The sequence below is a fragment of the Arthrobacter sp. 01T419 genome, assembly GCF_056398865.1.
Window position 1 is genome coordinate 1 of the sequence record NZ_JBFTQF010000009.1, and the last position, 56,335, is coordinate 56,335.

At 64.3% G+C, this 56,335-nt stretch carries 50 protein-coding genes and 1 pseudogene (1 of these 51 cut by a window edge); 20 read left to right on the forward strand and 31 right to left on the reverse strand.

Features of this window, described 5'->3' with window-relative positions:
- Positions 1-106: 106 nt before the first annotated feature.
- Positions 107-649: an isochorismatase family protein gene (locus tag AC1DLO_RS14015; protein ID WP_476891196.1), complete on the forward strand. Its 543-nt coding sequence runs from the start codon at positions 107-109 to the stop codon at positions 647-649.
- A 258-nt stretch (positions 650-907) separates the two neighbouring features.
- On the opposite strand, the gene AC1DLO_RS14020 is transcribed toward AC1DLO_RS14015, so the two are convergent.
- On the reverse strand, positions 908-2,125 hold the full coding sequence (locus tag AC1DLO_RS14020; RefSeq protein ID WP_476891197.1) for a cytochrome P450: 1,218 nt from the start codon (positions 2,123-2,125) through the stop codon (positions 908-910).
- A gap of 226 nt (positions 2,126-2,351) precedes the next feature.
- Here AC1DLO_RS14020 and AC1DLO_RS14025 point away from each other — a divergent pair, with 226 nt between their 5' ends.
- The 8 genes from AC1DLO_RS14025 (at position 2,352) to AC1DLO_RS14060 (ending at position 12,552) form a co-directional block, all read left to right on the forward strand.
- Positions 2,352-3,143 (forward strand): IclR family transcriptional regulator, encoded by a 792-nt coding sequence (locus AC1DLO_RS14025; protein WP_476891198.1) that lies wholly within the window; start codon positions 2,352-2,354, stop codon positions 3,141-3,143.
- On the forward strand, positions 3,121-4,821 hold the full coding sequence (locus AC1DLO_RS14030) for an HAL/PAL/TAL family ammonia-lyase (RefSeq protein ID WP_476891199.1): 1,701 nt from the start codon (positions 3,121-3,123) through the stop codon (positions 4,819-4,821). The genes AC1DLO_RS14025 and AC1DLO_RS14030 overlap by 23 nt, the downstream gene beginning before the upstream one ends.
- Positions 4,802-5,884 (forward strand): PDR/VanB family oxidoreductase, encoded by a 1,083-nt coding sequence (locus tag AC1DLO_RS14035; protein ID WP_476891200.1) that lies wholly within the window; start codon positions 4,802-4,804, stop codon positions 5,882-5,884. Before AC1DLO_RS14030 ends, AC1DLO_RS14035 begins: the two co-directional genes overlap by 20 nt.
- A gap of 327 nt (positions 5,885-6,211) precedes the next feature.
- Positions 6,212-7,120, forward strand: coding sequence for an ABC transporter substrate-binding protein (locus AC1DLO_RS14040; protein WP_476891201.1), 909 nt, complete (start codon positions 6,212-6,214; stop codon positions 7,118-7,120).
- On the forward strand, positions 7,117-8,097 hold the full coding sequence (locus AC1DLO_RS14045) for an amino acid ABC transporter permease (RefSeq protein WP_476891202.1): 981 nt from the start codon (positions 7,117-7,119) through the stop codon (positions 8,095-8,097). The genes AC1DLO_RS14040 and AC1DLO_RS14045 overlap by 4 nt, the downstream gene beginning before the upstream one ends.
- Entirely contained in the window at positions 8,094-8,861 is a 768-nt protein-coding gene (locus AC1DLO_RS14050) for an amino acid ABC transporter ATP-binding protein (protein ID WP_269996046.1), read from the forward strand. Before AC1DLO_RS14045 ends, AC1DLO_RS14050 begins: the two co-directional genes overlap by 4 nt.
- Entirely contained in the window at positions 8,858-11,377 is a 2,520-nt protein-coding gene (locus AC1DLO_RS14055) for a histidinol-phosphate transaminase (protein WP_476891203.1), read from the forward strand. Before AC1DLO_RS14050 ends, AC1DLO_RS14055 begins: the two co-directional genes overlap by 4 nt.
- 233 nt (positions 11,378-11,610) lie before the next feature.
- Positions 11,611-12,552, forward strand: coding sequence for a phosphodiesterase (locus tag AC1DLO_RS14060; protein WP_476891204.1), 942 nt, complete (start codon positions 11,611-11,613; stop codon positions 12,550-12,552).
- Positions 12,553-12,556: 4 nt separating this feature from the next.
- On the opposite strand, the gene AC1DLO_RS14065 is transcribed toward AC1DLO_RS14060, so the two are convergent.
- Together AC1DLO_RS14065 and AC1DLO_RS14070 are read right to left on the reverse strand one after the other, a co-directional pair.
- Entirely contained in the window at positions 12,557-14,140 is a 1,584-nt protein-coding gene (locus AC1DLO_RS14065; RefSeq protein WP_476891205.1) for a stealth family protein, read from the reverse strand.
- A gap of 53 nt (positions 14,141-14,193) precedes the next feature.
- Positions 14,194-15,105 (reverse strand): Cof-type HAD-IIB family hydrolase, encoded by a 912-nt coding sequence (locus AC1DLO_RS14070; protein ID WP_476891206.1) that lies wholly within the window; start codon positions 15,103-15,105, stop codon positions 14,194-14,196.
- Positions 15,106-15,292: 187 nt separating this feature from the next.
- Here AC1DLO_RS14070 and AC1DLO_RS14075 point away from each other — a divergent pair, with 187 nt between their 5' ends.
- Together AC1DLO_RS14075 and AC1DLO_RS14080 are read left to right on the forward strand one after the other, a co-directional pair.
- A complete protein-coding gene (locus AC1DLO_RS14075) occupies positions 15,293-15,592 on the forward strand; it encodes a type II toxin-antitoxin system VapB family antitoxin (RefSeq protein ID WP_184741705.1) in 300 nt (99 codons plus the stop codon).
- A 76-nt stretch (positions 15,593-15,668) separates the two neighbouring features.
- The gene (locus AC1DLO_RS14080) at positions 15,669-16,316 is read left to right on the forward strand and encodes a LytR C-terminal domain-containing protein (RefSeq protein WP_311770646.1); all 648 of its coding nucleotides are present in this window, start codon (positions 15,669-15,671) and stop codon (positions 16,314-16,316) included.
- Positions 16,317-16,369: 53 nt separating this feature from the next.
- Here the strand turns inward: AC1DLO_RS14080 and AC1DLO_RS14085 are convergent, their stop codons facing one another.
- The 16 genes from AC1DLO_RS14085 to AC1DLO_RS14160 form a co-directional block, all read right to left on the reverse strand.
- Positions 16,370-17,011: a TetR/AcrR family transcriptional regulator gene (locus AC1DLO_RS14085; RefSeq protein ID WP_476891207.1), complete on the reverse strand. Its 642-nt coding sequence runs from the start codon at positions 17,009-17,011 to the stop codon at positions 16,370-16,372.
- 52 nt (positions 17,012-17,063) lie between these two features.
- Positions 17,064-17,762, reverse strand: coding sequence for a DsbA family oxidoreductase (locus AC1DLO_RS14090; protein ID WP_476891259.1), 699 nt, complete (start codon positions 17,760-17,762; stop codon positions 17,064-17,066).
- 195 nt (positions 17,763-17,957) lie between these two features.
- Positions 17,958-18,488, reverse strand: a complete 531-nt coding sequence (locus AC1DLO_RS14095; protein ID WP_476891208.1) for a GNAT family N-acetyltransferase — start codon at positions 18,486-18,488, stop codon at positions 17,958-17,960.
- A gap of 123 nt (positions 18,489-18,611) precedes the next feature.
- The gene (locus tag AC1DLO_RS14100; RefSeq protein WP_476891209.1) at positions 18,612-19,946 is read right to left on the reverse strand and encodes an MFS transporter; all 1,335 of its coding nucleotides are present in this window, start codon (positions 19,944-19,946) and stop codon (positions 18,612-18,614) included.
- Between the two features lie 70 nt (positions 19,947-20,016).
- Positions 20,017-20,535, reverse strand: a complete 519-nt coding sequence (locus AC1DLO_RS14105; protein ID WP_476891210.1) for a heme-degrading domain-containing protein — start codon at positions 20,533-20,535, stop codon at positions 20,017-20,019.
- 32 nt (positions 20,536-20,567) lie between these two features.
- Positions 20,568-21,440 carry a TolB family protein gene (locus AC1DLO_RS14110; protein WP_476891211.1) on the reverse strand — a complete coding sequence of 291 codons (873 nt, stop codon included), beginning with the start codon at positions 21,438-21,440 and terminating at the stop codon, positions 20,568-20,570.
- Positions 21,437-22,306, reverse strand: a complete 870-nt coding sequence (locus tag AC1DLO_RS14115) for a 3-keto-disaccharide hydrolase (protein WP_476914502.1) — start codon at positions 22,304-22,306, stop codon at positions 21,437-21,439. Before AC1DLO_RS14115 ends, AC1DLO_RS14110 begins: the two co-directional genes overlap by 4 nt.
- A 12-nt stretch (positions 22,307-22,318) precedes the next feature.
- Entirely contained in the window at positions 22,319-23,317 is a 999-nt protein-coding gene (locus AC1DLO_RS14120) for a sugar phosphate isomerase/epimerase family protein (protein WP_476891213.1), read from the reverse strand.
- A 66-nt stretch (positions 23,318-23,383) separates the two neighbouring features.
- Complete coding sequence (locus tag AC1DLO_RS14125) at positions 23,384-24,568, reverse strand: Gfo/Idh/MocA family protein (RefSeq protein WP_476891214.1); 1,185 nt, start codon at positions 24,566-24,568, stop codon at positions 23,384-23,386.
- A gap of 9 nt (positions 24,569-24,577) precedes the next feature.
- Positions 24,578-25,714: a Gfo/Idh/MocA family protein gene (locus tag AC1DLO_RS14130; RefSeq protein ID WP_476891215.1), complete on the reverse strand. Its 1,137-nt coding sequence runs from the start codon at positions 25,712-25,714 to the stop codon at positions 24,578-24,580.
- Positions 25,711-26,460: a sugar phosphate isomerase/epimerase family protein gene (locus AC1DLO_RS14135; RefSeq protein WP_476891216.1), complete on the reverse strand. Its 750-nt coding sequence runs from the start codon at positions 26,458-26,460 to the stop codon at positions 25,711-25,713. Before AC1DLO_RS14135 ends, AC1DLO_RS14130 begins: the two co-directional genes overlap by 4 nt.
- A 40-nt stretch (positions 26,461-26,500) precedes the next feature.
- A complete protein-coding gene (locus tag AC1DLO_RS14140) occupies positions 26,501-27,394 on the reverse strand; it encodes a carbohydrate ABC transporter permease (protein ID WP_476891217.1) in 894 nt (297 codons plus the stop codon).
- A complete protein-coding gene (locus AC1DLO_RS14145; RefSeq protein ID WP_476891218.1) occupies positions 27,394-28,374 on the reverse strand; it encodes a carbohydrate ABC transporter permease in 981 nt (326 codons plus the stop codon). Before AC1DLO_RS14145 ends, AC1DLO_RS14140 begins: the two co-directional genes overlap by 1 nt.
- A gap of 10 nt (positions 28,375-28,384) precedes the next feature.
- On the reverse strand, positions 28,385-29,695 hold the full coding sequence (locus AC1DLO_RS14150; RefSeq protein ID WP_476891219.1) for an ABC transporter substrate-binding protein: 1,311 nt from the start codon (positions 29,693-29,695) through the stop codon (positions 28,385-28,387).
- A 124-nt stretch (positions 29,696-29,819) separates the two neighbouring features.
- Positions 29,820-30,635: a hypothetical protein gene (locus AC1DLO_RS14155; protein ID WP_476891220.1), complete on the reverse strand. Its 816-nt coding sequence runs from the start codon at positions 30,633-30,635 to the stop codon at positions 29,820-29,822.
- Positions 30,632-31,753 (reverse strand): Gfo/Idh/MocA family protein, encoded by a 1,122-nt coding sequence (locus AC1DLO_RS14160; protein ID WP_476891260.1) that lies wholly within the window; start codon positions 31,751-31,753, stop codon positions 30,632-30,634. The genes AC1DLO_RS14155 and AC1DLO_RS14160 overlap by 4 nt, the downstream gene beginning before the upstream one ends.
- Before the next feature lie 170 nt (positions 31,754-31,923).
- On the opposite strand from AC1DLO_RS14160, the gene AC1DLO_RS14165 reads away from it, so the two are divergent.
- Positions 31,924-33,144: an ROK family transcriptional regulator gene (locus tag AC1DLO_RS14165; RefSeq protein WP_476891221.1), complete on the forward strand. Its 1,221-nt coding sequence runs from the start codon at positions 31,924-31,926 to the stop codon at positions 33,142-33,144.
- Between the two features lie 77 nt (positions 33,145-33,221).
- Positions 33,222-34,409, forward strand: coding sequence for an MFS transporter (locus tag AC1DLO_RS14170; RefSeq protein WP_476891222.1), 1,188 nt, complete (start codon positions 33,222-33,224; stop codon positions 34,407-34,409).
- 79 nt (positions 34,410-34,488) lie between these two features.
- On the opposite strand, the gene AC1DLO_RS14175 is transcribed toward AC1DLO_RS14170, so the two are convergent.
- From AC1DLO_RS14175 to AC1DLO_RS14195, 5 genes are read right to left on the reverse strand one after another with little or no spacing between them, the layout of a single operon-like run.
- Entirely contained in the window at positions 34,489-35,904 is a 1,416-nt protein-coding gene (locus AC1DLO_RS14175; RefSeq protein WP_476914503.1) for an aspartate ammonia-lyase, read from the reverse strand.
- Positions 35,901-37,133 carry a M20 family metallopeptidase gene (locus AC1DLO_RS14180; RefSeq protein ID WP_476891224.1) on the reverse strand — a complete coding sequence of 411 codons (1,233 nt, stop codon included), beginning with the start codon at positions 37,131-37,133 and terminating at the stop codon, positions 35,901-35,903. Before AC1DLO_RS14180 ends, AC1DLO_RS14175 begins: the two co-directional genes overlap by 4 nt.
- Positions 37,123-37,794: a DUF1028 domain-containing protein gene (locus AC1DLO_RS14185; protein WP_476891225.1), complete on the reverse strand. Its 672-nt coding sequence runs from the start codon at positions 37,792-37,794 to the stop codon at positions 37,123-37,125. The genes AC1DLO_RS14180 and AC1DLO_RS14185 overlap by 11 nt, the downstream gene beginning before the upstream one ends.
- Positions 37,791-38,228 (reverse strand): RidA family protein, encoded by a 438-nt coding sequence (locus AC1DLO_RS14190; protein WP_184741728.1) that lies wholly within the window; start codon positions 38,226-38,228, stop codon positions 37,791-37,793. The genes AC1DLO_RS14185 and AC1DLO_RS14190 overlap by 4 nt, the downstream gene beginning before the upstream one ends.
- Positions 38,228-39,505, reverse strand: a complete 1,278-nt coding sequence (locus AC1DLO_RS14195; protein ID WP_476891226.1) for a flavin-containing monooxygenase — start codon at positions 39,503-39,505, stop codon at positions 38,228-38,230. Before AC1DLO_RS14195 ends, AC1DLO_RS14190 begins: the two co-directional genes overlap by 1 nt.
- Positions 39,506-39,632: 127 nt before the next feature.
- Between AC1DLO_RS14195 and AC1DLO_RS14200 the strand changes: the two genes are divergently transcribed.
- Positions 39,633-40,544 (forward strand): LysR family transcriptional regulator, encoded by a 912-nt coding sequence (locus AC1DLO_RS14200; protein ID WP_476891227.1) that lies wholly within the window; start codon positions 39,633-39,635, stop codon positions 40,542-40,544.
- Here AC1DLO_RS14200 and AC1DLO_RS14205 read toward each other — a convergent pair.
- Both AC1DLO_RS14205 and AC1DLO_RS14210 read right to left on the reverse strand, forming a co-directional pair.
- Positions 40,541-41,152 carry a TetR/AcrR family transcriptional regulator gene (locus AC1DLO_RS14205; protein ID WP_476891228.1) on the reverse strand — a complete coding sequence of 204 codons (612 nt, stop codon included), beginning with the start codon at positions 41,150-41,152 and terminating at the stop codon, positions 40,541-40,543. The genes AC1DLO_RS14200 and AC1DLO_RS14205 overlap by 4 nt on opposite strands.
- Before the next feature lie 83 nt (positions 41,153-41,235).
- Entirely contained in the window at positions 41,236-43,227 is a 1,992-nt protein-coding gene (locus AC1DLO_RS14210) for a primary-amine oxidase (RefSeq protein WP_476891229.1), read from the reverse strand.
- 119 nt (positions 43,228-43,346) lie between these two features.
- Here AC1DLO_RS14210 and AC1DLO_RS14215 point away from each other — a divergent pair, with 119 nt between their 5' ends.
- The 5 genes from AC1DLO_RS14215 to AC1DLO_RS14235 all read left to right on the forward strand — a co-directional run bounded on the left by AC1DLO_RS14215 (position 43,347) and on the right by AC1DLO_RS14235 (position 50,261).
- Positions 43,347-43,949: a hypothetical protein gene (locus AC1DLO_RS14215; protein ID WP_476891230.1), complete on the forward strand. Its 603-nt coding sequence runs from the start codon at positions 43,347-43,349 to the stop codon at positions 43,947-43,949.
- The gene (locus tag AC1DLO_RS14220) at positions 43,946-45,439 is read left to right on the forward strand and encodes an aldehyde dehydrogenase (protein WP_476891231.1); all 1,494 of its coding nucleotides are present in this window, start codon (positions 43,946-43,948) and stop codon (positions 45,437-45,439) included. The genes AC1DLO_RS14215 and AC1DLO_RS14220 overlap by 4 nt, the downstream gene beginning before the upstream one ends.
- A 190-nt stretch (positions 45,440-45,629) precedes the next feature.
- A complete protein-coding gene (locus AC1DLO_RS14225; protein WP_476891232.1) occupies positions 45,630-47,057 on the forward strand; it encodes a purine-cytosine permease family protein in 1,428 nt (475 codons plus the stop codon).
- Positions 47,054-48,721 carry an amidohydrolase gene (locus tag AC1DLO_RS14230; protein ID WP_476891233.1) on the forward strand — a complete coding sequence of 556 codons (1,668 nt, stop codon included), beginning with the start codon at positions 47,054-47,056 and terminating at the stop codon, positions 48,719-48,721. The genes AC1DLO_RS14225 and AC1DLO_RS14230 overlap by 4 nt, the downstream gene beginning before the upstream one ends.
- A 31-nt stretch (positions 48,722-48,752) precedes the next feature.
- The gene (locus AC1DLO_RS14235; RefSeq protein WP_476891234.1) at positions 48,753-50,261 is read left to right on the forward strand and encodes an APC family permease; all 1,509 of its coding nucleotides are present in this window, start codon (positions 48,753-48,755) and stop codon (positions 50,259-50,261) included.
- 52 nt (positions 50,262-50,313) lie between these two features.
- Here the strand turns inward: AC1DLO_RS14235 and aceB are convergent.
- Positions 50,314-51,684, reverse strand: a pseudogene (gene aceB, locus AC1DLO_RS14240) (malate synthase A); the annotation flags it as partial.
- A 150-nt stretch (positions 51,685-51,834) separates the two neighbouring features.
- Positions 51,835-53,166 (reverse strand): isocitrate lyase, encoded by a 1,332-nt coding sequence (aceA, locus tag AC1DLO_RS14245; protein WP_476891236.1) that lies wholly within the window; start codon positions 53,164-53,166, stop codon positions 51,835-51,837.
- Positions 53,167-53,322: 156 nt separating this feature from the next.
- On the opposite strand from aceA, the gene AC1DLO_RS14250 reads away from it, so the two are divergent.
- On the forward strand, positions 53,323-54,834 hold the full coding sequence (locus tag AC1DLO_RS14250) for a helix-turn-helix domain-containing protein (RefSeq protein ID WP_476891237.1): 1,512 nt from the start codon (positions 53,323-53,325) through the stop codon (positions 54,832-54,834).
- Positions 54,835-54,975: 141 nt separating this feature from the next.
- Here AC1DLO_RS14250 and AC1DLO_RS14255 read toward each other — a convergent pair whose 3' ends face one another.
- The 3 genes in view from AC1DLO_RS14255 to AC1DLO_RS14265 are tightly spaced (at most 52 nt apart) and all read right to left on the reverse strand, a layout consistent with a single transcriptional unit that may run on beyond the window.
- Positions 54,976-55,569, reverse strand: coding sequence for a dihydrofolate reductase family protein (locus AC1DLO_RS14255; RefSeq protein WP_476891238.1), 594 nt, complete (start codon positions 55,567-55,569; stop codon positions 54,976-54,978).
- A gap of 52 nt (positions 55,570-55,621) precedes the next feature.
- Entirely contained in the window at positions 55,622-56,155 is a 534-nt protein-coding gene (locus AC1DLO_RS14260) for a DUF6036 family nucleotidyltransferase (protein WP_476891239.1), read from the reverse strand.
- A gap of 31 nt (positions 56,156-56,186) precedes the next feature.
- Positions 56,187-56,335 carry the 3' portion of an iron chaperone gene (locus AC1DLO_RS14265; RefSeq protein ID WP_476891240.1) on the reverse strand. Its footprint extends 217 nt past the window's final position, so the window shows 149 of its 366 coding nt (coding positions 218-366); the start codon falls outside the window, past its right edge; its stop codon occupies positions 56,187-56,189.

Genomic DNA, 56,335 nt, shown 5'->3' on the forward strand with positions numbered 1-56,335 from the left:
TTGATCCGACCGGCGGCGGTCGGGCACGCTGGATGATGAGGTGGAAGCCTGCGCTGAACGCGTTCGCGATCACCTTCGCCGGCCGGTTCGAAAGAACCACTCACTAATGAAACCGGCCGGATCCACACACCGTTTATCGGACAGTCCCCCCGGGGGCGCATACCCGCTTGTCGGCTCAGACGCGGCGGTTGCTGCTGCCGCGTCTGTTGTTGATGCCTTCCGCCGTGGTGGCGAGCCGGTGGTGCATGTTCAGCATGTGTGGGACGAGCCGGAGGCTAGTTTCATGCGACCGGGAACCGCCGGTGTCGAGATCCACAAAGCGGTGAAGCCGCTCCCGGGAGAAGTTGTGATCGTCAAGGCTTCGCCAAATGCCTTTGTTGGCACTGAACTTTGCGATGTGCTCACGAGGCTTGAAGCGACTGATTTGGTGGTGGCCGGAATGATGACAAGCATGTGCGTGGATTCAAGTGTGCGGGCGGCCTCGGAACAGGGGTTCGATGTTGCTCTGGTCCATGACGCCTGCGCCGCCCCGGATCTTGAATTCGGCGGGGTCAGCGTCCCGGGCGAGATGGTTCACGCTGCCTTCGTCGCAGCCCTTGGCGACGGTTTTGCCCGCGTGGTCTCATTCCGAGACATCATCGCCCAGTAGGCGCCGTCGGTAGGAGACCTGACCACGCTGCGCACGGAACCTGGAACGACGGCGGGCTGGGGCACTTCGGTGCGGCAGCCCGCCGTCGGGCGTTAGTCCCCAGACGCTCGCTCACCTTAAGTGCCTTTTGGGCGAACGCTCGCTCACCTTTGTCGGCGATAGGTGCAGGAGGTGAAGGAGCGTTTGTGAATATTGCCGCAAAAGTGAAGGAGCGTTCGGGAAAAATGCTGCATAAGTGAAGGAGGATCGCCGGCGGATCTACGCGGCCGTGATGCGCAGCGGGAGGGAACGCCATCCTCGGAGGGTGTTGTGCAGGTATGGCAAGGGCTCGCCCACTAGCTCAATGCCTTTGATCCGCTTGGCCATGGCCGTGAAGAGCACGTCCATCTCAAGCCGGGAAATCGGCTGGCCCACGCATTGATGGATGCCCATGCCGAAGGCGAGGTGGCCGCCGGCGTTCCGGTCGATCGTGAACTCGTCGGCCGTGGCTCCCCAGTGCGCGGCATCCCGATTGGCAGAGCCCATGAACAGCAGCACCTTGGCTCCGGCCGGCAGCGAGATTCCCCGGAATACGGTGTCCGTTGCGACGGTCCGGAAGAAGGACTGGAACGGCGATTCGTACCGGAGGGCTTCGTCAATGGCGAACTTTGCCAGCCGCGGATTCGCGTGCAGGCTGGCCCACTGTTCCGGGTGTGCCGCCAAAGCCTGCAAAGTGTTCCCGATCGAGAACACCGTGGTATCCAAGCCTGCGGAGAGCATGGCCCGTACTAGCAGGGCGGCCTGTTCGGGAGTGATCTCGCCGCGATCGGCGAATTCCCAGATCTGGGCTCCCATGCCATCCGGGGAGAGGTTTTCCCGGGCGCAGTTGTCCATAACCCACTTGTGGGTGGGTTCGCCTTTTTCGAAGAACTCGCGGGACCGTTCGTCGTCGGGCCCGAAGGAACTGAAGTTCATTGCTCCGTGCGGCAGCAGATTGGCTTCGCGGCCTTCCCGCGGGATCCCGACGGCGTCGCCGAAGACACGGATGGGAAACAACTCGGCGAGGTCGGTGACGCCGTCGAACGTTTCCCGCTCGATGAGGCTGTCCACCAGCTCGTCGGCGAACTCTTCAAACCTGGCCCTCAGGGAGCGCACTCCACGCGGAGAAATGACACCTGCCATTGCTGCGCGCATGGGCCCGTGGACAGGGGGATCCGATTCCAGGATGCCTTGGGGACGCCAGGCGGGCTCGTGGTGCAGGTTCTTGGGACCCACACCCGCACTCGAGATGAACGTACGGTAGTCCTCCAGAATCTCCTTGCACTCCTCGAAACCGGCGAAGGCCAGGACCCCGTACTTCTCAAGCCACACTGCCGGTCCGGCCGCCCGCATGCGTTCGAACAGGGGATACGGGTTGGTGAGGTTTTCGTCCGTGTACGGATCATCGTGCAGACCAGAGAGTACGGGAATGGCTTGCGGGGGAGTGCGTAGTGACATCGTGGGCCTCATTACCGTCGATTTTTGCTGAGATCCAATCTGCGGGCCAACCCCTGCAAGGGACCGGACAAGCGGATTCGTGGCATCAAAGTATCGGTCTCAAAGAGCAACGGTTAAACATGATTCTCACTCTGTGGGAATCTGGTTTGTCGCAATGCTTTGCCGCCCTGCACGATCAGTTCATGACCGGCGACACAGGGTGACCGATCCAGGAAGGAGGCATACCGTGGCAACCCACACTTCATTTGAACGCGGCCTCATGATCCTCGCGGAAATCGCGGACAGCGGAGACGCCACCGTGGAGGGTGTGGCCCTCAAGCTGGGCATTCCCGTCAGTACCACCTATCGCTATTTTCGCCAGCTTCGCGAACGTGGATTCGTCCAGGAGGACGCGGGAATCTATCGGCCGGGTCACGCGCTGTTGGCCTTGACCGGACGGCACCTGACGCAGAGCCATCTCGCGGAAGTTGGCACGGCTGTGCTAAAAAGCATCGTTGATGCCGTGGGGGAAACGGCCGTGATGGTGATCCGGGTGGGAACGCAGGCCATGTGCCTGCGCCGAGCGGAACCGGACAAGGCCTTCAAGTACACGTTCGCCGTCAATGAGCTCCTGCCCCTAACGGCTGGCGCAGGCCCCCGGACGCTGCTCGCTTGGGCGCCGTCCGACGTCGTACGCCAAGTGCTCGACGGCGACCTTCCGCGCTTCACTGAAAACTCACCTTCCGCTGAGCAGATTCTGCTCAGCCTGGCGCAGATCCGATCTTCCGGCTGGGCAGTCTCCCGAGGCGAGCTGGATCCGGGTGCAGTCTCGGTGGCCGTACCGGTGATGCTGGACGGCGAGGCGGTATGCGCGCTCAACGTGGCCGGCCCGGAGAACCGCTGCGGTTCCCGCGCCTGGCTGAATTCGACTTTGAAGACAATGAACGAGGCAGCGGAGAACCTGGCGGCGTCGCTTGGTTCCCTCGCAAGCCGCAGAACAACCCGAGAGGTAAGCGATGACGCTCGAAACTCTGCTTGACACAGCACCAGTGGTCCTGGGGACGCACCGTGCAACCCTGCAGGATCTGATCCAGGTTGCGCGCCACCGGCGTCCCGTGGTGGTGGACGAGCAAGCCTTGGCGCGGATGAAGCCCAGTCAGGACTGGCTGGACGGCGTCATGGATGACATGCGGGCCGGAAAGGAAACGGCGCCGATCTACAGCATCAACACCGGTTTTGGTTCCCTCGCTGGCCGCAAGGCCTTCGACGAGCCGTCCGACGCCGCCGAGCTCTCCCGGCGCCTGGTCCTCTCCAACGCTGCCGGGGTTGGCCGCTACGTGGACGAAGAAGTGGTGCGGGCCACCATGTTCATCCGGATCGTCAGCCTGACACAGGGCTACTCCGGCGTACGGGCGGACATCGTGAAGACCCTCGCCGAGATGCTCAACCGCGGCGTGTACCCGGCTATCCCGGAATACGGTTCGCTGGGAGCTTCGGGCGACCTTATTCCGCTGGCCCACGTGGCGATTGTCATGTCGCGCTCCCACACCGGCGAGGACGAGGAGCTCGACTCCGGCGAGGCCTTCGTGGACGGTGCTGTGGTGTCCGGGATCGCGGCCATGGCCCATGCGGGAATCGAGCGGCTGCCGTTGGGTGCCAAGGACGGCCTTGCCCTTTTGAACGGCACCTCGTTCTCTTGTGCCCAGGCTGCGTTGGCCCTGTACGACGCCCAAAACCTCCTCGAAACCGCCCAGATCACCGCGGCCATGACCATCGAGGCACTCCTGGGCTTCGGAGATGCCTTCATCGACGAGCTCCATCAGGCCCGCGGCCAGCTCGGCCAGATCGAGGTGGCCGCGCGGTTGCGCGAGCTCCTCTCGGGCAGCGGGTTGGTAGATGGCGACGCCGGACGGGACCCCGTGCGCCAGCCGCCGCAGGACGCATACTCGCTGCGCTGTATTCCGCAGGTTTTCGGTCCGGTCAAGGACACCTTGGAATTCACCGCAGGCATCATCGATAACGAAATCAATGCCGCCACGGACAACCCCCTGATCTTCCCTTCGCTTCCTTCCACTCGCACCCTCAAAGCGGTCTCGGGCGGCAACTTCCACGCCGAGTACGTCGCGTTCGCGGCAGACTTCATCTCGATCGTGGTCACCGAAATCGGCAACATCACCGAGCGCCGGCTCTTCAGGCTCGACGACGGCACGCTTAACCGGGGCCTTCCGGACATGCTTGTTGCCAGTGAGCAGATCGGGATGGACTGCGGCTACATGCTGCCCCAATACCTTGCCGCTGCCTTGGTGTCCGACTGCAAGACCCTCGCGCACCCGGACAGCGTGGACTCCATCCCGACGTGCGCCAATCAGGAAGATCACGTGTCCATGGCCAACAACGCTGGCCGGCACGCGCGCCAGATTGTCGCCAACATCGAGTCCGTGGTGGCTGTGGAGTTGTTGATGGCAGCCCAGGCGTTGGAACTACGGATGGGCATGTCCGCCACGGCAGGCGCCAAACCCGGAGCAGCGAGCCTGGCAGCACTGGCGCTGCTGCGTTCCACCGCCGCAGCCGACGGCCGGGCGATCGACTACATCAAGCAGGACGTTGTCCTGTATCCGAGGCTACGCAAAGCCGGGGAACTCGTTCACGATGGCGCCGTCGTGGCCGCTGTGAATGCCGCGATCGGCGGAGGCCGCGATGACGCTCCAGGCCACTGACGCCGCCAAGCCGGGCACTGCGACGCTCGCCGCAAAGGGCTTTTTCCAGCTAGTGGCCAGCGAGCTCCGCACGGAGGCGGACGGTGTCGTTTCGGTGATTCTCAAGGATCCCGACGGCGGTGCGCTACCGGTATGGGAGCCTGGTGCCCATGTCGACGTGCTGTTTTCCAACGGAATGCTGCGCCAGTACTCGCTGTGCTCCGAACCTGCGGATCGGTCCACGTGGCGCATCGCAGTGTTGCGTGAGCAAACCAGCCGGGGCGGTTCGAGTTTTGTCCATGAGGTGTTGCGGGCCGGGGACGTCCTCGATGTTCGGGGCCCCAAGAACAATTTCCGTGGCACGGCGGGCTCCGGGGAGAAGCTTTTCATCGCCGGCGGGATCGGAATCACGCCCCTGCTGCCGATGATCCGAGCAGCGATCCGGGCAGGGGAGCCTTGGCGCCTCTTGTATCTGGGGTCCAATCTCCGTTCCATGGCTTTCCTGGACGAGATCGCCGGACTTGACCCGGTTGGGCACAGAACCAGGATCCATGCCAAAGAGGGATCCGGCGCCCTGGACTTGGCCGGGTACCTTCGCAGCGAAGGACTCGCCGCGGACTCGACGGTCTACGCTTGCGGTCCGCCGCGGTTGCTCAGCGAGCTCCGCTTGGCCCACGAGGCTGGTGTGGTTCCGCAGTTGCTCTTTGAGGACTTCGGTCAAAGCGAGCCCGACGCCGGAACCCGCCCAAGCGGCGCCGTTCCAGGCAGCGCCGCACCAAGCGGTTCCGGGCAGGAAAGCCGGAACGCTTCCGGCGATAACTCGCCTTTCGTCGTGGAAACAGCCGACGGAATGGAGATCGATGTTGCGGAAAATGAAACAATTCTCGATGCCCTCCAGCGATCAGGAGTTCCCGCGTTGAATTCCTGCCGAAAAGGAACGTGTGGGACGTGTGAAACGGTAGTGCTGGACGGAATTCCCGATCATCGCGATGAAATTCTCAGTGACGAAGAACGTGCGTCAAATGAAACAATGATGATTTGCGTTTCACGCTGCCGCGGGGAGAGGTTGGTGCTGGAACTCTAGACCGGGGCAAACGCGATTTTCCCTTTGTTTGCGGGGGTATGTAGGGCCGCATTCGCTCTCCTGTGTGGAGCCGTGTGCCCGCGGCGGAACGGGAATTTCAACGTTTTGCGATGTGGCTTGCCCATTTTCAAATGCCGGATCCGATGCTCTTCGGACCTGGCATTTGTCATTTAAGAATACTTTTTGAATTCGCCTTGAATGGCTATTGTGATGCGTCTCATTCATCTCTATGCTGAACCAAGATCGCGCAGATTCATTCTGAATTTCCATCCCGGTAGCAGTTGTCCCGTGGTTCGCATGAAGCCGTAATAACCCAAGGAGCACACATTGAGTATTTCCGAATTCTCCCTCCGCAAGCCGGCCCTCGCGGCCATTGCACTCGCCGCCGTCGTCGGGCTGACCGCTTGTGGCGGCTCGGCGAGTGCGGGTGGCGACGCAAGCGCGGCGGCAAATGCGGCAAAGGCGCCGCTCTTCAGCCAGTTGCCCAAAGAGGTCCAAAGCGCGGGCACCATCAAGGTGGCCAGCAACGTCGAGTACCCTCCGTTCGAGTCCATCGACAAGGACGGAAAGACCATCGTCGGGATTGACCGTGAGCTCGCGGACGCCATCGAGAAGAAGCTCGGCGTTACGCTCGCCTTCGACAACATCGCTTTCGATGCGATCATCCCGGGCCTGGCATCGGGCCGCTATGACATGGGTATGTCCGCGATGTCGGACACTCCCCAACGGCAGAAGCAGGTCAGCTTCCTGGACTACTTCTCGGCGGGTGCGGGCATCATGACCACCAAGGCCAACCCGCGCAACGTGAAGTCGCTCGACGATCTGTGCGGCGCAAAGGTGGGCATCGTCAAGGGCACCACCGAAGACGCTGATGCCGCGGACCAGTCCAGCAAATGCCAGGCCGCGGGGAAGGACCAGCTCGCCATCACGATCTATGCCGGGCAGAACCAGGCAGTCCTGGCGCTGCAGAGTGGACGGGTGGACGCCTTCTTGCTTGATACGACGTCAGGTTCCGTAGTCGCCGCCGAAAGCAACGGCGACTTGGTGATGGGTAAGCCGTACCAGCAGGGATTCTTCGGCATCGTGTTCCCCAAGGAGAGCACCGACCTGACCAACGTGGTGCAGAAGGCCATGGAGCAGATCAAGGCAGACGGTACCTACAAGGCCATCCTGACCAAGTACAAAATGGATGACCACGTCATCGAGAAATTCACCGTCAACGGAGCTACCAAGTGACCCTGTACACGGCAACGGAAGAGGAGCAGAATCTCTCGATTGTCCCGGCCCGCTACCGAGGGCGCTGGGTCATGGCCGGAGTGGTGCTCCTTGCCGTAGCACTCATGGCCTACGGCATGGTCACCAATCAGCGATTCCAGTGGGGCACGGTGGGAGAATACCTGTTTGCCGCTCCGGTGCTCGCCGGATTGGGCAATACTTTGATGCTGACCGCCGTTTCGATGGCCATCGGCATCGTCCTGGGAATCGCTGTGGCCGTGTGCCGCCTGTCCCCGAATCCCATCCTCTCCTCCGCTGCGTGGGCTTACTCCTGGTTCTTCCGTGGCACCCCGCTCATGGTCCAGCTCCTGTTCTGGTTCTTCATGGCCGCGCTCATACCGAAGCTGGTGCTCGGCGTTCCATTCGGCCCCAGTTTCTTCGAGATCTCCACCAACACGCTGATCTCCCCGTTCACCGCGGCCATCCTGGGCCTGAGCCTTAACGAAGGCGCGTACATGGGCGAGATTGTCCGCTCCGGCATCCGGGCTATCCCGGCGGGCCAGACCGAGGCAGCCAAAGCCATGGGAATGACGAGGCTGCAGACGATGCGCCGCGTGATCCTCCCGCAGGCCATGCGCGTCATCATCCCGCCCACCGGCAATGAGACCATCGGCATGCTCAAGTACACCTCCCTGGTGATCGTCATCGGCTACAGCGAGCTCTTGACGTCGGTTTCGATCATCTACTCGCGCACGTTCCAGACCATTCCGCTGCTGATCGTGGCGGCCCTTTGGTACTTGGCCGTCACAGCGGTCCTGTCCGTGGGCCAGTACTACGTGGAACGGCATTTCGAACGGGGCTTCACGCCAATGAAAGCCGCCAAATCACTCCCGGGGGCCGCAGCCAACGCCCGCTTGAAGAACGGTCTCCCGCCGGCGTCGAGCGCCTCTTTGGCGATCCCAAACGGTCCCGCAGAAGAACTGGAGAAGGTCAAGTGAAGGAACCAATCGTTCGGGCCCGCGACATCCGCAAGTCCTTCGGACATCTGGAGGTCCTCAAAGGCATCAGCCTGGATATCAATGCGGGCGAGGTCGCATGCCTGCTGGGGCCGTCGGGCTCGGGAAAGAGCACCTTCCTTCGGTGCATGAACCACTTGGAAAAGATCGACGGCGGCCAGCTTTGGGTCCAGGGTGAACGCATCGGGTACCGGCGCTCCGGCAACAAGCTCCACGAACTCAAGGAGCACGAGACCGCGAAGCAACGCGCATCCATCGGCATGGTCTTCCAGCAGTTCAACCTCTTTCCACACCGCACTGCGCTGGAAAACGTGATCGAGGGTCCCACAGTGGTCCAGCGCATCCCCAAGGAGCAGGCCGTCGAGGAAGGCCGGCAGTTGTTGGCGCGCGTGGGGCTGGCCGACAAAGCGGACCACTACCCGGGCCAGCTCTCGGGCGGCCAGCAGCAGCGCGTGGCGATCGCGCGCTCGCTCGCGCTCAAACCCTCGGTCATGCTTTTTGACGAGCCGACCTCGGCCTTGGATCCCGAGCTCGTGGGTGAGGTGCTGGACGTGATGCGCTCGCTGGCGGACTCCGGTATGACGATGATTGTGGTCACCCATGAGATGGGTTTCGCCAAGGAAGTTGGCAACGTGGTTCACTTCATGGCCGACGGACAGCTCGTGGAAAGCGGCGATCCGCACCAGGTCCTTGAGGACCCGCGCGAGCCGCGCACCCAGGCGTTCTTGTCCAAGGTCCTTGCATGAGCATTCCGGCGCAGTTAGGTGCATCGCTGGAGGGCAGTGATGTGGAGTGCCCGACGGCGGTCCTCGCCGTCGTCGTCGAACTCCAGCTGGCGTTGGGCGGCAAGGTCGCCGTCGATCCCGCTGCCCGCGCAGCCCGTTCACATGACCGCTCGCACCTTCCGTCCGGGCCGCCGGCCGCCGTTGTGCGTCCGTCCTCCACGGAAGATGTTGCGACGGCGGTGCGGATCTGTGCCGCCCACGGGGTGGCCGTGGTTCCGATCGGGGCCGGAACGGGCCTCGAAGGAGGTGCCAACGCCCGGGCCGGGGTGGTCACGATCGATCTTTCCGGAATGACCGGCATCCTGCGGCTCAGCCCGGCGGATCTGGATGTCACGGTCCAGGCCGGAGTGATGAAGAGTGCCCTCAACGCGGAACTGGATCCGCACGGCTTGTTCTTCCCGGTGGGCCCCGGCGTGGACGCGAGCGTCGGTGGCATGTGTTCCACGCGGGCCAGCGGCACCACGGCCGTCCGCTATGGGACCATGCGGGAAAGTGTCCTCGGCCTGACCGTGGTTCTTGCCAGCGGCGAAATTGTGCGCACGGGCGGCCGGGCGAGGAAATCCGCGGCCGGTTACGACCTCACGCATCTTTTCGTCGGCGCGGAGGGCACACTGGGGATCATTACCGAGGTGACGCTCCGCGTCTACGGTCAACCGCAAGCGGTCTCGGCCGCCGTGTGCGGATTCCCTTCGCTCGAAGCGGCTTGCCTGGTGGTGCAGGAGGCCATTCAAAAAGGGATTCCGTTGGCTCGCGTGGAGTTGCTGGATGACACCACCATCGCCGCCGTCAACGCGTACTCCGCGCTCGAATTGCCGGGAACCGCCAGCTTGCTGTTCGAGTTCCACGGGACCTCGCGCGCAGTGGAGGAGCAGACGGGCCAAATCCAGGCCATCGCCGTCAGGCACGGTGGAAGTGGCTTCGAGTTCGCCACGGAGGAGACCGACCGCCAGCGTCTGTGGCAGGCCCGGCACGATGTCCTCCCGGCCTGCCAGGCCCTCGTGGACGGTGCGCACACCTGGTCGACGGATGTATGCGTACCCATTTCACGGCTGGCCGAATGCATTGCCGCCACCAAGCAGGACATTGTCGCCTCGGGACTCATGGCTCCGATTGCCGGACATGCCGGCGACGGAAATTTCCACTTGGCCATTGTCCTCAAACCCGGAGACAAGGATGCCTTGGTTGCGGCCTCGGCCCTGAATCAGCGACTCGTGGCCCGAGCCCTCTCGATGGGAGGCACCTGCACGGGCGAGCACGGCATCGGTGCAGGCAAAATGGACTCACTCCGCGCCGAACATCCTGCCGGGGTGGGCGTCATGGCCGCCATTAAGGCAGCTCTGGACCCGCACAGCCTGATGAACCCGGGCAAGGTCCTGGCTCCTGCAGGTACTTCCCGGCGGGTTTCGCAGACTCTTTCGGGCAGGTCGTCGCGTCCGGCACCTCGACCCGAAATAGCGGCGCTTCCAAGCTATTCCCGGGCCTCAGGCTTGGGCAGCGTCACATGGGTGGCGTCTTCCAACGAGTCTCCCGTGCCGCCGTCGTCCGCTGTCCAGAACGCCATGGCGGCGGCGACCGTCGGTCTGAACCGCTATCCGAGCCTCTTTGGCGACGAACTGGTGGCGGCGATCGCGCAGCGCTTGGGGCTGAGGGACGAGCAAGTGCTGGTGGGGGCCGGCTCCCTAACCCTTCTCCAGCAGCTGCTCACGGCGTACAGCGGGCCCGGCGCCGAAGTGGTTCATGCCTGGCGCAGCTACGAGGCATATCCGATTCTGGTGACGGTGGCAGGGGCGGCAAGCGTTCGGGTGGCGCTCGACGCCGGGCTCCGGCACCGGCTTGACGCCATGGCGGACGCGATCACAGCGCGCACGAAAGTAGTGATTGTCTGCAACCCGAACAACCCCACGGGCACCGTGATCCAGCACGATGAACTGCTCCGTTTCCTCCATCGGGTGCCCGCAAACGTGGTGGTGGTGCTCGATGAGGCTTATCGCGAATTCACCCAGCCGGAAGAGGACGAAGTAGCCCTGCTGGCAATGTTCCCCAATCTGGTGGCCCTTCGCACCTTTTCCAAGGCCTACGGGCTCGCCGGCGCGCGGGTTGGATACCTGGCAGCGGCCCCGGAAATTGTTGGCAACCTGCGGAGGTCGGCGCCGCCGTTCGGCCTGAGCAGGGTGGCCGAGGCAGGGGCTGTTGCAGCCTGGTCTGAAGAAGGAGTCCTGCGGGACACCGTCGCGGGTGTGGTGGCGGAGCGGGAATTCCTGGCCGAGGAACTGCGGAACCGAGGCTTTCGAGTGCCGGAAAGCGGCGGGAACTTCGTGTGGATTCCCGTGGAGCAGGCGCGGGAATTGGAGCAAGCCTGTGTGCGCCACGGCGTTTCGGTCCGAGCGTTCGACGGCGAGGGCGTGCGTGTGACTATCGGCGGACGTGAGGCGTCGCAGGCTGTGTTGGCTGCAGTGGACTCGTATCTCCGGTGTTGAGGGAAGCCTGGATGGTGGGAACCGCCGTCGCTCGCTCACCGGTCACGTTCACAGTGCCGCGACCGGCCCCAGACGGAAAAGCGCCCTAAAGGTGAGCGAGGGTTGCCGGGGCGCGTGAGTAATTTTCCAACATTCCGTCCGTAAGTTACCCTGCGTTAGCCTTTTGTCTGGTTGGATTGGGTTTATTGGGGCAGACACTGGAGGCGCCGTCTCCTACCGACCCGAAGGTAGTAATGGAGCTCATCGAGGCCGAATATCCTCGGCCAGGACACGTCCTTCTGCACCTTAGCGACTCCCATCTGGTGGGAGGGTCGGAACCCCTTTACGGCGCGGTAGACAGCGAAGCCCATCTCAGACAACTCTTTTCTGAAGTTCATGCGTCAAAGGTCCGTCCCGACGCCGTGATCTTCACGGGTGACCTGGCAGATCAAGGCGAGCCGGAAGCCTACGCCAAACTCCGGGCAATCGTCGAGCCTGCCTGCCACGAGATGGGCGCACGCGTGATCTGGGCGATGGGAAACCACGACGACCGTGCCAATTTCCGTGCGGGCCTGTTCGACCAAAGCGGTAATGACGCCTCGGTGGATCACAGCTACTTCGTCAACGGGCTGCGGATCATCACGCTGGATACTTCCGTGCCGGGCTTCCATCACGGTGAACTAAGCCAGAGTCAGCTCGACTGGTTGGCGTCGGAGCTCGCAACACCTGCCCCGGACGGCACCATTCTTGCCCTCCACCACCCGCCGGTCCCGAGCGTCCTTGACCTCGCCATCCTGGTGGAGCTCCGCGGCCAAGCGGCGCTGGCCGACGTCGTACGCAATTCCGATGTCCGTTCCATCCTGGGCGGTCACTTGCACTACTCCACCACAGCCACGTTCGCGGGCGTCCCCGTATCAGTGGCTTCCGCGAGCTGCTACACGCAGGACCTTAACGTTCCGCAGGGCGGTACCCGAGGACGGGACGGCGCCCAAGCATTCAACCTGGTGCACGTCTACGAGCAAACGATTGTGCATTCGGTGGTGCCGTTGGGGAAGTCACCGACCGTTGGCGACTATGTCAGCCCGGAAGCCACCAGGCGTCGGCTTGCCGAAGCAGGCGTCCGGATTCCCCAGCGACCAACCCACGAACGCGGCGTCCGGGTGGAGGCGAAGCGCCCGGAGATGACCCGGCGCTAGCAGCCTACTTCTCCCACGGAGCCTTGACCGGGAAGTACTTCTCCATGAAGTCCGTCACGAGCCCGGCCCGTTCATCGGCAGCCACCTCGGGGAAGCTGCCGTCGTTGAGGCAGAAGAAGTCCACGTTGCGTTTCGCCAGCAGGGTTGGCAGGTAGTGGAGCCCGGACCACAGGGTCGTATCCACATACCTGACTTTGGCGGCCGTCTGCGTCACCGCCCGGCCCGTGAGCAACGAGTAGTAGTGGTAGAACGAGTTGGTCACGGAAATGTTGTCCGCCGCTCGGAACCTGCTGCTGGCCGTCTTGGCGAACTCGGCCGGAAACTCGCGCTCCATCTCTGCGACCACGCTGCGGCGCAACGGAGCGGCGGTGTGCTCCAAGTGGCGCGTGGTGATGCGGCCGAACCGCTCCCAAAGGAGCTTCCGGTTGACGCGGGCGGCATTCTCGAAGCCGCTGCGTTCGGCGTCGTTCTCTCCCAGTCCAATCCTGGTGGAAGCCTCGATGAACTTGGTGATTCCGCCGGGAGTGAAGAACATGTCCGGTGCTACGGGGCGGCCGAAGAACATGTCGTCGTTGGAATACAGGAAGTGCTCGGACAGGTCCGAAATGTGGTGCAGTTGGGATTCCACGGCTTGCGAGTTATGCGTGGGCAGCACTGAGGGGTCCTTGAAGAACTCCTCGCTTCGCACGATCCGGACGTCCGGGTGTTCAGCCAGCCACTCGGGCGCGGGGGAGTCCGTGGCGATGTAGATCCGGCGAATCCAGGGCGCGTACATGTACACGGAACGAAGGGCGTATTTAAGTTCGTTGATCTGCCGGAAACGGGCCTCGTGGGCGTCGCCCTCGCCTAGGACGACGTCCTTCATCTGCTGACGGCGGGCCGCGATATACGCAGGATCGTTGCCGTCCACCCACGAAAAGACGATGTCGACGTCGAAGTCGATGTCGCTCGCATGGTCCGCGAACATGTTCTCGATGGTCGGCCAGTTCAGACCGTGGCGATTCACAGTCCCCCGAACGGCGTCCTGGCGCAGCATGGTTCGCCGAGTCAGCGAGTTCTCCACGGGCAACACGAGTTGATCGCCGTCGAACTCCCACAATTCCAGCTGCACGCCGAGGGAGGGGCCGTAGGTCAACCCGCCCCCGGGTTCCACGCGTGGACGGAAGAGCCTGAAGATCCGTGCCTTCCGGTTGCTGGAAAGCTCGCCGTCCGCCACCAGCAGCGTGGATTTCTTCCTGGCATCCACGGTCATGGAGTAGAACGGTTCGTTCCGGAAAGCGGCGACCAAAGCCTGTCGCAACTTCTTCCGGAGCTTCCAATCAACGGCGATCACGGGCCGGTGATCGTTGCCGCGGACCAGGATGAAATCCAGTCCCGCCGCGTCCAATGCCGCGCGAATGAAAAGGAGGTCTTCGACCATCACCTGCTGCGGCGTGCGGTTCTGGTTCAGCAAGCTGTATCGGCCACGATGGCGGACGACGTCGGCGCGGTGCTTGAGGCGCGCCTCGACGGCGGGCGACGTCGGCTCAGGAACGACCGCGTCGTCGTCGGAGGCGGGGCTACCGAAGTAAATCGCTTGCTGGTCCATGACTGTGATGGCTTTTCTCCGAAAGGTTGTGGTGAAGTGTGGGCTTAGCGGACTCAGCCCACCAAGGCTTCGCGCCAGCTGCGCAGGAATGCGCCGCCGGCGTCGTCGTGAATGACGTCCTCGCCCAGGCCGAGGTCTGTGGCTGTAAGAACATCGTATGGCTTGTTGGGCACACCGTCCGCGGGGCGGACATCGATGTGCTTAACGCTGTGGTCATTGTGGTGGAGCCAATCGGCCATGGCGTAATCGGTGCGCGAATCGCCCACCGTCCGCCAGGCCTGCGGGGTGATTCCCTGGGCGGCGAGGAGTTCCACCGCACGGCTGGCGCCCAGATCCTTTCCGAGCCGGATGGACTCGATGTCCGTGGAGATAATGGTGGGATCCAAGCGATAGTCAGCGGCGTCGTCGGACCCTGGTGCGTGGTGGTCAAGGAGCGCGGCGGAGAGCCCGTGCCGGCCCATGAGGTCCAAAGCGTCGGCGTCGAAGAGCTTCTGCTCGGCCAGGTAGTCGTCATTTGAGACGTCCAGATGCTGTTCCACGGACACCATGGCCCGCTTGGTCTCATCGAAGAACATGTGGGTCGCGTAGTCCTCTGCCACCATGCGGCGGACGTCGTCGCCGTAGGCCTTCGGAACAGCGAGGTCATGGTCCACATGGATGGGTCCCGGGCCGCCCGAGGTGTAGCTGAACCACACAGCGCCCTTCTCGCAGATGGCGTGGACAACGGTTCCCGTGGGCATTCCCGCTGCGATCATGGGCACCATGACCTGCTCGCGGATGAAAGCGTCGGAACGGCCGGTGTTGAAAATGACGGGGATGCCGGCGGATGCCAAACTGACAAGATCGGCGATGATTTCCGGCTTCACGTCCCGCGTCACGGGACTCGCGACAGGGCCGTCAACGTCGAGGAGGAGTGCGAGGGCGGGAGTAGCCGGGTGAGTGGCGCCGGGCATCGGAGCAGTCATGCTCCCATTCTGTCAGTCCCGCGCCTCTGCTAGTCCAGCGGCGGGGGGGCAGCGGTGTGACGGCCGACGGCGGCAGCGGGCTCCGACGGTGGGAGTACCGGCCGTTTACGGTTACCATTTGGCCACAACCTTGGCGGGAGTCTTCCTGTAAGTTCCCTTGGACGGCTTACTTCTTTAGGCTTGCAAAGTGATCTTCAAAGCTGTGGGCGAGGGACGCCCGTACCCCGACCATGGTTTTTCCACGCCCAAGGACTGGGCCTCGCTGCCGCCACGTCCGGTACGGCTCGACGAACTTGTCACCACCAAGCGGACGCTTGACCTGGAAGCACTGTTGGCCGAGGACTCAACTTTTTTCGGGGATCTTTTCCCGCACGTGGTGCAGTACCAAGGTGTGTTATATCTCGAAGACGGACTTCACCGTGCCGTCCGTACTGCGCTCCACCAACGCACGGCCATCCACGCCCGGGTGCTGGTGATAGATGGTTAACGAGACACTCCCGGAAGAGCAGGTGGACGTGCCCCAGAATGGTGCTCCGAAGAAGTCCCGGAGGCGTCCAAACGACGTGACGCGTCTGCACGGGCATCGCATTGTCACCGGCCCGGAACTGCGGGCCACTTTTGCCGAACCACCCGGGCCCGAAAACCATCCGGGATGGTTCAGCCGCCGCCTTTTGCACGGCATCGTACTCGTGCTGCTCGTGGGGGTGATCGTTGCCGGGGTGGTGGGGGCCTGGGCAGTCATGAACGGAGTGATCCGCTTCCCCTCGGCCGTCGCCAGCAAGGCTCCGACAACCCTGTGCCCGACGACCGTCTTCGACTACACGCCCAACAACAAGGTCAAGGTCAATGTCTACAATGCCGCTGGCAAGGCTGGCCTGGCGAAAAGCGTGGCTGACCAGCTGAAAGCGCGCGGATACAACGTTGCCGGCGTTGACAACACCACCACTAGCTACACCGGGTCGGCGGTAGTTGTTTCGGGATCCGGCGGCCAAGCGGCGGCGTTCAACATCCAACGGAACATCGCGGGCACCGACTACTTCCAGGACCAACGCACGGATGCCTCCGTGGACCTCATTCTCGCGCCCGCTTTCTCTGCCCTGGTCCCGCCCGAACTCGTGGACAACACGCCGGGCAAGCTCAGTTGTCCCCGCGAAGACCAACGGATTGCGGACAATTCGAAGCTGCCGGTGCTACCGAAGCCGACGCCTTAGCCGCGGGCCGCGGGCGGCGGGCTCTGCGGGTGACGCCGGCCCCAGCGGGAGTGTCACCCTAGGCGCGCGGGACGGCCGCCGTCGTCGAACCTTGCTCCCGCGCCCAACTGGATGAACCGCACCGTCTGGACCAACCGCTCCTCAAGCTCGTCCGGCTCCGCCCCGTTCGCTGCATTGCCGCGTGCCGCGCTGGAGGAAAGAGTTCCGTGGATGAGCCTAGCGAGCTGCGAGACATTGGTGGGCGGAAGATAGCCTGCTGAGATTCCGTCGCGCAGGATGTCTTGGAGCAGTAGGTTGAGTTCGCCCACGTGATCCGCCAATTTCGCAAAGGAAGCGGGGGAGAGGACGGCCCCCATCGCGGGGCCCGGCGGGAGGTGCCGGCGGCTCAGGTCTTCCACTTGGGCGCGAACGTACAGGGCCAGGCGGTCCACCGGGTTCTGCAGTGCAGCAAGGGACTCGCGCAGGTCGCCCAGGAAGCGTTCGGTCTCGTCCAGGGCGTACGCGATCAGGAGCTGTTCCATGTCGGCGTAATAGTTGTAGACCGCAGTCCGGCCGACGCCGGCATGCCGCGCGACGTCGGTCATGGTCAAGCCGGGCAGGCCGTGGGTGAAGAGCAACTCGCCGAAAGCAGTCAGGATCCGGCGTCGGGTTTCAGCGCGTTGCGCCGCATTGTTGGCGGCCGTAATCCTAGGCATACAGACACTTTACAGTGATCTGTCAGCAAAGCTGCGTGTATGTGGGGCGAGCCTAAATCGCGCAGCCGTCAGGACCGCAGGCTTCGGCGTCGGAGCTGCCGACGGCGACCAACGGATTGGCTTCCTGCCACGCCTGGGTGAGGGCCTGGGTGAAGACCTCGGAGGGTTGTGCACCGGAGAGGCCATACTTGCGGTCGATGACGAAGAAGGGCACGCCGGTGACGCCGAGCATCCGGGCTTCGGCGATGTCGCCGCGGACGTCCTCCGCGTACCTGTCGGTGCTGAACAACTCCGCGATTTCGCCTTCCGGCAAGCCCAGGTCGTTGCCGAGCTTGGTCAAGTAGTCCTGGCTTCCGATATCCTCGCCGTGTTCAAAATGGCCGCTCAGGAGCCGTTCCTTGGCTTCGTCCTGCTTGCCGTGGGCGGCGGCCAGGTGGATGAGGCGGTGAGCCGTGAAGCTATTGGCCACTACGACGTCGTCGAAACGGTAGTTGAGACCCTCGCCCTTTGCCTGCAAGGCGACGTGGTCGAACATCTGGCTGACCTGCGCGGGGTTCATGCCCTTTCGCTTGCTCAGGTAATCGAGCTCCGTGCCGTCGTAGTGTTCCGGAATGCTCGGGTCCAACTGGTAGCTGCGCCACTGGATCTCTACCGAGTCGCGGTGCGGGAAATCGGCGAGCGCCGTCTCGAACCGGCGCTTTCCGATGTAGCACCACGGGCAAGCGACGTCTGACCAGATCTCAATCTTCATGATGGCGACAACCGGGAATTCAGGTGCATCATTCCCGGAACGGCCTGTTGGACTGGTCACAGAGGGCGTTCATGCGGGGCCGCTCGCGACGCGCAAAATGATGTGCGATGCGGAATCAGGATTGCGCTACGCGAATTCGGGTGTCGTGGGGCAATTTGTGCATCGCGGGTCCATTTCCGCGTCGCTGGGCGCGTGCTACAGCGCCCGCTCCATCACGAAATCGTGTTCAACGGCATTTCCCAGGCGGAAGGACTTGGTCCCGACCTTCCTGAATCCACTCTTCTCGTAGAAACGGATGGCCTTGGCATTCTGGCTGTTGACGCCAAGCCACACGCCCGCCGCTCCGGTGCCTGCGGCGTGGTCCAAGGTGGCCTTCATGAGCTCGGCGGCAGCACCCAGGCCGTGGTGTTCAGGATGGACATAGCATTTGCTCAGCTCCGTGGAGGGCGCCAGCGTCAGCGCCGAAGAAACGTCAGTATCCGCTGCGGGCCGGGCGACGAGCATGCTGTAGCCGCGGAGCTCACCCGCGGCGTCGATGGCCAGGATAGTGATGTCCGGATCGGCGAGGTACTCCGTGAACTTCTCTGCGCTGAGCGTTTTGCGGAGGTGCGCGGCGATGTCCTCGGGCGAGGAGTCCGGAGGGCAGGCGAGCGGAAAGGTGACGGCAGCAAGCTTCGCCAGCCGTCCGGCGTCGTCCGCTGTTGCTTCACGGATTGTCTGGCTCATGCGGTCCTCTCGGAAATGCGGGCGCGGAAATGCCCCTCAAGACTGATCTTAAGGGGCATTTCAAGAAGGACTACGACGGCGGTGGCCGGCCGGACCGTTCCTCCTCCGGGAGCGCGGGGGTGCTTAGGCCCGGGCTTGCTGGAGCAGGCGAAGGTCCTCTTCCGGCTGTGGATCCCTGCCCAATGCGAGGCCAATGATGGTCACGACTGCCGTGGCCAGCAGGTACCCGGCGATGAGGAGCCAGTTGCCGGAAGCGGCGTAGAGGGCTGTAAAGATCAAGGGGGCCACGGCTCCGCCGACGACTCCCGCCACGGTGTACGCCAGGGAACTGCCGGCGTAGCGCAGCCTGGCCGGGAACTGCTCGGTGATGAAGGCGGCTTGAGGGCCGTACATGAAGGCGTGTAGTCCAAGGCCGATCACGACACCCACGGTCAAAACCAGCACGGAGCGGGATTGGATCATGAGGAAGAAGAGCGGGATGTACACCGCGGTGGCCGCGGCGGTGATGCCGTAGACCAGCCGGCGGTTGAACCGGTCCGTGACGGCTCCAGCGGCCGGGATCAGGATCAGTTGGAAGGCCGAGCCCACCAAGACGGCGCCCAGGACGTTGCCGGTGCTCATGCCCAGTTCCTTGGTGGCGTAGACGGCGACGAAGACGGTGAACAAGGAGTACAGGACGTCGGGGCAGATCCGGCACAGCGCGGCAGCAAGAAGGGGGCGGATCTGGGTGGTGAGGACCTCCTTGATGGGAGCCTTGGGACGTTCACCCGTGGCCTCGATGGCCTTGAATACCGGGGTCTCCTCAAGCTTGAGCCGGATGACCAGTCCGAAGGCGACCAGGAAGGCCGAGCTGAGGAAGGCCACGCGCCAACCCCATGCGATGAACGCTTCGTTGCTCATGACGGCGGCCAGGACGGCCAGTGCGCCGTTGGCGAGCAAGTTGCCGGCGGGCGGGCCGATCTGGGCGGCGGACGACCAGAATCCGCGCTTGTTGGGATTGGCGTATTCGCTCGACAACAGCACCGCACCGCCCCATTCGCCGCCTACGCCGATGCCCTGGATCAGGCGGAGGAGGACCAAGATGATCGTGGCTCCAATGCCGATGGTGTGGTAGTCCGGCAAGGCGCCGATGAGGACCGTGGCCGCGCCGATCAGGACGAGGGTGATGACCAGGACATTCTTGCGTCCGATCTTGTCCCCGAGCCGGCCAAAGACAACGCCGCCGATCGGCCGGGCAAGGTAGCCCACAGCGAAGGCCGAGAAGGAGAGCAGGAGGCCGGTGTATTCGTCGTTGCCCGGGAAGAAGATCTTGGGAAAGACGAGCGCTGAGGCAACGGAGTAAATGGCGAAGTCGTAGTACTCCAGGGAGGTGCCTGTGACGCTGGCAATGAAGGCTTTGATGGCGCCTGCCGAGGGTTTGCTGCGCCGTGTTGGACTTGGCGAAGTGGTCGCGGACATGGTTCCTCCGTGGAACGTTGGGCGGATTTTGTGATCCCGATCTCAATCGGGGCCTACACCCAATGATGCATCACATGGAGGAATTGTTCAACAATTTTTTCGAAGGAGTTCGCGTTTCAGCCGCGAGATGCTGGCGGATGCCTTCGACAATGAGGTCATGATCCTCCTGCGATGAAAGGCCCGAAGCCGTGACCGCCGCGACGACGCCGACGCCACGGACCCGCACGGGAAACGATCCCCCTGTCACCGCATAGTCGGCGCCCAGCCACCCGACGGCGGACGCATCGATGCCGGCGGAGGAGAGCCGCGCGTCGACAAGTGCGCTGCTTGCTTCCATCCGCAGCACGAGCGCGGATTTCCGGGCGATCCACGATTCCTGATCCGGTGTGATGCCGGGCAGCGCAGCCCGAAAAAGGATGAGCCCGGGGCGCCGGATATCGATGCCGATCGCATGATCGGCCGCCTGTGCCATCTCGGTGAGCCGGGAGCCGAGCCTCCAAGCGTCTGCGTGGTCGAACGAGTCGAAAAGCAGTTCTTCTTCCTGTCGTTCAAGAGCTTCTATTGCTTCAACCGTGGGAATGTCAGTCATGGAGCCTCTTCTGGGAGATGGACGGGTTCGTATCAGTTGGCCGGATAGGCCACAAACGCGAAGCGGGCGGAGTCGGGTGACCAGCTGTTGACGTTGAGGGTTCCCTGGCCGCCGAAGAGGGGCCACGCGTGGAGCGGCGTCGCCCAGTCGCTCGTGGAAACAACGACGACGTCGACAGGCAAGTCCGCGGGGTGGCCCACCGTTCCGCTGGGGAAACGGATGTAGCTGGCAAAGCGCCCGTCTGGCGAGAGATGCGGGAACCAGTCCACGGTCCCGCTGTCGAGGAGCCGTTCAAGGCCGGTGCCGTCTACGCGCACGCGCGCAATCTGGGCATGCCCGGCCTGCGTGGTGAATGACTCGGTGTTGAAGTAGAGCCATTTTCCGTCGGGAGAGTACTCGGGCCCGTCGCAGTGACCAGGACCGGTGTCCACCACCGCCGATGCGCCGCCGTTCGCAGGCATCGTCATGAGGCGGCCTGGCTTGCTGAAATCGCCGCCGTCGATCCCCACATAGGCGAGTTCGAGCCCGTCTGGACTGACGCCATGCAGGAAATGGAAGGTTCCGTCCTCGGCGGTCAGACGCTCCGCCCCGCTACCCCGAAGCTCGGCCTTGTAGATGTGCCCGTCATTCGCCGAGAGGAAGATGCCCGTGCCGTCGGGGGCAAGGACGTGGTCATTGTTGAGATCCGGAATGCCAGTGATGGCTATCTTTTCGATCGCTCCTCCGGAAAGATCCAGCTGCCACAGCGCACCATCTCCGTTGAGGATGAGGGCCTGGCCGTCGAGCGTCCAGTTGGGTGCCTCCAGCAGCATGTCATCCGTGGCAAAAACAAGCTCGCACTCACCCGTTGCCGCAGAAGCGATCCAGACCTCGCACCGTTGGCCGGGTTGAAGCGCGCGTATCACAGCGACGCCTTCCCGGAGTCCGCCGAAAGGTCCTTGATCCGGATGTGCCGCCACCTGCATTGCGCTCCGACGCCCCAGCGGGCTTCGCCGAACATGGCGTCGTTGTCGTGGACTTCGAGGGCGATATGTCCGCTGTCGCCGAGCACATCAAAGACCGCGTCGGGGTCGTAGTTGGGCGATTCCAGCGTGGCGGTGTCCAGTTCCGCGATCTTGAGGCCGTTGATCCACGTCGTGATGACCGGCATGGCGCCCACACAGCGGATGCGGAGTTCGTTCCAGTCGTCCCAGCGCCACACATTGAGGAAATCGTCGACGTCGGCGGCGTAGCTCAGGCGGGCACGCTTCTCTTCCGTCACGGGTTCCACTGAGGTGGCCGGGTCATCGGCCTTGAGACCGGTGGGCCGGCCGTCGTCGTCGCGGACGACATCGATCGCGAACGGAACCGCCGAGAAGCTCGCGAGGCCGTTGCCGAAGAAGCCTCCGATTCCGCCGGATGGGCGGTGGTCCACGAGGACTTGGAATCCTTCCCAACTGTCCCGTTGACGCCGGATCATGACGCCGGTGTCGGCAGGCCAATCGGGGCGCATTTCGAGCTTCAAATCGAAATCCCCGAACGCTTGATCGCTGACGAGGTAGCCGCCGTAGCCACTCCCGGGAGCATCCTGCTCGCCGATCAGGACGCCGTCCTCGACCTTCCAGCGGGCAGGATGCTTCTCCGGCTCCGCGGGGCGCTGAAGTCCCATGCTGTCGAAATGCTCAAGAACGCTCGGGCCGCCGGGGTACACGGAGCCGTAGATGCGGGGCGCGGTGTGCCACCCGGCCAGGCTGACGCCGTCGAACAGCGGGACGAATCCGTCGTTGCTCACGTCGGACATCCCTCAGTCCTGGCTGAAGGCGGCGTCGAAGGAGGTCTGCGACGGCGGGAAATCGAACTTCTTGAGGGCGGCGAGGGCTTCGGGGGCGCCGTGGAGGCGGTCCATGCCGGCGTCTTCCCATTCGACGGAGATGGGTCCGGTGTAGCCGATGGCGGTGAGGGCGCGGAAACTCGATTCCCAGGGAACGTCGCCGCGTCCGGCGGAGACGAAGTCCCAGCCCCTGCGCGGGTCGCCCCAGGGCAGGTGGGAGCCCAGGACGGTGTTCCGGCCGGTGGGGCGGAGCTTGGTGTCCTTGCAGTCCACGTGGTAGATCCGGTCCTTGAAGTCCCAGATGAAGGAGACGGGATCGATGCCTTGCCACATGAAGTGGGAGGGGTCCCAGTTCAGCCCGAACGCTTCCCGGTGCCCGATCGCTTCCAGGGTCCGCACGGTGGTCCAGTAGTCGTAGGCGATCTCAGAGGGGTGGACTTCGTGGGCGAAACGAACCCCGTGTTCGTCGAAGACGTCCAGGATGGGGTTCCAGCGGTCCGCGAAGTCCTGGTAGCCGGCCTCGATGACCTTCTCCGGGACGGGCGGGAACATGGCGACGTACTGCCAGATGGAGGAACCGGTGAACCCGACGACGGTATCCACCCCGAGCGCCCGGGCCAGGCGGGCGGTGTGCTTCATTTCCTCGGCGGCGCGTTGGCGCACGCCCTCGGGCTCGCCGTCGCCCCAGACCTTGGCGCCGACGATCGCTTGGTGGCGGAAGTCGATGGGGTCATCGCACACGGCCTGGCCCTTGAGGTGGTTGGAGATGGCCCAAACCTTGAGGTTGTATTTGTCCAGGATGGCGAGTTTGTCCTCGACGTAGCCGGGTTCGTCCCAGCGCCAGGCGTCCAGGTGGTCCCCGGACACGGCGATTTCCAGGCCGTCGTAGCCCCAGCCGGAAGCGAGCTTGGCGACTTCCTCGAAGGGCAGGTCGGCCCACTGGCCGGTGAACAGGGTGTACGGGCGGGGCATTGGTTCTCCTTGGGAAGATTTTCGGGGGAGGGTGAAGCCGGCAGGCCGGCGGTTTTCAGTGGGTGGTCAGTGACCGGCGACCTGGATGATGGCGCTCTTGGCGTCGGCGGATTCTTCGATGGCGGCCAGCACCCGCTGGACGGCGAGTCCGTCCTCGAACGACGGGGACGGCGGGGTCCCGGCGTCGATGGCGGCCAGGAAGTCGCGGATTTCGTGCGTGAAGGTGTGCTCCCAGCCGATCACGTGGCCCTGCGGCCACCAAGCACCCATGTAGGGGTGTTCGGGTTCGTTGACGAGGATGCGGCGGAAGCCCTGCTCGCGGATCGGAAGGGTGGCGTCGAGGAAGCCGAGTTCGTTGATGGATTCCAGGTCGAAGAGCAGCGAGCCTTTGTCTCCGTAGATTTCCATGGTGAGCGAGTTCTTCCGGCCCGTCGCCATGCGGGAGACTTCCACGGAGGCGATCGCCCCGGAGGCGAGGGTCAGCGTGGCCCAGGCGGCGTCGTCGACCGTTACTTGTTCCGGACCGTCCGCGCCCGGGCGGCTGTCCACGAAGGTGTGCAGCCGGCCTGAGACCTCGGTGACCGTGTCCCCGAGCAGGAACAGGACCTGGTCGATTGCGTGGGAGGCGATGTCGCCCAACGCCCCGGACCCGGCCGTTTCCTTGTTCAGCCGCCACGTCATGGGCGACTCGGCGTCCACCAGCCAGTCCTGAAGGTACGAGGCCCGGACGTGCCGGACGGTGCCCAGCCTGCCCTCGGCGATCAGCTCCCGGGCCAAGGCCAGGGCCGGGACGCGGCGGTAGTTGAAGCCGATCATGGACTGGATGCCGCGCGCACGGGCGGTGCGCGCGGCTTCCGTCATCGCTTCGGCCTCGGCCAGGGTATTGGCGAGGGGCTTCTCCACGAGCACGTGCTTGCCCGCTTCCAGCGCCGCGATGGCGATTTCCGCGTGCATCCAGCCCGGCGCGCAGATGTCCACGATATGGATGTCATCGCGTTCCAGGACCTGGCGCCAGTCGGTGGCGGACTCGCTCCACCCGTACTTCGCCGCGGCCTGGGCAACCTGTTCCGGGTCCCGGCCCACGAGCACTTTCTGCTCGAAGGCCGGGACATCGAAGAAACTGGCCACGTTCCGCCACGCATTGGAATGGGCTTTGCCCATGAACGCGTAGCCGATCGCGGCAACACCCAGGGTTTTCTTACCCGGGTCGCCAGTGTGAGGGTTGGTGGGGGTAGGGATGGAGCTAGTCATGACTGATTCCTAGAGGGTGGCGGCCATCGGGTCCCAGTCCTCGGGGAGGGCCTGGGATGTCACGGCGGAGCTGTCGACGCCAACAAAGGTGCCGGTTTCGGCGGACTCGGAAATCGAAACCAAGGTATCGACCACATGGTAGGCGAGCGCTCCCTGTGCGCGGTGCGGGACACCGGCGCGCAGGGACCGGGCCATGTCCAGCACGCCCATGCCGCGGCCGTTGGCCGGTCCCGTGGCGGGAATGGTTTCCGCTTCTTCGGCTCCCGGACGCCACAGCTTGAGGTCGCCGTCGAAGTAGTTCGGATCCGGCACTTCGAGCGTGCCCTCGGTACCGGTGATCTCCACGAAGCCCATCCGCAGGCGGGGGGACTCGAAGCTGAAGACACTGTGCGAGGAGGCCCCGGACTCGAACTGGAGCATGGCACTGACATGCGTGGGGACCTCGACGGCGAATTCCTCGCCGGCCTTGGGCCCGGAACCGACCACGCGGGTCTCCTTGGCTTTGGACCCGACGGCGGCCACGCGCCTCACCGAGCCGAAGGCCTGGACCAAGGCGGTGATGTAGTACGGGCCCATGTCGAAGAGCGGACCCGCACCCTGCTGGAAGAGGAACGCCGGATTCGGGTGCCATGACTCCGGCCCCGGGGTCTGGAACATGGTCAGGGCCGTCAACGGGGTGCCGATGTCACCGCGTTCGATGATCCGGCGGGCCGTCTGCAGCCCGGCGCCCAGGAAGGTGTCCGGCGCGCAGCCCAGGCGGATGCCCGCGGCGTCGGCCGTCTTCAGCAGGGTCAGGCCGGATTCGCGGTCCAGGGAGAACGGCTTCTCGGTCCAGACGTGCTTGCCGGCGTTCACGGCAGCCGTGGCCACCTCGACGTGCGCAGCCGGGATGGTCAGGTTCACGATGATCTCGACGTCGGGGTGGTTCAGTGCCGCGTCCACGCCGCCCCACTCGGGGATGCCGTATTCCTTGGCCCGCGCTTCCGCGGCTTCCTCGAACAGATCGGCGATGACGTGGACCTTCAGGTCCGGGAAGACCGTCAAGTTGTCCAGGTAGGCCTTGCTGATGTTCCCGGCGCCGATGACCGCGACGCCCACGGGCCCACGGCGGGAGGACGGGGTGGACTGGTGCGTAGCGGCGCTCATGCGTTCACGTCCTGTGCTGCGTTGTTCTGGAGGAAGGCAAGGCTCTCGGCGATGCCTTCGAAAATGTCTCCGGCGTAGTCGTCGAACTCCACGACGCCCACTTCCAGCGACGCGGCGGCAGCAACGACGTCGAGCACCGGGATGGTGCCCTGGCCGGCCGGCTGCTGGGCTTTGGTGTCGGTGGTGCCGGGGCCGTCCTTGATGTGGATGAACTTCACGCGGTCACCGAGGCGGGCGAGCAGCTCCACGGGGTTCTGGCCACCGACCGATGCCCAGTAGGTGTCGACTTCGAGCACGAGTTCCGGGTCGAGGAGGCGTTCGAAGTACTCCAGGGCGGTCTGGCCCTCGATGATGGACTCGAGTTCCCAGGCGTGGTTGTGGTAGCCGACGCGGATGCCGTATGCGGCGCCCTTCTTCGCGGCGGCGTTGAGCTTGGCGGCTGTGGCCTGGATGTCCTCGGCGTTCTGCCAGTGTTCGGCAGGCAGGTACGGGTCGATGACCGTGGAGATGCCCAGTTCCTTCGCGGCGGCGAAGATCTCGTCCTGGTCTTGGCTCAGCAGGGGCGCATGGCCGGACGGGGCGGTCAGCCCGTTCTCCTTGAGTGCGGCGCCGAGCTCCTTTGCGGTGGCGACGAAGTTGTAGGGTTCAACCTGCGTGAAACCGATCTCGGCAACCTTCTTGATGGTGCCCGGCAGATCTTCCTGCAGGGCATTGCGCAGGGTGTACAGCTGGATGGAGTAGGACATGGTTTTCCTTTGCGTTGTCAGTTGCGTGAAAAAGGTTCGGTTAGCGGCCGGCGAGGGATCCGCCGATGCCGCCGACGCTGAAGTATTTGTTCAAGGTGGCGAAGACGATGATCGGCGGGAGCATCATGACGACAGCGAGTGCCATGACGCCGGACCAGTCGGTGAGGTTTTGCTGGAAGAAGGACTGCACGCCCACGGGGAGGGTGAAGATCTCGTTGGAGCGCAGAAACACGATCGCGACGAGGTAGTCGTTCCAGGCCAGGAGGAACGCGAAGATGGCCGTGGACAAGATGCCGGGCAGGGAATTGCGGAGCACCACTTTGGTGAACGATCCGAACACGGAGCAGCCGTCGATCCATGAGGCCTCCTCGAGGCTGACCGGAATGGAGTCGAAGTATGCCGCCATCATCCAGGTGGCCACGGTCATTGTCGAGCCGACGTAGATGATGATCAGGCCGAGGAGGTTGTCCACGAGCCCCATCCCCGCGAAGAGGATGAACAGCGGCACCACGGAAGTGATGATCGGCAGGGACTGCATGACGAACAGCAGCAGGGAGTAACCGGAGACTGCCTTGGAGCGGCCGCGGGAGAGGACGTAGCCGGCGGGTGCAGCGACGGCGACGGAGACGATCACGGTGGACAGCGTAGTGATGAGGCTGTTGGTCAGCCAGGTGCCGGCCAAGGTCTTGGAGAAGACACCCGTGATGTTTTCCAAGGTCAGGCCGGTGGCGGTGCTGTTCGGGCCCGGGGTGAGGGCCAGGACCACGGTGACCATGATCGGGACGAGGACGATCGCGGTGATGGCCAGGATCAGGACGAAGCGCCACCAGCGTCCTTGCATGCCCGCTTCGGAGAGGACTCGGCGGGATTTTTCAGGACCTGCGACGCCGAGGGCGGGTCCTGATTCCGGATGTGCGTGGAGTACTGCGCTCATTATTCGACGCTCGACTTTCGGATCTGGCGGTACAGGAAGACCGACACGAGGACGAGGGTGAGGGTCATAAGGAAGGCGATGGCGACGCCGGTTCCGGTCTGGAAGTCCTGGAAGACGCTGCGGTAGGCCAGCACCACGAGGGAGGTGGTGGCGTCCACGGGGCCGCCGCCGGTGAGGAGGTAGATGGTGGGGAAGTCGTTCACGCAGAAGATCGTCATCAGGATCCAGCTGATGTAGGTGGAACGGGCGATCATCGGCAGGGTGATCTGGGTGAACTGCTGCCATTTGCTGGCACCGTCCATGCTGGCGGCTTCGTAGACGGTGGTGTCTACGGAGGCCAGTGCGGCGGAGATCATCATCATCATGAAGGGGAAGCTGACCCAGACCTTGAAGACCATGACCATGACGGCGGCGAGGTGCGGGTCCGCCAGGAACAGGGGCGTGCCCAGTCCGAGGTTGCGGAAGATGGAGGGGATGAGGCTGTCCGGGGTGGCCACGAGCCAGTTCCAGGCGGTGGAGGACACCACGATCGGCACCACCCAGGGCAGCAGGAGGAGGACCTTGAAGGTTCCCCCGGCCGGGATCTTGGTGCGCAGGAGCAGGGCTAGGCCCAGGCCGACCAGCCAGGAGCCGAAGACACCGACGATGGTGAACCACAGGGTGAACTGGGCGGCTTTCCAGAAGGCGGGCGAGGACAGGACGGTGGCAAAGTTGTCGACGCCGACGAAGTTGCCGGTATCGATCAGGGAGCCGTCGTGGGTTGCCTGGACGCCGGCGTAGATCAGCGGGTAGCCGTTGATCAGGATGAGCAGGACGATGGAGGGCAGGAGGAGCCAGAAAAAGGTCCGGCGGGTCTGGCTCGACAGTTTGCTCTTGCGGTTCACGTTGCCGGGGTGGTTCAGGGACCCGCCCCCGGGCCCGCCAGGGGCAAGCCCCCGGCGGGCCCGGGCCAGGCCGGACTGTGCTGTGGTGGATGACATCGTGACGGCTTTACTTCTTGAGGACTGACTGGAGACCGGTCTGGAAGGCCGTGAGTGCCGACTTCGCGTCGGTCTTGCCCGTGAGGATGGTCTGGGTGAACTGGTTCAGTGCCTGGCCGCCATCGAGGACTGCGAGGTTCGCGTTAAGGGAGGATCCCTGCGCGGCGAAGGTCTTCGCGATCGGCTGGTATTCCTTGACGATCTTGACGTTGTTGGGATCGCTGGCAAACTCGGGAAGTTCGGTGATGGACTTGAAGACCGGCAGCGCGTTCATGAGCTTCTGCTGCCACAGCTGCTTGAGCTGGCCGAGGTAGTACACGAGGAACGCCTCGGAGGCCTCCTGGGAGGGGGTGTTCTTGTACATCATGATGTTGTTCGGGAACACCAGTGCGGCCTTGTCACCGTGCGGACCTGCCAATGGGCTTGCCACCAGGAGGTCTCCGGAGGTGTCGCCGACGCGCTGCGGCAACCCCAGCACATACATGCCGAAAGCGGCCTTCTTCCTGTCCTTCCACTGGGCATCGAGGTTGTCCGTGGTGTAGCTGACCGCAGCGGGGTCGATGACACCGTTGGAGACCAGTTCGAGCAAGAACTCGATGGCTTCGACGTTGCGGTCGTTCATGACGTCCAGCTGGCCATCCTTCGTGAAGACCCCACCACCGTTGTTGATCATCATCATGATCATCAAGTGATTGCCGATGTTGTTGCCCGCGCCGGAGCCCGTAGCGAAGCCAACGGCACCGATGCTCTTGAGCTTCTTACCGGCCTCGAGCAGGCTGGGCCAGTCGGTCGGAACGCCAACGCCAGCCTGGTCGAACAGGGACTTGCGGTACCACAGCGGACGCATGTCCAGCTGCCAGGGAACAGCGACGTAGCCTTTGTCCGACTTGAAGGGTTCCAGCACGCCGGGAAGGAAGTCGTCGAACTGCCCGTTCTTCTTCAGCGCGTCGATAACTTTGTCCGCGTAGGCGATCTGGCCCTGCTGCTCGAACTGAAACGCCTGGAAGCCACCACCGGTGGACACCGCGGGGCCGGTCTTGGAGGCGATGGCCGAGGAGAAGGTCTGGTAGAAGTTGTTCCACTGGATGGTCTGGTAGCTGGCCTTGCTGTTGGCCCCCGAGAAGCCCTCAGTGATCTTCTTCGCGTCATCGTTATAGGCCGGGGTGCCCCACGGCATGTCCCAGAATTTGATGCCGCCGGCGGAGCTTGAGCTGGAGCCGCCGCCGCAGGCCGCGAGCAACGGGACTGCCGCTGCCGCTGCCGTGAGGCCGAGGAAGCCTCGGCGGGAGAAATTGTGGCTGGCTTCGGACTTAACATTCATGATGATTCCTTTCGGGACCGCTGCGTGGTCTTCGCGTTTGTGCGGTCCGGCTCGTCGTCGAGAAGGCGAATGATTGCTGTGGTGCTGCGTTATTGCGGGTCGGTTGCCGAGGAGAAATGCGGGTTCAGTAGAGGTGCGCGATCGATTCCGTCAGCCGTGCAAAGCCGGTCAGATCGGAAGGGAGAGTTCCGGCGTCGAGGTGTTCCTTGAGCCGGCGCCACGTGGCACGGTGGGCGGATTCGTAAAGCGTGGGCAGGAGGATTTCCCCTTGGGGTCCGGTCGCACGGACTTCCGCCGGCCAGGCAGCAAGCGGTTCGGGGACCGCTATGCTGACACCGCCGTCGTCGGTGTAGAGCCGGAAGTCGACGCCGGCGGGCCGGGAATTGCTCAGGACGCCCTGGAGCGAAACTGGAGCACCATTGGCGAGCCGACCGGAAACCGTGTAACCGTGCGTGCCTCGGCGCAGGACGAGAAGCGCGTCCAGTTGACCGGTGACACGTACGACGGCGGCGAGGTGCTCGGTGAGCAGCCGTTCCGGATCCGTTCCTGCCGCGGCCGTGGCGACGGTGTCCAGCATGGCGGCGCGTCCGGCTACCGAGCGGACTGCCTCTTCGGCTCCGGCGAGTCCCGGGTTGGACGCCCAGCGCTGGTCCGGCACAACGGCGACGCCGGCTGCTTCAGCGGCGTCGAGCAGGGCGGCGGTGTTTTCCGGGACCGCGTTGACCACGACGATGCCCAGCGCTCCGCCGTCGATCGCTTTGATGGCCTCGGTGGTCCAGCCCGCGGCACCGTCGATAGCGGAAATTTGTGCGGCGTCGCCAGCCGTCGCGGAGGCTTCGCTGGCGGGACCGAAGCTCACCGGCAGCGAGGCGACGGCGAGTTCCACAGCGCCGTTCTCTTCGGCCTGTGGGGTGGCTGTGACAGTGTACTGGGCGCTCATGAGTGGGCTCCTGCATGGCTGTTGGCGTATTCGGCCGCGGCGACATCCACCGTGGCGTCTGCGATGGCGATCGCGAACGTGAGGTCGTTGATCAGGCTTTCCGCGGCTGGTGGTTGCTTGGTTCCGAGGGCCAATTGGGCGAGTTCCCGCCACTCACCCTCATAGCCGTTGTGCTCGTACGGCCCGTAGGTGGTGCTCGTGGTGCCGCGGGTGATGGTTGCGACGGCGGATCCCGCCTGCACGTATGAGGGAGTGAAGTCCACGCGGAGGGCTGAATCGTCCGAAATCGCTTCGAAAGTCCATTCGGGCTTCCACGTCTTGTTCATGGCTGCCCTCAGTTCGATAATCCGCTCGCCTGCGCCCTGTTTTCCGGAACGAAGCGAAATCACGTAGCCGAAGGGGCGGACATGGCGCGCCTGCAGGACTTCGAGGTCTTCGAAATCCGGGGTGAAGCGTCGCACCAGTGGAAGGTCGTGGATGGCGAGCCCCATGATTCCGCCGCGGAGGGCGTTCTTGACGACTTCGACGTCGCGGTAGTCCGGGGTGCCGCTGGCTGGCCGGGTGATGATTTCGGTGGCGAAGTCTTCGAAGCGGGCATTGGGCGGGAGAACGATGGAGGAACGGATGGTGTGGGCGGTTTCGGGGAGATCGCCCCAGTTGGCCTCGGCTGTGAGCCAGCCGGGATCGAAAGTGTGCATGGCGCCCACGATGATCGGTACACCGGTCTCGGCCGAAACCGCGGAAATTCGTGCGGCCTCCTCGCCGCTCATCGCAAAGGGCTTTTCGCAGAGGACGGCTTTCTTTCCGGCGCGGCATGCTGCGATGACCTGGTCTGCGTGGAACTGGTGGGGGCTGCAGATGGCCACGACGTCGACGTCGGGATCGCCCAGGAGCGCGTCCATGCTGGTGCTGTGTTTGGCGCCGACGCGGGCTGCGACCGATTCGGCGACTGCGGCGTCGACGTCCATGATGTGGCGGACTTCCAGGATGTTCCGGAGCCGGGCCAGGGAGGGCAGGTGGATTGCTTGGGTGACCGGGCCGGCGCCAAGGATGCCAACGCCGAGGGGCTGCAGTGATCCTAGCGGTGTTGCTGCCTGTGAGTGGCTGGACAAGATCAGTTACCTCTTCGTCAACGGAGTCTCTGAGTGTCAGCGTGGCCTTGTAGGCTACGTGACCCTTCTCACAAACAACCTATGCGGACTTTTGCCGATGAGCAAGCAAAAGTTGAAAATCAATCGACAATCTTTTGTTTCGTGACACGCATAAGCAATCGTGCTATCACTGATGCATGACCTCTGCACCCGTCAAAGACCCCGGTAAAGACGGCTCCGTACCGGACGCCGGGAGCCTTTCGCGTGCAGGAGATCTATTCCAGCTTCTTCGCGACGGCCAGGCACGGACCCGGGCCGAACTCGCCATCACCACGGGACTGGCACGCTCCACCGTCGCCTCGCGCATCGATGCCCTCATGAACTCCGGTCTCGTGGGCCCGGCCGGCGAGGCGAGCTCCAGTGGCGGCAGGCCGCCGTCGCGCTTTGCTTTCAACCCGGCTGCCCGCGTTGTCCTGGCGGTCGACGTCGGAGCGACGCACGTGATCGTGGCCGTCACCGACCTCGGGGGAGCAGTCCTGGCCGAGCGCCGCCTGACGCAGGAAGTCGCGGACGGTCCCGATGTGGTCCTCGGCAGGGTGGTGAAGGAAGGGCGTGAGCTCCTCGCCGACGCCGGCCGTGGCCTCGAGGACCTGGCTGGGATCGGAATCGGGTTGCCCGGTCCGGTGGAACATGACACCGGCAGGCCGATCAAGCCGCCGATCATGCCCGGCTGGGACGGGTTCGACGTGGTCCGTTACATGCAGCGCTCGCTCCCGGTTCCGGTCCTGGTGGACAACGACGTCAACATCATGGCCTTGGGCGAACGCACTGCGTATTGGCCTGACCACGACAATTTGCTTTTCATCAAAATTGCCACGGGCATCGGCGCGGGCATCATCAGCAGCGGCGAGCTGCAGCGCGGCGCCAACGGCACTGCCGGAGACCTCGGCCACGTCAGGGTTCCCCGGGGAGACGACGTCTTGTGCCGTTGCGGGAACTACGGCTGCCTCGAAGCGCTCGCGTCCGGGCCCGCCGTCGCGCGCCAACTGCAAACCCTAGGCTTAGAGGCCACCAATGGCGGCGACGTGCTGCGGCTCGTGGCCGACGGAAACCTCCAGGCCATCCAAGCGCTCCGGCAAGCAGGACGCGACGTCGGCGACGTCCTGGCAACCGTGGTGAACCTGCTCAATCCTTCGATGATCGTGATCGGCGGCAGCGTGGGAGAGGCCGGTGAACACCTCGTGGCTGGCATCCGTGAAGTGGTCTATCGGCGTTCCCTGCCCCTGGCGACTTCGCATCTGCGCATCGGCATCTCGATGGCGGGCGACCAGGCGGCAATCCTCGGCGCGAGCCAGATGGTCACGCAGCACGTTTTGTCCCCGGCAGTGATTGAAGCCACGCTCCAAGCAACGGGCTAATGCGCGTCTTATGGCGTTCCGCCCCGGCACGCCGTGATAGCAATGAAAGTGATGGCTACTTTCAGCACCCCAGTCCTATGAAGGCCCCGTTCTTTGGGCGGATTCCCCGCAGTTGGATCGTGCTTGCCTGTGTTGCCTTGATCTCCTTGAGCATGCGGGCGCCAATCGTTGCCGTGGCTCCGGTGCTGGACACCATGCAAGCCGAACTCGGGTTCCCGCCGGTGGTGCTGGGCTTGCTCACAAGCATTCCCGTGCTCTGTTTCTCGCTGGCCTCGCCATTGGCGGCCCTGGCCGGGCGAAAATTCGGTGCCGAGTTTGCCATCACGCTGACCCTGCTGGGAGTGATCGCCGGAGTGGCCCTGCGCTCCGTGGGAACACCGGCCCTCGTGCTGCTCGGCACCGTGGTGATTGGTATTGCGATCACCGTGGGCAATATCTGCGTGCCGCTCATCATCCGCCGCGATGTGTCCCCCAGGCGTCAAGGCACGGCGATGGGCCTCTACTCAGCCTTCCTGAATGTTGGCGCCTTCCTGACGTCCGTGGTCACTGCTCCGCTTGCCGAACTCTTCGGCTGGCGGCTGGCCCTGGCTTCCGTGGGAATCCTGACGATTGCGGCCATGGTGACGTGGGCATTTGCCTTCGGCCCCCGTCGCGTCTTCTTTCCTTGCCGCCCCGAAGCACCCACTTCGGCGTTGGTGGCCGGCCGGCGGGGGGCCTCCTGGATCACGACTGGACTGACCATCGGCTTCGCGGGCCAGGCATTCTCCTATTACGGCGTAACTACCTGGCTGCCGAGTTTCCTCAACGACACCCTGCGCATGTCCGCCACCGAGGCCGGCGCCGGCTCTTCCATCTTCCAGATCCTCGCGATCGTCGGAGCCCTTGGAGTACCCGTCCTCTCCAAATACTGGAGCCCGACGGCGGTCACCGTCACCTTGGGCCTGTTTTGGGCGACCGTCCCCGCAGGCCTGCTGCTTGCTCCATCACTCTGGTGGCTGTGGTCCGTCCTTGCCGGTATCGCGCAGGGCGGCGGCTTCACCGTGATCTTCAGCGCCATCATCAGGGTGGCCACGGACATGGGGATGGCTGCCCGGATGTCCGCCGTCGTGCAAGGGGTCGGATACTGTGTGGCGGCCCTCGCGCCGAGCGTCGTCGGCTTCGTCCACGACAGCACCCATTCCTGGACGCCGCCGCTGCTCCTGCTCCTGGGCTCGGTCCTGGCGTTCATGGTCTGCACCACTCTGGCCGTGCGGAAGGTGCGCTAACCCCGCGAACCCCCGCGCGAGGTGAGTCCCGCCGTCGTGCGCTCGTTAACGCGAGGGTTAGCCGCGCGAGGGTTGGCTTCTACAGTCCGGCCAATGTGGCAGGGGACAAGGCTGCGCTCAGCTGGCGTTCGTCGAGAATGCCATGCTCGCGAACCAGCTCGGTGATCGGCCGCCCCGTGGCGAGGGCCTCCTTGGCCAGGCCAGCCGCCGTGGCATATCCGAGCAACGGGGTGAGGCCGGTGACCACACTGAGCGATTCGGCCATCCTGCGCAGGAGCAACGGTTCGTTGGCTTCGATCCCCGTTACGCAGCGTTCGCGCAGCAGCCGGCAAGCCGCGGTCATCCATTGGAGGGACTCCAGCAGGGCATCGGCCATGAYGGGTTCGAAGGCGTTCAGCTGAAGTTGCCCGGCCTCCGCAGCCATGGTGATGGTCGAATCGGCGCCCACTACCCGGTAGGCCACCTGGTTGACCATTTCGGGTATCACCGGGTTCACTTTGCCGGGCATGATCGAGGAACCTGCCTGCACGGCCGGTAGCGAGATTTCTCCGAACCCGGCCTGCGGTCCCGAAGAGAGCAGCCGAAGGTCGTTGCAGATCTTGGAGAGCTTGACGGCCGCGCGCTTGAGCACCCCCGAGGCCAGGAGGAAGACTCCGGTGTCCGAGGTTGCCTCCACGAGGTTTCCGGCGCTCACTATTGCCAGTCCGGTGATGTCCCCCAGTTCCCGTACGACGGCGGGCCGGTAGCCGGGAGGGGCAGTGATGCCTGTCCCGATGGCCGTTGCCCCGAGATTCACCTCCAGCAAGTGCGGGAGCAGTTCGCGCAAGCGAAGGCGGTCCTCTGCCAAGGTGTCGGCAAAGGCGCCGAATTCCTGGCCGAGCGTCATCGGCACAGCGTCCTGCAGTTGCGTGCGCCCCACCTTGATGATGTCCGCGAAAGCGTCGGAGCGCTCGCGGAACGCGTCCGTCAACAGCGCGTGCTCAGCACAGAGCTCCTCCACTGCCCAGTGCACGGCAAGCTTCACCGCCGTCGGGTAGGTGTCGTTGGTGCTTTGGCTCCGGTTGACGTGGTCGATCGGGTCCACAGCCGAATAGTCTCCAAAGGCGTGGCCGAGAAGTTCGAGCGCGCGGTTCGCGATCACCTCATTGGCGTTCATATTGGTGCTGGTACCTGCGCCGCCTTGGATGCGATCCACGACGAACGAGTCGTCAAAGCGCCCGTCCATCACCTCGCTGGAGGCCTCTTGGATGGCGGCCGATCGGCGTCCATCCAAGAGGCCCAGGGACTCGTTGGCGCGGGCCGACGCGAGCTTTACGGCCCCGAAGGCCCACACGATGCTGCGGAATGAACCGACGCTGCGTCCGCTCACCGGGAAGTTCTCCAACGCCCGCAGGGTGGAGATGCCCCAATACGCTGTGGCGGGCACGTCGCGGCTGCCGAGGCTGTCCTGTTCCGTGCGGGTTGCACTCGCCGAGGCATTGGGCACGGCGGTCACCTGTCTTTCGTATCGTTGGGAAGTCTCACGCTTCCGGAAGGTCCCACGCTTCCGGAAGGTTCCACGCTTCCGGAAGGTCCTACATAGTCCAGCGCCGTCAACGCAAGGGCGGCGGCGCCGTCGTGGATGGCTCGGTTGGCGGCGTCCCCGACGCAGTGCGCGGCGAACTCAGGCTGGTGGTTGGCCGCCGGGAAGCACCCAAGCCCGATATAAGGATGGATTGCCGGGACCAGCTGGGACACATTGCCCATGTCCGTGGAGGCCCGGTTCATGGTGGCCTGCTCCGGCAGGGCGTCGAAGTGCCGGCCCAGGGATTCGGCGTGCCGGATGTACAGCTGCAGCGCCCGGTGCTCTGTGCGGAACTCCGAGTATGGTTCTGACTCCGGGACGATCTCCAGTTCGCAACCGCTCGCCAGCGCTCCGGCCTCGAAACAACGCCGCACCCGCTCTTCGAGCACTTCCAGTTCCGCCAGCGACTCGGCGCGCACATACCAGCGCCCTTCCGTGCGTTCTGGAATGGCGTTGGGCGCTTCGCCGCCCCGGGTCTGGATCCCGTGTACCCGCGTGCCTGGCCGCAGTTGTTGGCGCAGCATCCCGAGGGCAACCTGGGCAACAACAAAGGCATCGTTGGCGTTGACGCCCTGGTCCGGATAGGCGGCGGCGTGGGCGGACTTTCCCCGGTAGGACACGTGGTGGTGCGCGACGGCGAACGGCTTGGCCTCAGCCGCGTCCACCGGGCTGGGATGGGCCATCATGGCCAGGTCGAGGCCGGCGAAGGCGCCGCGCTTGAGGAGCTCGATCTTGCCGCCGCCACCCTCCTCTGCCGGGGTGCCGTACAGCTCCACCGTGAGGTTATGCTCGACGGCGAACGCGGACAGTGCGATCGCCGCTCCCACCGAGATGGCCGAGATGATGTTGTGCCCGCAGGCATGCCCGAGCCCGGTTAACGCATCGTATTCAGCCATGAGGCCGATGCGCCGGCCGCCGTTGCCGAAAACGGCTCGCAGGGCTGTGGGGAAACCGAGGTAGCCCCGTTCCACGGTGAAGCCGTGTTGTTCAAGGAGCTCGGCCGTCCATTCGCTGGCCTGGTGCTCCTGCCAGCCGAGTTCCGGGTTCGCGTGAAGGCGTTCTGAGTAGTCGATCAGCGTGGGCAGCTGGGCCGCGATGCTGCCCAGGATGCGTTCCCGGACTCTCTGGGGCCGGGCCGTCGTGGTGGCTTCAGCGGTCATCGCCAGCGACTCCGTAGCCCACCGAAGCTGCCGGGTCGAGGCCCCGGACAACGTAGTCCTGTCGCTGCGGGAGCCACACGTCCAGGAGCCGGCCAAGCTCGGCCACGGGGTCCTCGTGCCAGTCCACGCGCAAGTCCGTATCTCGCCAACCGTGGCCGGACACGACGCTGATCCCGGCGGAGCAGACAGGTCCGGCTTCGCCGCCGGCGGCCAGCCCGGCACACAGGGCAGCAAGCAAGCGGGACTCAAGTTCGCCGTCGGCCGCTTCGAACGCCTCGCACATCGCTTGCGGCACACCGGGACCGGAGAGCATGTTCCCTGCCGCAACGCTGTTGGGGCCGCGGCCTTCGCCGAAGGTGCCCAAGGTGTGTACTCCGCTGAACACGGCGGTACCGCCGCTGCTGTCGAGCACTACCAACTGGCGGTAGTCGATGCCAGGAGAGTCACGCACGACCGCGGTCAACGCCTCTTCGGCGCTGGCTCCGGCTGAGAGGGCGTCCAGCACGGCCGTGCCAAGCCGAGGGTCGGTGATGTTTTGCGAGCTGACGGCCCCCACGCCGTCGCGCAGGTGTGCGCAACGGGCGGCGACGGCGGGAGATGAGGACGTAACGGCGATCCCGAAGCGACCAGCCGCGTCGGTGGCGGCGATGCTGAAGGTCATGCTGGCTCCCCGGTTGTTGTCGCTGGGGAAAGCACCGCGGTGGCATCGATCTCCACGAGCCACTCCGGGCGTGCCAAGGCGCTGACCACGAGGCCGGTGGAAACGGGGAAGACACCCTTGAGCCAGCGTCCCATGGTGCGGTAAACCGTCTCGCGATAGCGGGGATCCACCAAGTACACGGTGACCTTCACGATGTCTTCGAGAGTGCCGCCGGCCTCCTCAAGCAGCATTTTGATGTTCGCCATGGCCTTGTCTGCCTGGGCTTCGACGTCGCCGATGCCCACCGACTCGCGAGTGTCCAGGTCCTGGCCGATCTGGCCGCGCAGGTAGACCACACCGTTGGCGACGACGGCCTGGCAGAGATCGTTGTCCAGGTTCTGCTCCGGGTAGGTGTCCTTGGTGTTGAACGTGCGGATGCGGGTGTGTGTCGACATCAGAGCGCTCCAATCGCCACAAGCGTGGTCTGTTCGTTGTGGGCAAGGTAACCCCGCTGGATCGCAATCTGGTCAGCGATGTATTTTGCGTCATGCCATACCCCCCAGATGAAACTGGATCCGCGGCGTGACTGCCATGGCAGTCCGAGGAAGTAGACGCCGGGTTCGGAAGATACTCCGCGCTGCTGCCGCGGTTTGCCGTTCTCGTCGAACGCGTCCACTTGCAACCAGCTGTAGTCCACGGCGAAGCCGGTCGCCCAGACGATCGAGGCGACTCCGGCGCTCGCGAGGTCGAGTTCGAGGATGGGGTCGGTAACACTCTCCGGGTCCGGCAGCCGGGTGCGGGCATCGGGCTCCTCGGGGAGATCGAGGCCGTTTCGCTCGACGTACGCGTCAGCTTCGTCGAGTAGCTCCAGATAGTGGGCGTCGCCGTCGGCGATGTTGGTGCGGAGATCCTCGGCAAAGCGCATGGTGCCGTTGTCGAACGCAACGGTCCGGCCGACCAGCTTGATGCCGTTCGCGGCGAGGGCGCGGAAATCGACCGTGTGGCCGCCGTCTGCGCCGCTCACCGCGATCGTTACATGTTCCGCGCCCAGAGCGGGAGTGGAAGCGTCCCACTTGCCGAGCACTCCGAGCCACCAGCAGAAGTCCCGTCCGCGATAACTCCGCGGGGGACGGTCATGCGGTCCTACGGAGAGGTAGACCTGCCGGCCCGACTGCTGGATTTCGGCAGCAATCTGCGCGCCCGAGGATCCAGCCCCGACAACCAGAACAGCGCCCTCCGGGAGTTGTCCCGGGTTGCGGTAGGAACTGGAGTGGATTTGCACGGGGTCGGCGGCGTCGGGAACGACGGCGGGGATCACCGGGCGCTGGAACGGCCCCGTCGCTGCCACGACGTAGCGAGCGTCGAAGTTTCCGTCCGATGTCTCCACGAGGAAACCAGCTGCACCGACGTTCCTGCGCACGGACGTCACCTCGACACCGCAGCGGATCGGCGCACCGATTTTCTCCGCATAGGTGACGAAGTAATCTGCGACCTGTTCCTTCGACGCGAAAGCGCCCGGCTCAAGGTCGCTGAACTCCAGGCCGGGAAAACGGTCGTGCCAGACCGGGCCGTTCGCAACCAGGGAGTCCCACCGCTCTGAGCGCCACCGTTCGGCGATGCGGTGGCGCTCCAGAACGAGATGCGATATGCCGTGTTCGCTCAGATGTTCGCTCATCGCAACCCCGGCCTGGCCTGCGCCGACGACGAGGACTTCAACCTCTTGGCTTGACATGTCAATCTCCTATTTTTCGAGCATGTTGACGAATGATCCAATTCTCACGGGACGAACCTGCATCTGCATAGCGAATAAATCTGCTCAATGGCATCTGAATTGCAGATGATCCAGCTATGCTGGTGCCATGGACGTCACGCTTACCCAATTGCGCTATTTCGTGGAGGCGGCGGGCCAGCTGTCCATGACCGGGGCGGCTGGGCGGCTCAACGTCGCGCAATCCGCTGTTTCCGCCGCGGTGTCACAGCTCGAACGGCACATCGGCTCCCAATTCTTCATCCGGCAACGCTCCAAGGGGTTGGTACTGACACCAGCCGGCGAACTGTTCCTCCGGGATGCGCAGGCCGTGTTGGCGCACCTGGAAGAGGCGTTGGACCACGCGCGGGGGGAGCAGCGCAGCGTGGAGGGCCGGGTACGCCTGGCCTGCTTCAGCACCTTGGCGCCCTTTCTGTTGCCAGGATTGCTGGGCAGACTGCGGACAGAGCACCCTAAGTTGGTTCTCGACGTTACTGAAGCCGATGCCGCGGGGTGCTCTGCCGCCCTGCTGAGCGGGCAGGCAGACCTGGCGCTCTGCTACGACCTCGGACTCCCGGACGGCCTTGCCGTGACGGCGGTCGATGCGGCGCGGCCATACGTGGCCTTGCCCCCGAAGCACCCCCTGGCCGGCCGCCCGCACGTGGCGCTCGCCGAATTGCGCGATGAACCGTTCGTGCTGCTGGACTTGCCGCATACACGCGAGCTGATGCTGTCAATCCTTCGGGGAGCAGGCGTGGAACCGGACGTCAGATTCCGTTCGGCAAGTTACGAGACCGTGCGCACTTTCGTGGCCAACGGCCACGGCTATTCGATACTTCACCAGCGGCCGCAGCATGGGCTGACGTACGACGGTGGGCACGTCGCCGCCGTCGCCATCAAGGACGACGTCCCCGAACTTCGGACCGTCCTGGCGCACCTTCGCTCGCAACGGCCCACGGCCAGGCTGCGCGCTGTGGCCCAGGCAGTGCGGCATCAGGTGGCGGCCGCGCACGGGAGCGCTTAGCCGGCGCGGGTAAGCCGTCCCAATGCGCGCTCCACCAAGTGGCGCTGACGAGAACCCGTGACCGCTTCCGGGTCCAGCATGGAAGTCACATGCAGGCCCATCATGATATTCAGTAGCTCGTCGGCCACCGCATCCGGATCCGCCAAAGGGGAGCATTCGCCGTCGTGCTCTGCTTCCGCGAGGAAACCCATCACCAGGCCGCGCCAATACAGCAGCGCCTCCCGCCCTACCGTCCGCAAAGCTTCCTCTGTTTGCGCCCGCTGCCAAAAGGACACCGCCACGCGCGCCTCCACCACGGTGAGCGGGTCCGCCGGAATGATCTCCAGGCACAGGCCCCGCAAAGCCGCGAGGCCGCGGCGGCCGCGGGTAGTGGCGATGATCCTTTCGTTGGTGCGCTCGCAGATCAGTTGGTAGGCGGCCAGCAGCAGCGCGTCCTTGTTGGGGAAGTAGTAGGCCAGCACGCCGGGAGCCGCATAGCCGCATTCCCGGGCGATGTCCCGCATGCTCGCGTTCTCGATGCCCTGCCCGGCAATCAGGCGCCAGGTGGTCTCGATAATCGAGCGGCGCCGCTCCTCGTGGTCGACCAGCCGCGGCATGGTGCTCCTCATGTTCGTAGGCAGGATCGTGTGCACACTACCACTGCGGAGACCGGAACCACGCCCGGCCCCCGCAGCGTCGCGTGCTGCCCGGGTCAGTGCCCGCAGTGGCCGGTTTCGTTGCCCGCTCCCGGCGGATTGGCCGCGACGCAGTGTCCCGACGCCGACGGCGGCAGGTTCAGTGTGGGGTTCGCGTCGAAGAAGCCGTGCGGCTTCAGGGTGAAGCCTGTCGTGTCCACGGGCATGATGGGCCAATCTTCGGGACGCGGGAAATGTGTGAGGCCGAAGGAGTGCCACACCACCAGGTCTTCACCGTCGATGCCGCGGTCCTGGGCGACGTAGGCGGGCAGCCCGGCGCCGCCCGGGTGCTGGTTGACGAAGTCGCCCGCCGCATAGCGCTCCTCCTCCGCGTGGTGCGTGACCCACAAGTGGTGGCGTGCGAAGGCCGCCCGTGCGGCGATCGAGGAGTCGTCAGCCATGGCCAGCGTGGGATTGTTCTCCGGATACAGGGTGTAGCCCACGGGGTGCCCCAAGTAGTTCAGCGAGTTGGGGTTGCTGATGTGCCACACTCGGCCCTTGGCGCCATCGGCACCACGCACAGCCTCGGACTCGCGGGCCAGGAGGGTGCGTTGCTGGGTGAATGCGTTGCCGTGCGGGTTGCCCGGGCCTTTGGGGAGCCTCACGAGGTCCAGTTCTTCCACACGGTTGGTGGGGCCATCGATGAACATGTCCAGCCGGGCGCTGAAGAGGTGCTGGTGGTACGGCGCTCCGAGGCCCGGCGCTATTTCCGAGGCGTAGGCGTACTCCTTGTCCGGCAGCGCGGCGGTGAAGACGATGCCGGTGGCTTTGGCCTCGAATTCGATGGTGCCGTCCAAGTAGAGGTACCAGTAGAAGCCGTAGTCGTAATTCCCCACCGTGGTGAAGAAGGAAACCACCAAGCGGCGGTTGCGGCGTACTTCGTTGGAGCCGGCCCATTCGTCGGTGTGCTTCCATAGGATCCCGGCATCTTCCTCGTGGATGCAGATGCCGTTTTCAACGGTGCGTGGGTTGCCGAAGTCATCCGCGACCACCGGGGACATGTACGTGATGTCGCCCAGGCAATCGCAGCCAAGCCGCAACGAGTTCGCGTCCCGGCCCACCAGGTACTCGCCCGAGTCAAAGTAGTTCTGCCAGCTCCGGTACGGGGAAGGATCGCCGTACGGGACCACCATTTCGGAGATGGACGCGCGGTGGACCACGGGACGCCGGCGTCCATTGTGGGTGTGGTGGAGCTGGTGCAGGACCAGGCCCTCACGGGCATCGAAACCCACGCGAAGGTCCCAGCCGAGCCATGACAAGTGGTTGCCTTCCAGCGTGAAGCTGGGGCCCTCCGGCTGGATGACCTCGATGGGTTTCAGGTCTGTCCGGAGCTCGCCGTGGATGGCGGGATCGGTGTAGTTGCCGCTTACTGCGGGGACCGGAACGGGGCCGTCGTCGATCAGGTGGTTCACACGCCGGTTTTCGACGTCCACGAAGGCCACGAGCCCGTCGATCGGGTGTGCCCAGGCGTGGTCTCCCGGGTGGTCTTGACGGAAGCCCAGGCCTCGCAGGAGCCGCTTTCCTTCTTCTTCCTCGTACTCGAAAACACCCGCGGAGAGCGGTGCCACACGGACCTGCTCCGGAGCCAGGCCGCGGGAGGCCAGGGCGGCCTTCCATTGGGGATCGTCCGCGAGGATGTCTTCGATGATCCCGAACTCCTCCAGCAAGACGGGCAGTTGGCCGTCGACGGCGGGGTCCAGTTCGCGCTGTTGCAGGACTTCTCCGGTGGCCAGGGAGAGCCGAACATCCAAGGAGCGGGACAGCGATGTGTCCCACAGCATCGCGCGGATGGTGCGGCCGGCGTCTAGGGGGTCTGCGCAGTCGCGGTAAAAGTCGCCGTACAGGGCGTCTTTTGGCGGTTCAACGAGGCCGAGGTAGGCGAAGCGGGTGGTTTCGGCCACGAGCCCGGCCTCGGCCAGGATCCGGCGGCTTTCGTGGATTTCGTGGGCCGAAAGCTGCTCAAGAGGGTGCGTCTGCATGGTGGCCGGAGGGCTTGTCTGGAGAGTCATGGTACTTCCTGAAGTCGAATTTTGATGGTACAACTGTTCAACCAACGCTTTGATGTTATCCAGCTCACAGGCCAGACGTAAAGGGCCGGATTGAAAACAGCTGGCAGTCAGGAGGGTCCATGAACCAGTTCACCCGTATGCGCACCGGTGGAGTCGTCTCCCTGCGCCCGGGGTCCTCACGGGTTCCGGGCGCGGTGGTTTGTACCGCAGCGATTGCCAGCTCCGTTGCCCACTTGGTCGCAGCCGCAGTGGGTCCCGGTGGTGCCATGGCCTGGTGGATGGCAGCCATGGGGGTGGCCTGCCTTACTTGTGCGGTGCCCATGTTCGGCGTGCGCCGTATTTCAAGCAGGCCGAGTATTTCAATCACACACGGTATTTCAATCAAACACAGTGCCGGCAGGGCGGCCGGGCATCTGTGGGCCATGACTGCTGCGATGATCCTGATCCATCTGGGGTTGCTGCTGTTCGCCGGAACCGGGTCCCACCACGGGGGCGGCTCCAGCAGCACCCCCGCCGCCGGCTTTAGCGGCATCCCCGCCGCCGGCCATGGCGCTGCCATGCTCGGCCTCATTGCCGTGGAGCTCCTGTGCCTCTTGGGTGCTTCGATGGCCCTCCGGCTGACCCGCGGTACCGCTGTCCCGGCGTCGGCCTTGCTCCCCCTATCCGCGAAACCCCAACCCGCAAAACCTCAACCCGCAAAACCTCAACCACAGGAGCCATGATGAACACCTCCACTACCTTTTCTTCCGCTTGGCATGGCCGGGCAGACGCCTTGGCGATCGACGGCCGGGCGTTCATTGACGGAAAACGCGCAGCGGGTGGTCATCCGTCCCGCCGCACCACGAGCCCGGCCGATGGCCGAGTCTTGGCCGAGCTTGCTGCGTGCACTCCCGCCGACGTCGACCGTGCGGTGTCCGCCGCGCGCCGGGCCTTCCCTGATTGGTCCCGTAGAAGCGCTGCCGGCCGCAAGGCGCACCTCCTGGCTTTAGCCGACCTCATGGAGCGGCACTCGGACGAGCTGGCACTGCTTGAGACTTTGGACAGTGGCAAGCCGATTCTGCAGACCACTACGGTGGATGTCCCCGGGGCGATTTCCACGCTTCGCTGGTACGCGGAAGCGGCGGACAAGCAGAGCGGCGAGCTTCCAGCGGTGCCTGCAGGGGCTACTGCCCTGGTGACGCGAGAGCCGCTGGGGGTGGTGGCCGCCATTGTCCCGTGGAACTTCCCGCTGGAGATTGCCGTCTGGAAGCTGGCTCCCGCGCTGGCGGCGGGAAATACGCTCGTGCTCAAACCTGCGGAACAGACCTCGCTCAGCGTGCTGCGCCTGGCCGAGCTGGCCACGGAGTCGGGCCTTCCCGATGGCGTGTTGAACATCGTGACAGGCTCGGGGCGGGAAGTGGGTGCTGCCTTGGGGCATCATATGGACGTCGATGCCCTTGCGTTTACTGGATCCACCGCCGTCTCCCGTACCCTCCTCGAAGCCTCCGGGCGCAGCAACCTCAAGCGGCTCAGCCTCGAAGCCGGGGGCAAGAGTTCCAACATCATCTTCGCGGACACGGCCGATCTTGAGGCGGCTGCCGCGAAGGCGGCCTTTGGTGCGTTCTACAACCAAGGCCAGGTGTGCTCGGCAAACTCCCGCATCCTCGTCCAGCGAGCGGTCCATGACGAGTTCTCCGCCTTGCTTGCGGGCGCTGCAGCCGCCTATTCGCCGGCGGACCCGCTGGCGGGTTTGGAGGGTAATGGTGCGCTGATCAGCAGCGCGCACGCCGACGACGTCGAGGGGTGGATTGTGCGCGGGCGCGCCGAAGGGGAGGTGCTTTTCGGCGGCGCAAGGCGGGAGATCTCCGGTTCCGACGCGTACCTGGAGCCCACTCTGCTGGGTGGACTCCCTGCAGACCACGATGTGCACCGTGAGGAAATTTTCGGTCCAGTGGCGGTGCTGCATCCCTTCGACACCGAGGACCAAGCTGTGGCCTTGGCCAACGCTACCGATTACGGGCTTGCCGCCTCCGTGTGGACCTCCGACCTGTCCCGGGCGCATCGGGTGGCCGGCGATTTGCTGGCCGGGACTGTTTCCGTGAACACAGTGGACGCGTTGGGAAACACCACTCCCTTTGGCGGCTTCAAGCAATCCGGCTTTGGACGAGATCTCTCGCTCCATGCTTTCGACAACTACACGGCGCCCAAGACCACGTGGATTCAATTCGGCTAGCAGCCCGGGGTGCTCCGCCTACTGCATCTGCATTACAGATGATCTACATCGAGATTCCATTGTTTACGTGATGCAACTCACACGCCTACGCTGGGTCTCGACAGCGGGCAATGCCAGGCAACGAATCCGGGGGAACTGCCGGTCCGCCAACGTCTGCACTTCTCCTTCCTCCCTCGTCAGGACACATGCCATGAAATCCATGCTCCGTTCACAACTCTTTGAGATCGAACAAGAGTCCATTGCACCCATCCCCGAAGACGCCCGCCACGGACGGTCCCGGGAACTCTTCACCATCTGGTTCGGTATGAACATGACGCCCCTGACCGTGGTCACTGGCGCCACTGCTACCACGCTCCTCGGCCTGCCAATGCTGAGCTCCATCATCGCGATCCTCCTGGGCCACGCGCTCGGCGGAATCGGCATGGCCCTGCACGCGGCGCAAGGACCGCAGTTGGGGGTACCCCAGATGCTCCAGGCACGCGGCCAGTTCGGTTCGCGCGGAGCGGCCTTGATCGTGCTCGTCGCAATCTTGATGTTCGTGGGATATTTCTCCTCGAACTTGATTGTCTCCGCCGATTCGATCTCTGCCCTTCTTCCTGAGGCCCGCGGACCTGCCATGATCATCGGCTGTGCCCTTCTCAGCTTCGTGATCGCTGCTTTCGGCTACAACTTGGTGCGCAAAGTGACTGCGCTGGGCGCCTACATCGTCGGTGCACTGGTGCTGGTGTCTTTCGCTGCGCTGCTCTCCAACGGTGATTTCTGGGGGCAGCTGAACCAAGGCGAATTTACCTGGACCGGCTTCCTGGCCATGCTGGCTATCGGCATCGTCTGGCAGTTGACCTACGCTCCCTATGTCTCGGACTACTCCCGCTACATGCCTGCCAAATCCGGCACACGGGGCGCATTCTGGGGAACCTATCTGGGTTGCGTCCTGTCCAGTGCCCTACTGATGGTGCTTGGATCCGGCGTCGGCCTGGCGGTCCACGGGGCAAGCACCATGTCCGGTCTCAACGGCATTTTGGGGCCCGTGCTCGGCGCAGTGGTCCTTGTGGGCTTCGCCCTGGTGGCCGCCGCGGGCAACTCCGTGAATGCCTACTGCAGCGCATTGTGTGCCTTGACGTTCGTGGAGACCTTCGTCAGTGGCTGGCGCCCGGGCGCAAAAGCCCGCCTGGTGACTTCCGTGGTGCTGCACATACTAGGCGTCGTGCTGGCCCTGGCTGCGGCCACCAGCTTCGCTTCCTCCTACTTCAGCTTCCTGAGCGTGTTGCTCTACGTGCTCATTCCGTGGTCCGCAGTGAACCTGGTGGATTATTACATCATTCGGCACGGATCGTACGCCGTGGATGAGTTCTACGCCGCGGATGGCGGCCGCTACGGTCGCTGGAATGCCGGTTCCCTGATGGTCTTCGCCATCGGCGTCCTCGCCCAGATCCCCTTCATGGCGACGCCTTTCTACACGGGCGCGATTGCCGAAGCCATGGGCGGAATCGACATCGCTTGGCTCGTCGGACTCAGCGTCAGCGGCTTGGCGTACATTGTCCTCGCGCGCATCGCACCCTCCCTGGTGCGTCTCAACTCAGGTTCACATGAGCCCGCCCCTTCGAAAGTAATGCCATGACCCACGCAGATTGGATCTTCAGCGGTGGACCCGTCCACACCATGGACCCGTCCCGCCCATACACGGACGCCGTTGCGGTGGCCGGAGGCAAAATCGTGGCCCTCGGCGCCGACGCCGCAAGTTGGCGCGGTCCCGCCACCGAACTGGTTGACCTCGCAGGGAAGGCGCTGCTGCCAGGCTTTCAAGACGCCCACGTTCACCCGATCGCGGGAGGACTGCAGATGCTTTCTTGCGACCTCGGCGGGGTCCACTCCCTGCAGGGCTACCGCACCCTGATTGCGGAGTACGCCAGCGCCAAACCTGGAGCGGAATGGATAACGGGTGCCGGATGGTACGGGGACGTGTTCGACGGCGGTTTCCCGCACCGCGCGCTGCTGGACGAACTTGTCCCGGACCGCCCGGTGTTCCTGATCAGCCATGACGGACACGGTGCCTGGGTGAACTCAAAGGCGCTGGACCTGGCAGGGATAACCGATAGCACTCCCAACCCTGACGGCGGTATTATCGCCCGCGACGGCTCCGGAAAAGCAACGGGCATGCTCATCGAGCACGCCGCCGATCTCGTATCGTCCCTCATCCCGGACCCGGACGAACGGCACATCCGCGCGGCACTTCTCGCGGCGCAGTCCTATCTGCACTCCCTTGGGGTGACCGCTTGGCAGGATGCCGCCGTCGGGCAGGCCCTCGGCATGCCTGATTCGTTCGAGCATTACCTGGCCCTTGAAGATGAGGGACTGCTCAGCGGCACCGTCACCGGAGCGCTGTGGTGGGACCGTGACCAGGGCATCGAGCAATTGGAACTGTTCAAGACCCGCCGGGCCCGGGCCACCGGGGGCTTCCGTGCGACCGCAGTGAAGATTATGGTGGATGGCGTTTGCGAGAATCTCACCGCCGCCATGACCAGGCCCTACCGGGGCCATCCGCGCGAGCGGGGGATGAGCCTGATCGAGCGGGCCGAACTCGCACGGATCGCCGCGGCCGTTGACGCGGAAGGCTTTGATCTTCATCTGCATGCCGTGGGCGATCAAGCGGTCCGCGACTGCGTCAGCGCCTTGGACCTGCCGCGAAGGGAGGGCTGGGACCCTCGCCATCAGATCGCCCATCTTGACCTGGTGGATCCCGCTGATGTGAGCCGCTTCGCGCAAACGGGGGCGATCGCCAACATCCAGCCATTGTGGGCGCGTATGGATCCGGTCCTGGTGGAGACCAAGCTGCCCTACCTTGACGAGGCCCATCAACAGGTCCATTTTGCCTTCGAAACTCTTCGTCGCGCCGGCGTCGCGCTGGCAATCGGCAGCGACTGGCCGGTCTCCAGCCCGGACCCACTGTGGGGCATCCACACCGCCGTGAACCGCACGGCCCCGCCTGCCGATCCGCACGCCGGTGATTTCCGCTCCCAGCACGAACCGCTCTTGCCCGGAGAAGCCATCACCCTCGGAGCCGCGCTCGCTGCATACACAACGGGAGCAGCGCGGGCCAACCGCCTCGATGCGGAGCGGGGAGCCGTGCGGGTAGGACTCGCCGCCGATCTTGTGGTGCTCGACGCCGATCCCTACGCCACCGAGGCAGCCGGACTGGGCGGAATCGGCGTTGAGTTGACCCTCGCGGGAGGTCGCGCGGTCTACAACCGGGCCAGCGACGCCGTCTCCTCCCTTCTGCACTAACGCAAACCAGAGTCGTAGCAAAGGACCGATCATGGATCAGCAAACAGCTTCAACGAGCCTTGCCCAAGAACAAAGCAAACATCTGCAAAAATCACTGGGCCGCTTCGACATCCTTCTCTTAGTGGTCGCTGCGGTCATCTCGGTGGAGGTCCTCGGACAGGTATCGGGATTCGGCGGGGAGACCTTCACTTGGACCCTGATCCTCTCCATCACCTTCCTGATTCCGTATGGCCTCATCTTCGCCGAGACAGGCGGAGCCTTCACTGAGGAAGGCGGAGTCTACGTGTGGACCAAGATGGCCTATGGCCGGGCGGTTGCCGCCATCACATCATTGTTCACGTGGGTCACCCAACCGGTCTGGGTGGGCGGCGCAATGTCCTTCGTCGCAGTGGAGACCTGGTCCGAGTATGTGGGGCACGTTGAAGCGGGCGGCGTCGGGGATTACCTCTTCAAACTGGCGTTCATCTGGATCACCGTGACGTCCGCAATCATCAGCCTCAAGCGAGGCAAATGGCTGCCCTCCCTTGGCGCCATCCTCAAGGTGGTCTTCCTGACCTTCTTCATCATCGTCACCTTGGTCTACGGGCTGCAGCACGGATTCAACGGACTGGATCTGGGGTTCTTCTCGCCCACCTTGGCTGGCTTCCTGGGCGTCACACCGCTCCTGCTGTTCTCATTCCTGGGCTTTGAATCCGGCAACAGCGCTGCCGGGGAAATGAAGAATCCGGCCAAGGACGTGCCGATTTCGGTGGCCCGTTCCTCCATGATCGCGGCGGCGAGCTACCTGCTGCCGATCCTTGCGATCCTGCTGGTGGTGCCGCTGGACCAGATTACGGGCATCAGTGGGCTCTTCGGCGCCGTAGCCACGGTGTATTCCGTGTTTGGTGCCGCGGCACAGGCCATGCTGGCGGTTTCGGCGGTGGTCTTCTGCTTCATCTTGGTTTCGCAGGGTGCTGCGTGGATGATCATCAGCGACCGCATGCAGGCCATGGCGGCCGCGGACGGCTCGTTCTTCGGGGGCTTCTTTGGCCGTTTCCACCCCAAGCTCGGCACACCCATCCGCGTGAACACGCTCTCCGGCGTAGTCGCCACGTTCTTCATGTTCGCGGCGATGCAGCTGAGCGGGACCAGCAGCGCCTTGTTCCAGGTGGTGTTGACCATCGCGATCTCCACTTTCCTGCTCAGCTACCTGTTTGCCATTCCGGCAGCAGTGCGGTTGCGCAGCAAGTACCCGCTCGCGGAGCGTCCCTTCAAAGTTCCAGTCTCCGATGCCGTTTTCCGCCTCATGGGAGCCATTTGCTTCGCCTGGATCCTGATCGGCTCGTGGGTGGCCATCTTCCCGGGAACGCTGGACATGCTCTTCGGCCTGACGTACGACTTTGACACGGCCTGGGGTGTTTCACAGTTCACATTCGAAGCATTCGCCCTGGGGACGCTCTGCTGCATCCTGGCCCTGGGAATCGTGGGCTATGTCCGGGGCAAGAAGGTTCGCGAGGGCGTAGCTTCCGCGGAGGTTCCCGACGCCGTCGTCGTCCCTTAACGTCGCGCGAGCTGGCAGCAGATGACGCTTCCCAAGCGTTTTGGGGTCATCTGCTGCCGTCTTCCATCAGGTTGTGGATGGCCACGGCGCCGTTGCCGCGCAGCCAGGACTCGATGTAGCGGATGCCCACTTCGATGTTGTTCCGGATGCCGGTTTCGGTGATGGTGCCTTCAGTGGAGGCGACGTCGATCAGCGCACGGTCGTCCGGGGTCACATCCTCACGCGAGCGGTCCAGCTGGTTCGGACGGTTGCCGAGGACGCCGTCGAACACTTCACGGCAGACCGGAACCAGGTCCGGGTGGGCGACCCAGGAACCGTCGAAACCGTCACTGGCCTCGCGGGTCTTGTCCGCGCGGACCTTCTCGAACGCTGCGGTGTTGGCGGCCTCGTCCTTCCGGTTCGGAACGGCGGCGGCCATGCCGCCGATCGCCATGGCGCCGCGGCGGTGGCAGGCCCGCACCAGCTGCTCGGTGTAGGAGCGCATGAACGGCTGGGTCATGGAGACCTGGCCGCGGTCCGGCAACACGAAGCGGGGGCCGCGGGTGCGGAAGTTCTTGATCACGGAGAAGATGTAGTCCCAGCGGCCGGCGTTCAGGCCCGAGGCATGGTCGCGCAGCTCGAAGAGGATTTCCTCCATCTCGAATGCCGCGGTGATGGTCTCGATGAGCACCGTGGCGCGGATGGTGCCCTGCGGGATGCCGAGCAGGTCCTGGGCCAGGATGAAGATGTCGTTCCAGAGTCGCGCCTCGAGGTGGTTCTCGATCTTGGGCAGGTAGAAGTACGGGCCCTTGCCCTGTGCGAGCAGGCGGCGTGCGTTGTGGAAGAAGAACAAGCCGAAGTCCACCACGCCCCCGGCAACGGGCTTGCCATCGATGAGCATGTGCTTCTCCGGCAGGTGCCAGCCACGCGGACGCACCACGATGGTCGGCAGGTCCTCGGCGGCACGGAGCTTGTACTCCTTGCCCTCCGGCGAAGTGAAGTCGATCCGGCGCTCCAGCGCGTCCGTGAGGTTCAGCTGGCCCTGGATGACGTTGCGCCAGGTAGGTGTCGAGGAGTCTTCCATGTCGGCCAGCCACACCTTGGCGCCCGAGTTCAGCGCATTGATGGTCATCTTGCGGTCAACGGGCCCGGTGATCTCCACGCGACGGTCCTCCAGGCCCGGGGCTGGGGGAGCGACGCGCCAGTTCGGATCGTTGCGGATTTCCGCCGTCTCTGGGAGGAACCGGGGATCCTGGCCACTGGCGATCTGGCCTCGGCGGGTATGCCGCGCCTGCATCAGCTCCTGACGGCGCTCCGCCGTCGCGCGATGCAGGGCTGCCACGAACGCCAAGGCATCCGGAGTAAGAACCTCGTTCTGCCGGTGGATGGGCTGGGCGGTCAGCGTGATGCCGTTGATCGTGTAATTGTCGGTGAAACTGTTCATGGGAGTGGCTCCTTGAATGGTTCCCAACTGGCTCGCAGCAGGTGTCGTTTTGAGGGCTCAAAACGACACCTGCTGCTACCTAGTTGGGGAAGTGGGCCCACGGCCGCCGGGTTCCCTCGCGAGCTTGCGAGTGGAGGGGGCGGCTGGGGATTAGTGGAACTGGCCTTCTTCGGTGGATCCCACGAGGGCCAGGGTTGATGCGTTCGGGTTGAGCGCAGTTGCGATGTCGTCGAAGTAGCCGGTGCCGACCTCGCGCTGGTGCTTGGTTGCGGTGTAGCCGCGGGACTCGGAGGCGAATTCCTTTTCCTGGAGTTCGACGTAGGCGCTCATGCCTTCGCGGGCGTAGCCGTGGGCGAGATCGAACATGGAGTAGTTCAGGGCGTGGAAGCCGGCCAGGGTGATGAACTGGAACGTGAAGCCCATGGCACCGAGTTCACGCTGGAACTTGGCGATGGTGGCGTCGTCCAGGTGCTTGCGCCAGTTGAACGACGGCGAGCAGTTGTAGGAGAGCATCTGGTCCGGGAACTCGGCTTTGACGGACTCGGCGAACGTGCGGGCGAGCTCGAGGTCCGGGGTGCCCGTTTCCATCCAGATGAGGTCGGAGTACGGGGCGTATGCCTTGGCTCGGGCGATGCAGGGTTCGATGCCGTTGCGGACCTTGTAGAAGCCCTCAGCGGTACGGACCGGCTGGCCCCCTTCGCGGAGGATGAATTCCTGGTCGCGCTCGTCGACGTCGGAGGTGATCAGGGTGGCTGCCTCGGCGTCGGTGCGGGCGATGATCACCGAAGGGGTGCCCGCGACGTCGGCCGCGAGGCGGGCGGCGTTCAAGGTCCGGACGTGCTGCTGGGTGGGGATGAGCACCTTGCCGCCGAGGTGGCCGCACTTCTTTTCCGAGGCGAGCTGGTCTTCCCAGTGCACGCCCGCGGCGCCGGCCTGGATCATGGATTTCATGAGTTCGTAGGCGTTCAGCGGGCCGCCGAAACCGGCTTCGGCGTCGGCAACGATCGGGACCAGCCAGTCCTCAACGGTCTGGATGCCCTCAGAGAATTCGATCTGGTCGGCCCGAAGCAGGGCGTTGTTGATCCGGCGGACCACGGTCGGGACCGAGTTGGCCGGGTAGAGCGACTGGTCCGGGTAGGTGTGGCCGGAGTTGTTGGCGTCGGCGGCGACCTGCCAGCCGGACAGGTAGATGGCGCGCAACCCGGCCTTGACCTGCTGCACGGCCTGGTTGCCGGTCAGCGCACCGAGGGCGTTGGTGTACTTGCCTTCCTTGTGCTCCTCCGTGAGCTGCTTCCACAGCTTCTCGGAGCCGCGCTTGGCCAAGGTGTGTTCTTCGGAGACCCGGCCGCGGAGGCGGACGACGTCGGCGGCTGAGTAATCGCGGGTGACGCCTTCCCAACGCGGGTTGGCAGCCCATTCGAGCTCCAGTGCGGCGGCCTGCTCGGTTGCGGTGGGCTGCTCTGGTTCAAATGCTGCGGTCATTGTTCTGTCTCCTTTGACGCTACTTTGGCGTGTTGCTGTGTATGTAGCCCCGGCCGATCTTCGCTGCGCCTTTGCAGTCCAGGCCGGCCGGGGTTTCCGTAGTTCTTACTTTTCAGTACTTCCAAGGGTCTTACTAGAGAAAAACTATGGAAAGAAATGCACTTCTTCGCGTATCCTCAAGAAATGTCACCTGTGAGCTGGAACCGCGAAGTACCGCCGCCGTCGTCCTCTGCCTCTGACGCTGAACTGGACGTCATCAGCCTGGGCCGCCGCGTGCGGTATCTGCGCAAGCAGGCCGGGCTGACCCTCGACGACGTGAGCGCCGCCGTCGGGACCGCCCCTAGCCAGCTGAGCCTTATTGAGAACGGCAAGCGGGAACCCAAACTGGGCTTGCTGAAGCAGCTCGCGGCGGCATTGAACGTGGGCATCGACCAGTTGCTTGGAGCGGAGCCGCCCAGCCGCCGTGCCGCCCTGGAAATCGAGCTGGAACGGTACCAGCGCGGGCCTCTGTACGAGTCCCTGAACCTGCCGAAAATACGCGTCAGCGCGCGGCTTCCGCTTGATGTGCTGGAGTCTCAAATAGGCCTCCTGCAGGAGCTTGAGCGCAGGCTCAACGAGCAGATCGCGACGCCGGAGGAGGCCCGCCGCGCGAATGGCGAACTGCGTGCCATGATGCGCGAGCGCGGTAACTACTTTCCTGAGTATGAAGCCGAGGCACAGAAGGTCCTCAAGGGCGTTGGCTACACCGCCGGTCCCTTGAGCCAGCACGTCATTGCGGACATCGCGGACCACCTCGGATTCACGCTGCACCACGTGGGTGATTTGCCGCATTCCACCCGTTCAGTGACCGATCTAAAGAATCACCGAATTTATCTCACGCAGAGCCAGCGGCAGGACCACGATCCCCGTTCGGTCCTCCTGCAGGCCCTGGGCCACTACGTTCTTGGCCACGAAACGCCCAAGAACTACGGCGACTTCCTGGCGCAGCGCGTCGCAACGAACTACTTCGCCGCAGCGCTCCTCCTGCCCGAACACGCCACCCTGGAATTCCTGCAAAAGGCGAAAGCCGCCAAGGAAATTGCTGTCGAGGATATCCGGGACGCCTTTGCCGTCTCCTATGAAACAGCTGCGCACCGCTTCACGAACCTGGCCACGAAGCACCTGGGCATCACCACCCACTTCCAGAAGACCCACCAGAGCGGCATCATCTACAAGGCCTACGAGAACGACGGTGTGGCCTTCCCCCAGGACCACACCGGCGCTATCGAGGGCCAGCCGGCGTGCAAAGCGTGGACTTCGCGTGCCGTGTTCGACGTTCCGGACAAGTTCAGCGCCTACAGCCAATACACGGATACCGTCTCCGGCACCTATTGGTGCACGGCGCGCACCGAACGCTCAGCGGCAGGGGAATTTTCGCTCAGCATCGGCGTGCCGTACCAGCACGTTAAGTGGTTCCGCGGGAGGGAGACGACGGCGCGGGCTACCTCGACGTGCCCGGACCCGAACTGCTGCAAGCGCCCGCCGGCGTCGTTGGCTTCTTCCTGGGCGGGCAACGCCTGGCCGTCCGCCCGCGCCCACTCGCACCTGTTGGCCGCCATGCCGCCGGGCGCCTTCCCCGGCGTGGACGAGACCGAGGTGTACGCGTTCCTGGAGGCGCACTCGGGGTAGCGTGCTTGGGCTGTTGCTTGGGACGCGTCACGCCACGCACCTTTTTGGATTCCCGTAGGTTGAGCCACCCCGGAATTCCGCGGCTTCGCCCATGAGGTGGACCCAAAAACTTGCTTGGCGTGACGCCGACATCGCCAGGGGCTACTGCTTGAGGACCGGGTAGTTTAGGTGGGTCACGCCCACACCCTCGACGACGGTCGGGTTGCCCAAGGTGAAAGGCGCGTTGCCAAGGCGATCGAACAACCGGATACCGGATCCGAGCAGGAGCGGAACGAGGTCGACGCGGATCTCGTCGAGTAGCCCGGCGTCGAGGCACTGCCGAATCGTGTCCGCGCCGTGCATGCCCACGATCTTGTCGCCCGCTGCTGCCTTTGCCTGCGCGACCGCGCTTTCCAGCCCGTCGGTGACGAAATGCACCGTTGAGTCGGATCGGGGCCACCCTTCGGGCACCTGGTGAGTCACGACGAACGCAGGCACGCCGAACGGGTGCTGTCCGCCCCACGCGTCGGCGCGGTCGGATGTGCGTCGCCCGGTGAGCATCGCCCCCACCTCGCCCATAAGCCCACGTACGTGTTCGGCGCTCGCGGCGGAAACGTGGAAGGTGAACTCCGGCTTGACGGTTGGTACGTCGACGTCACCTGCGAAGTACCAGTCGAAGACTTCGTCGACGCCGTCCTCGAGATCCGCTACGTAACCGTCGAGGGACATCGACATGAGCGCTACAACCTTGGTCATTACCTTGCTCCTTCAGTTTCGGACGGGTTTGGGCCGGCCGGCCGGAGCCAGGTCAAACGGACATGGCCCAGGACAAAGCCGCATCGCGACGCGCCTCGGAGGGGTCTATCAGCCGGATTCGGTCCACGAGCCGGACGCGGTCTATCAGGGACGATTCGATGAGTGCCAAGACGAACGCATGATCCTTGGGCCGTGCGGCGATGAGCTTCGCCGCGCAGAGATCGTAGGGATCCAGGCAAAGCCCGGTGCTGTTCCGGGTCCGCTCATTGCGCACACCGACAAGGCGGTACTCCCAGTCGGCCGGCAGCACTGCGGTCTCCCTTTCGACCGCCTGGACATAGAACCCGAACTCGTTGTGGAAGGGAGACCACTCACCGAGCGCCGAATCGAGGCTGTCCGCAAGCGTGCCGGCGTCGTCATCGGAAAACGGGGCGATGTCGACGGCATCCGACATAGTGATTGCGGCAGGTAGCTGGTCCTCCGCGAAGGACCCCAGAATTGACTGGCTGCCGATCACGATCACCCGGTCGCCGTGAGTGATATCGGCAGCGGCCCGAATGGCGTGCTCGAGCTCATCGCGGCGCATGGCTGTACGGTACCGCGGCGCAGCCCGATTGTCAGTACCCGCCCCGTGCCCGCTCGCGCTCAGCCAGCAGCATCGCCACTTTTTCGATGAGCTCGTAAGGCATCGGCTTCCCCAGAGGGAACTTCAACGTGCCCTTGGCTGCCCGGAAAGGGGCGATTTCCCGCTCGAATTCCTCGTCGC

Excerpts from the sequence above, each read along its gene's own strand:
- AC1DLO_RS14140 (WP_476891217.1), bottom strand. The coding sequence starts at position 27,394 with ATGAGCGCAGTACTCCACGCACATCCGGAATCAGGACCCGCCCTCGGC.
- AC1DLO_RS14220 (WP_476891231.1), top strand. The coding sequence starts at position 43,946 with ATGATGAACACCTCCACTACCTTTTCTTCCGCTTGGCATGGCCGGGCA.
- AC1DLO_RS14130 (WP_476891215.1), bottom strand. The coding sequence starts at position 25,714 with ATGAGCGCCGCTACGCACCAGTCCACCCCGTCCTCCCGCCGTGGGCCC.
- AC1DLO_RS14230 (WP_476891233.1), top strand. The coding sequence starts at position 47,054 with ATGACCCACGCAGATTGGATCTTCAGCGGTGGACCCGTCCACACCATG.
- AC1DLO_RS14155 (WP_476891220.1), bottom strand. The coding sequence starts at position 30,635 with ATGAGCGCCCAGTACACTGTCACAGCCACCCCACAGGCCGAAGAGAAC.
- AC1DLO_RS14090 (WP_476891259.1), bottom strand. The coding sequence starts at position 17,762 with ATGAAGATTGAGATCTGGTCAGACGTCGCTTGCCCGTGGTGCTACATC.
- AC1DLO_RS14225 (WP_476891232.1), top strand. The coding sequence starts at position 45,630 with ATGAAATCCATGCTCCGTTCACAACTCTTTGAGATCGAACAAGAGTCC.
- AC1DLO_RS14170 (WP_476891222.1), top strand. The coding sequence starts at position 33,222 with ATGAAGGCCCCGTTCTTTGGGCGGATTCCCCGCAGTTGGATCGTGCTT.
- AC1DLO_RS14030 (WP_476891199.1), top strand. The coding sequence starts at position 3,121 with ATGACGCTCGAAACTCTGCTTGACACAGCACCAGTGGTCCTGGGGACG.
- AC1DLO_RS14100 (WP_476891209.1), bottom strand. The coding sequence starts at position 19,946 with ATGTCCGCGACCACTTCGCCAAGTCCAACACGGCGCAGCAAACCCTCG.
- AC1DLO_RS14095 (WP_476891208.1), bottom strand. The coding sequence starts at position 18,488 with ATGAGCCAGACAATCCGTGAAGCAACAGCGGACGACGCCGGACGGCTG.
- AC1DLO_RS14060 (WP_476891204.1), top strand. The coding sequence starts at position 11,611 with ATGGAGCTCATCGAGGCCGAATATCCTCGGCCAGGACACGTCCTTCTG.
- AC1DLO_RS14135 (WP_476891216.1), bottom strand. The coding sequence starts at position 26,460 with ATGTCCTACTCCATCCAGCTGTACACCCTGCGCAATGCCCTGCAGGAA.
- AC1DLO_RS14120 (WP_476891213.1), bottom strand. The coding sequence starts at position 23,317 with ATGCCCCGCCCGTACACCCTGTTCACCGGCCAGTGGGCCGACCTGCCC.
- AC1DLO_RS14085 (WP_476891207.1), bottom strand. The coding sequence starts at position 17,011 with ATGCCTAGGATTACGGCCGCCAACAATGCGGCGCAACGCGCTGAAACC.
- AC1DLO_RS14180 (WP_476891224.1), bottom strand. The coding sequence starts at position 37,133 with ATGACCGCTGAAGCCACCACGACGGCCCGGCCCCAGAGAGTCCGGGAA.
- AC1DLO_RS14210 (WP_476891229.1), bottom strand. The coding sequence starts at position 43,227 with ATGACTCTCCAGACAAGCCCTCCGGCCACCATGCAGACGCACCCTCTT.
- AC1DLO_RS14105 (WP_476891210.1), bottom strand. The coding sequence starts at position 20,535 with ATGACTGACATTCCCACGGTTGAAGCAATAGAAGCTCTTGAACGACAG.
- AC1DLO_RS14255 (WP_476891238.1), bottom strand. The coding sequence starts at position 55,569 with ATGACCAAGGTTGTAGCGCTCATGTCGATGTCCCTCGACGGTTACGTA.
- AC1DLO_RS14015 (WP_476891196.1), top strand. The coding sequence starts at position 107 with ATGAAACCGGCCGGATCCACACACCGTTTATCGGACAGTCCCCCCGGG.
- AC1DLO_RS14020 (WP_476891197.1), bottom strand. The coding sequence starts at position 2,125 with ATGTCACTACGCACTCCCCCGCAAGCCATTCCCGTACTCTCTGGTCTG.
- AC1DLO_RS14150 (WP_476891219.1), bottom strand. The coding sequence starts at position 29,695 with ATGAATGTTAAGTCCGAAGCCAGCCACAATTTCTCCCGCCGAGGCTTC.
- AC1DLO_RS14260 (WP_476891239.1), bottom strand. The coding sequence starts at position 56,155 with ATGCGCCGCGATGAGCTCGAGCACGCCATTCGGGCCGCTGCCGATATC.
- AC1DLO_RS14035 (WP_476891200.1), top strand. The coding sequence starts at position 4,802 with ATGACGCTCCAGGCCACTGACGCCGCCAAGCCGGGCACTGCGACGCTC.
- AC1DLO_RS14055 (WP_476891203.1), top strand. The coding sequence starts at position 8,858 with ATGAGCATTCCGGCGCAGTTAGGTGCATCGCTGGAGGGCAGTGATGTG.
- AC1DLO_RS14250 (WP_476891237.1), top strand. The coding sequence starts at position 53,323 with ATGCACTTCTTCGCGTATCCTCAAGAAATGTCACCTGTGAGCTGGAAC.
- AC1DLO_RS14165 (WP_476891221.1), top strand. The coding sequence starts at position 31,924 with ATGACCTCTGCACCCGTCAAAGACCCCGGTAAAGACGGCTCCGTACCG.
- AC1DLO_RS14125 (WP_476891214.1), bottom strand. The coding sequence starts at position 24,568 with ATGACTAGCTCCATCCCTACCCCCACCAACCCTCACACTGGCGACCCG.
- AC1DLO_RS14205 (WP_476891228.1), bottom strand. The coding sequence starts at position 41,152 with ATGAGGAGCACCATGCCGCGGCTGGTCGACCACGAGGAGCGGCGCCGC.
- AC1DLO_RS14215 (WP_476891230.1), top strand. The coding sequence starts at position 43,347 with ATGAACCAGTTCACCCGTATGCGCACCGGTGGAGTCGTCTCCCTGCGC.
- AC1DLO_RS14145 (WP_476891218.1), bottom strand. The coding sequence starts at position 28,374 with ATGTCATCCACCACAGCACAGTCCGGCCTGGCCCGGGCCCGCCGGGGG.
- aceA (WP_476891236.1), bottom strand. The coding sequence starts at position 53,166 with ATGACCGCAGCATTTGAACCAGAGCAGCCCACCGCAACCGAGCAGGCC.
- AC1DLO_RS14065 (WP_476891205.1), bottom strand. The coding sequence starts at position 14,140 with ATGGACCAGCAAGCGATTTACTTCGGTAGCCCCGCCTCCGACGACGAC.
- AC1DLO_RS14190 (WP_184741728.1), bottom strand. The coding sequence starts at position 38,228 with ATGTCGACACACACCCGCATCCGCACGTTCAACACCAAGGACACCTAC.
- AC1DLO_RS14200 (WP_476891227.1), top strand. The coding sequence starts at position 39,633 with ATGGACGTCACGCTTACCCAATTGCGCTATTTCGTGGAGGCGGCGGGC.
- AC1DLO_RS14185 (WP_476891225.1), bottom strand. The coding sequence starts at position 37,794 with ATGACCTTCAGCATCGCCGCCACCGACGCGGCTGGTCGCTTCGGGATC.
- AC1DLO_RS14070 (WP_476891206.1), bottom strand. The coding sequence starts at position 15,105 with ATGACTGCTCCGATGCCCGGCGCCACTCACCCGGCTACTCCCGCCCTC.
- AC1DLO_RS14195 (WP_476891226.1), bottom strand. The coding sequence starts at position 39,505 with ATGTCAAGCCAAGAGGTTGAAGTCCTCGTCGTCGGCGCAGGCCAGGCC.
- AC1DLO_RS14235 (WP_476891234.1), top strand. The coding sequence starts at position 48,753 with ATGGATCAGCAAACAGCTTCAACGAGCCTTGCCCAAGAACAAAGCAAA.